At 50.4% G+C, this 55310-nt stretch carries 62 protein-coding genes and 4 tRNA genes; 23 read left to right on the forward strand and 43 right to left on the reverse strand.

Features of this window, described 5'->3' with window-relative positions:
• The first annotated feature begins 127 nt into the window (after positions 1 to 127).
• Both Q9292_RS07205 and Q9292_RS07210 read left to right on the forward strand, forming a co-directional pair.
• The gene (locus Q9292_RS07205) at positions 128 to 826 is read left to right on the forward strand and encodes a site-specific integrase (RefSeq protein WP_313986385.1); all 699 of its coding nucleotides are present in this window, start codon (positions 128 to 130) and stop codon (positions 824 to 826) included.
• A gap of 231 nt (positions 827 to 1057) precedes the next feature.
• The gene (locus tag Q9292_RS07210; protein WP_313986387.1) at positions 1058 to 2395 is read left to right on the forward strand and encodes a tyrosine-type recombinase/integrase; all 1338 of its coding nucleotides are present in this window, start codon (positions 1058 to 1060) and stop codon (positions 2393 to 2395) included.
• A gap of 117 nt (positions 2396 to 2512) precedes the next feature.
• On the opposite strand, the gene Q9292_RS07215 is transcribed toward Q9292_RS07210, so the two are convergent.
• The 6 genes from Q9292_RS07215 to Q9292_RS07240 all read right to left on the reverse strand — a co-directional run bounded on the left by Q9292_RS07215 (position 2513) and on the right by Q9292_RS07240 (position 9914).
• Positions 2513 to 5380 (reverse strand): type I restriction endonuclease subunit R, encoded by a 2868-nt coding sequence (locus Q9292_RS07215; protein WP_313986389.1) that lies wholly within the window; start codon positions 5378 to 5380, stop codon positions 2513 to 2515.
• 11 nt (positions 5381 to 5391) lie between these two features.
• Entirely contained in the window at positions 5392 to 6594 is a 1203-nt protein-coding gene (locus Q9292_RS07220) for a restriction endonuclease subunit S (protein ID WP_313986390.1), read from the reverse strand.
• Positions 6591 to 8210, reverse strand: a complete 1620-nt coding sequence (locus Q9292_RS07225; RefSeq protein ID WP_313986392.1) for a type I restriction-modification system subunit M — start codon at positions 8208 to 8210, stop codon at positions 6591 to 6593. Before Q9292_RS07225 ends, Q9292_RS07220 begins: the two co-directional genes overlap by 4 nt.
• An 82-nt stretch (positions 8211 to 8292) precedes the next feature.
• Positions 8293 to 8577, reverse strand: a complete 285-nt coding sequence (locus Q9292_RS07230; RefSeq protein ID WP_313986394.1) for a helix-turn-helix domain-containing protein — start codon at positions 8575 to 8577, stop codon at positions 8293 to 8295.
• A gap of 475 nt (positions 8578 to 9052) precedes the next feature.
• Positions 9053 to 9514, reverse strand: coding sequence for a hypothetical protein (locus tag Q9292_RS07235; protein ID WP_313986396.1), 462 nt, complete (start codon positions 9512 to 9514; stop codon positions 9053 to 9055).
• Between the two features lie 88 nt (positions 9515 to 9602).
• A complete protein-coding gene (locus Q9292_RS07240; RefSeq protein WP_313986398.1) occupies positions 9603 to 9914 on the reverse strand; it encodes a hypothetical protein in 312 nt (103 codons plus the stop codon).
• Here Q9292_RS07240 and Q9292_RS07245 point away from each other — a divergent pair.
• Positions 9913 to 10125 carry a hypothetical protein gene (locus tag Q9292_RS07245; RefSeq protein ID WP_313986400.1) on the forward strand — a complete coding sequence of 71 codons (213 nt, stop codon included), beginning with the start codon at positions 9913 to 9915 and terminating at the stop codon, positions 10123 to 10125. The two genes, Q9292_RS07240 and Q9292_RS07245, sit on opposite strands and share 2 nt — an antisense overlap.
• Here the strand turns inward: Q9292_RS07245 and Q9292_RS14325 are convergent.
• The 11 genes from Q9292_RS14325 to Q9292_RS07295 all read right to left on the reverse strand — a co-directional run bounded on the left by Q9292_RS14325 (position 10070) and on the right by Q9292_RS07295 (position 18606).
• On the reverse strand, positions 10070 to 10318 hold the full coding sequence (locus Q9292_RS14325) for a helix-turn-helix transcriptional regulator (protein WP_409934480.1): 249 nt from the start codon (positions 10316 to 10318) through the stop codon (positions 10070 to 10072). The two genes, Q9292_RS07245 and Q9292_RS14325, sit on opposite strands and share 56 nt — an antisense overlap.
• Before the next feature lie 372 nt (positions 10319 to 10690).
• Positions 10691 to 10767 (reverse strand) — tRNA-Pro (locus Q9292_RS07250).
• Between the two features lie 109 nt (positions 10768 to 10876).
• On the reverse strand, positions 10877 to 11305 hold the full coding sequence (locus Q9292_RS07255; RefSeq protein ID WP_194748228.1) for a MerR family transcriptional regulator: 429 nt from the start codon (positions 11303 to 11305) through the stop codon (positions 10877 to 10879).
• A gap of 14 nt (positions 11306 to 11319) precedes the next feature.
• The gene (locus Q9292_RS07260; protein WP_194748229.1) at positions 11320 to 11634 is read right to left on the reverse strand and encodes an integration host factor subunit alpha; all 315 of its coding nucleotides are present in this window, start codon (positions 11632 to 11634) and stop codon (positions 11320 to 11322) included.
• A 137-nt stretch (positions 11635 to 11771) separates the two neighbouring features.
• Entirely contained in the window at positions 11772 to 14138 is a 2367-nt protein-coding gene (pheT, locus tag Q9292_RS07265) for a phenylalanine--tRNA ligase subunit beta (protein WP_313986405.1), read from the reverse strand.
• A gap of 52 nt (positions 14139 to 14190) precedes the next feature.
• A complete protein-coding gene (pheS, locus tag Q9292_RS07270; protein WP_275355881.1) occupies positions 14191 to 15192 on the reverse strand; it encodes a phenylalanine--tRNA ligase subunit alpha in 1002 nt (333 codons plus the stop codon).
• Positions 15193 to 15268: 76 nt separating this feature from the next.
• A complete protein-coding gene (gene rplT / locus Q9292_RS07275) occupies positions 15269 to 15628 on the reverse strand; it encodes a 50S ribosomal protein L20 (protein ID WP_194748232.1) in 360 nt (119 codons plus the stop codon).
• Between the two features lie 10 nt (positions 15629 to 15638).
• Positions 15639 to 15836: a 50S ribosomal protein L35 gene (rpmI, locus tag Q9292_RS07280; protein ID WP_018985786.1), complete on the reverse strand. Its 198-nt coding sequence runs from the start codon at positions 15834 to 15836 to the stop codon at positions 15639 to 15641.
• Between the two features lie 68 nt (positions 15837 to 15904).
• Positions 15905 to 16459: a translation initiation factor IF-3 gene (gene infC / locus Q9292_RS07285; protein ID WP_275356385.1), complete on the reverse strand. Its 555-nt coding sequence runs from the start codon at positions 16457 to 16459 to the stop codon at positions 15905 to 15907.
• A 44-nt stretch (positions 16460 to 16503) separates the two neighbouring features.
• Positions 16504 to 18426, reverse strand: coding sequence for a threonine--tRNA ligase (gene thrS / locus Q9292_RS07290; protein ID WP_313986411.1), 1923 nt, complete (start codon positions 18424 to 18426; stop codon positions 16504 to 16506).
• A gap of 103 nt (positions 18427 to 18529) precedes the next feature.
• Positions 18530 to 18606, reverse strand: a tRNA-Val gene (locus Q9292_RS07295).
• 96 nt (positions 18607 to 18702) lie between these two features.
• On the opposite strand from Q9292_RS07295, the gene Q9292_RS07300 reads away from it, so the two are divergent.
• Complete coding sequence (locus Q9292_RS07300) at positions 18703 to 19371, forward strand: 2OG-Fe(II) oxygenase (RefSeq protein WP_313986413.1); 669 nt, start codon at positions 18703 to 18705, stop codon at positions 19369 to 19371.
• Between the two features lies 1 nt (position 19372).
• Here Q9292_RS07300 and Q9292_RS07305 read toward each other — a convergent pair whose 3' ends face one another.
• From Q9292_RS07305 to Q9292_RS07320, 4 genes are read right to left on the reverse strand one after another with little or no spacing between them, the layout of a single operon-like run.
• Positions 19373 to 20596: a lytic murein transglycosylase gene (locus Q9292_RS07305; protein WP_313986415.1), complete on the reverse strand. Its 1224-nt coding sequence runs from the start codon at positions 20594 to 20596 to the stop codon at positions 19373 to 19375.
• The gene (locus Q9292_RS07310; protein ID WP_313986417.1) at positions 20589 to 21425 is read right to left on the reverse strand and encodes an NAD-dependent epimerase/dehydratase family protein; all 837 of its coding nucleotides are present in this window, start codon (positions 21423 to 21425) and stop codon (positions 20589 to 20591) included. The genes Q9292_RS07305 and Q9292_RS07310 overlap by 8 nt, the downstream gene beginning before the upstream one ends.
• 9 nt (positions 21426 to 21434) lie before the next feature.
• Positions 21435 to 22025 carry an NUDIX hydrolase gene (locus Q9292_RS07315; RefSeq protein ID WP_313986419.1) on the reverse strand — a complete coding sequence of 197 codons (591 nt, stop codon included), beginning with the start codon at positions 22023 to 22025 and terminating at the stop codon, positions 21435 to 21437.
• A gap of 51 nt (positions 22026 to 22076) precedes the next feature.
• Positions 22077 to 22913, reverse strand: a complete 837-nt coding sequence (locus Q9292_RS07320) for a neutral zinc metallopeptidase (protein WP_275355893.1) — start codon at positions 22911 to 22913, stop codon at positions 22077 to 22079.
• 79 nt (positions 22914 to 22992) lie between these two features.
• On the opposite strand from Q9292_RS07320, the gene Q9292_RS07325 reads away from it, so the two are divergent.
• Genes Q9292_RS07325 through Q9292_RS07355 form a run of 7 tightly spaced genes read left to right on the forward strand, consistent with a single transcriptional unit; the run spans position 22993 to position 28606 of the window.
• Positions 22993 to 23586 (forward strand): riboflavin synthase, encoded by a 594-nt coding sequence (locus Q9292_RS07325; RefSeq protein ID WP_275355895.1) that lies wholly within the window; start codon positions 22993 to 22995, stop codon positions 23584 to 23586.
• Entirely contained in the window at positions 23586 to 24692 is a 1107-nt protein-coding gene (gene ribBA / locus Q9292_RS07330) for a bifunctional 3,4-dihydroxy-2-butanone-4-phosphate synthase/GTP cyclohydrolase II (RefSeq protein WP_194748240.1), read from the forward strand. Before Q9292_RS07325 ends, ribBA begins: the two co-directional genes overlap by 1 nt.
• A gap of 25 nt (positions 24693 to 24717) precedes the next feature.
• Positions 24718 to 25323 carry a YqgE/AlgH family protein gene (locus Q9292_RS07335; protein WP_313986423.1) on the forward strand — a complete coding sequence of 202 codons (606 nt, stop codon included), beginning with the start codon at positions 24718 to 24720 and terminating at the stop codon, positions 25321 to 25323.
• On the forward strand, positions 25316 to 25819 hold the full coding sequence (gene ruvX / locus Q9292_RS07340) for a Holliday junction resolvase RuvX (RefSeq protein WP_313986425.1): 504 nt from the start codon (positions 25316 to 25318) through the stop codon (positions 25817 to 25819). Before Q9292_RS07335 ends, ruvX begins: the two co-directional genes overlap by 8 nt.
• Before the next feature lie 12 nt (positions 25820 to 25831).
• Complete coding sequence (gene pyrR, locus Q9292_RS07345) at positions 25832 to 26365, forward strand: bifunctional pyr operon transcriptional regulator/uracil phosphoribosyltransferase PyrR (protein WP_313986427.1); 534 nt, start codon at positions 25832 to 25834, stop codon at positions 26363 to 26365.
• Positions 26358 to 27314, forward strand: coding sequence for an aspartate carbamoyltransferase catalytic subunit (locus Q9292_RS07350; RefSeq protein ID WP_194748244.1), 957 nt, complete (start codon positions 26358 to 26360; stop codon positions 27312 to 27314). The genes pyrR and Q9292_RS07350 overlap by 8 nt, the downstream gene beginning before the upstream one ends.
• On the forward strand, positions 27311 to 28606 hold the full coding sequence (locus Q9292_RS07355; protein ID WP_313986430.1) for a dihydroorotase: 1296 nt from the start codon (positions 27311 to 27313) through the stop codon (positions 28604 to 28606). The genes Q9292_RS07350 and Q9292_RS07355 overlap by 4 nt, the downstream gene beginning before the upstream one ends.
• Positions 28607 to 28655: 49 nt before the next feature.
• On the opposite strand, the gene Q9292_RS07360 is transcribed toward Q9292_RS07355, so the two are convergent.
• Positions 28656 to 29819, reverse strand: a complete 1164-nt coding sequence (locus Q9292_RS07360) for a PilT/PilU family type 4a pilus ATPase (protein ID WP_313986432.1) — start codon at positions 29817 to 29819, stop codon at positions 28656 to 28658.
• Positions 29820 to 29828: 9 nt separating this feature from the next.
• Positions 29829 to 30872 carry a type IV pilus twitching motility protein PilT gene (locus Q9292_RS07365; RefSeq protein ID WP_313986434.1) on the reverse strand — a complete coding sequence of 348 codons (1044 nt, stop codon included), beginning with the start codon at positions 30870 to 30872 and terminating at the stop codon, positions 29829 to 29831.
• A gap of 66 nt (positions 30873 to 30938) precedes the next feature.
• Here Q9292_RS07365 and Q9292_RS07370 point away from each other — a divergent pair, with 66 nt between their 5' ends.
• The 3 genes from Q9292_RS07370 to Q9292_RS07380 are packed head-to-tail and all read left to right on the forward strand — an operon-like array spanning position 30939 to position 33044.
• Entirely contained in the window at positions 30939 to 31634 is a 696-nt protein-coding gene (locus Q9292_RS07370; protein ID WP_313986436.1) for a YggS family pyridoxal phosphate-dependent enzyme, read from the forward strand.
• Between the two features lie 31 nt (positions 31635 to 31665).
• Positions 31666 to 32496 (forward strand): pyrroline-5-carboxylate reductase, encoded by an 831-nt coding sequence (gene proC, locus Q9292_RS07375; RefSeq protein WP_313986438.1) that lies wholly within the window; start codon positions 31666 to 31668, stop codon positions 32494 to 32496.
• A gap of 11 nt (positions 32497 to 32507) precedes the next feature.
• Positions 32508 to 33044, forward strand: coding sequence for a YggT family protein (locus tag Q9292_RS07380; RefSeq protein ID WP_275355914.1), 537 nt, complete (start codon positions 32508 to 32510; stop codon positions 33042 to 33044).
• Between the two features lie 71 nt (positions 33045 to 33115).
• Here Q9292_RS07380 and rng read toward each other — a convergent pair whose 3' ends face one another.
• Both rng and Q9292_RS07390 read right to left on the reverse strand, forming a co-directional pair.
• Positions 33116 to 34588: a ribonuclease G gene (gene rng, locus Q9292_RS07385; protein ID WP_228518766.1), complete on the reverse strand. Its 1473-nt coding sequence runs from the start codon at positions 34586 to 34588 to the stop codon at positions 33116 to 33118.
• A 40-nt stretch (positions 34589 to 34628) separates the two neighbouring features.
• Positions 34629 to 35195, reverse strand: a complete 567-nt coding sequence (locus tag Q9292_RS07390; RefSeq protein ID WP_275356387.1) for a Maf family protein — start codon at positions 35193 to 35195, stop codon at positions 34629 to 34631.
• A gap of 176 nt (positions 35196 to 35371) precedes the next feature.
• Here Q9292_RS07390 and Q9292_RS07395 point away from each other — a divergent pair, with 176 nt between their 5' ends.
• The gene (locus tag Q9292_RS07395; RefSeq protein WP_313986442.1) at positions 35372 to 36229 is read left to right on the forward strand and encodes an ATP-binding protein; all 858 of its coding nucleotides are present in this window, start codon (positions 35372 to 35374) and stop codon (positions 36227 to 36229) included.
• A gap of 3 nt (positions 36230 to 36232) precedes the next feature.
• The gene (locus Q9292_RS07400) at positions 36233 to 37192 is read left to right on the forward strand and encodes a Nudix family hydrolase (RefSeq protein WP_313986444.1); all 960 of its coding nucleotides are present in this window, start codon (positions 36233 to 36235) and stop codon (positions 37190 to 37192) included.
• A gap of 29 nt (positions 37193 to 37221) precedes the next feature.
• On the opposite strand, the gene Q9292_RS07405 is transcribed toward Q9292_RS07400, so the two are convergent.
• Positions 37222 to 37338, reverse strand: a complete 117-nt coding sequence (locus Q9292_RS07405; protein WP_313986446.1) for a phage integrase N-terminal SAM-like domain-containing protein — start codon at positions 37336 to 37338, stop codon at positions 37222 to 37224.
• A gap of 688 nt (positions 37339 to 38026) precedes the next feature.
• On the opposite strand from Q9292_RS07405, the gene Q9292_RS07410 reads away from it, so the two are divergent.
• The 4 genes from Q9292_RS07410 (at position 38027) to Q9292_RS07425 (ending at position 40042) form a co-directional block, all read left to right on the forward strand.
• Positions 38027 to 38380 carry a hypothetical protein gene (locus tag Q9292_RS07410; RefSeq protein WP_313986448.1) on the forward strand — a complete coding sequence of 118 codons (354 nt, stop codon included), beginning with the start codon at positions 38027 to 38029 and terminating at the stop codon, positions 38378 to 38380.
• A gap of 107 nt (positions 38381 to 38487) precedes the next feature.
• On the forward strand, positions 38488 to 38874 hold the full coding sequence (locus tag Q9292_RS07415; RefSeq protein ID WP_313986450.1) for a hypothetical protein: 387 nt from the start codon (positions 38488 to 38490) through the stop codon (positions 38872 to 38874).
• 1 nt (position 38875) lies between these two features.
• A complete protein-coding gene (locus tag Q9292_RS07420; protein ID WP_313986452.1) occupies positions 38876 to 39337 on the forward strand; it encodes a hypothetical protein in 462 nt (153 codons plus the stop codon).
• Positions 39338 to 39820: 483 nt separating this feature from the next.
• A complete protein-coding gene (locus Q9292_RS07425) occupies positions 39821 to 40042 on the forward strand; it encodes a VF530 family protein (protein WP_313986454.1) in 222 nt (73 codons plus the stop codon).
• A gap of 121 nt (positions 40043 to 40163) precedes the next feature.
• On the opposite strand, the gene Q9292_RS07430 is transcribed toward Q9292_RS07425, so the two are convergent.
• From Q9292_RS07430 to Q9292_RS07450, 5 genes are all read right to left on the reverse strand, one after another.
• Positions 40164 to 40607, reverse strand: coding sequence for a copper chaperone PCu(A)C (locus Q9292_RS07430; RefSeq protein ID WP_313986456.1), 444 nt, complete (start codon positions 40605 to 40607; stop codon positions 40164 to 40166).
• A gap of 19 nt (positions 40608 to 40626) precedes the next feature.
• Positions 40627 to 40809 carry a DNA gyrase inhibitor YacG gene (locus Q9292_RS07435; RefSeq protein ID WP_409934481.1) on the reverse strand — a complete coding sequence of 61 codons (183 nt, stop codon included), beginning with the start codon at positions 40807 to 40809 and terminating at the stop codon, positions 40627 to 40629.
• Between the two features lie 5 nt (positions 40810 to 40814).
• The gene (gene zapD, locus Q9292_RS07440; protein WP_313986461.1) at positions 40815 to 41588 is read right to left on the reverse strand and encodes a cell division protein ZapD; all 774 of its coding nucleotides are present in this window, start codon (positions 41586 to 41588) and stop codon (positions 40815 to 40817) included.
• Between the two features lie 69 nt (positions 41589 to 41657).
• Positions 41658 to 42260 carry a dephospho-CoA kinase gene (gene coaE, locus Q9292_RS07445; RefSeq protein WP_313986463.1) on the reverse strand — a complete coding sequence of 201 codons (603 nt, stop codon included), beginning with the start codon at positions 42258 to 42260 and terminating at the stop codon, positions 41658 to 41660.
• Positions 42261 to 42272: 12 nt separating this feature from the next.
• Complete coding sequence (locus Q9292_RS07450; protein WP_313986465.1) at positions 42273 to 43145, reverse strand: A24 family peptidase; 873 nt, start codon at positions 43143 to 43145, stop codon at positions 42273 to 42275.
• Between the two features lie 214 nt (positions 43146 to 43359).
• Between Q9292_RS07450 and Q9292_RS07455 the strand changes: the two genes are divergently transcribed.
• Positions 43360 to 43758 (forward strand): hypothetical protein, encoded by a 399-nt coding sequence (locus Q9292_RS07455; protein WP_194748262.1) that lies wholly within the window; start codon positions 43360 to 43362, stop codon positions 43756 to 43758.
• A 63-nt stretch (positions 43759 to 43821) separates the two neighbouring features.
• On the opposite strand, the gene Q9292_RS07460 is transcribed toward Q9292_RS07455, so the two are convergent.
• The 7 genes from Q9292_RS07460 to recA form a co-directional block, all read right to left on the reverse strand.
• Entirely contained in the window at positions 43822 to 44751 is a 930-nt protein-coding gene (locus tag Q9292_RS07460; protein WP_313986956.1) for a polyprenyl synthetase family protein, read from the reverse strand.
• A 215-nt stretch (positions 44752 to 44966) separates the two neighbouring features.
• A tRNA-Arg gene (locus Q9292_RS07465) sits at positions 44967 to 45043 on the reverse strand.
• Between the two features lie 120 nt (positions 45044 to 45163).
• Positions 45164 to 45257, reverse strand: a tRNA-Ser gene (locus tag Q9292_RS07470).
• A 157-nt stretch (positions 45258 to 45414) separates the two neighbouring features.
• Positions 45415 to 46644 carry an aspartate kinase gene (locus tag Q9292_RS07475; RefSeq protein WP_194748263.1) on the reverse strand — a complete coding sequence of 410 codons (1230 nt, stop codon included), beginning with the start codon at positions 46642 to 46644 and terminating at the stop codon, positions 45415 to 45417.
• A gap of 25 nt (positions 46645 to 46669) precedes the next feature.
• Complete coding sequence (alaS, locus tag Q9292_RS07480; protein ID WP_313986468.1) at positions 46670 to 49306, reverse strand: alanine--tRNA ligase; 2637 nt, start codon at positions 49304 to 49306, stop codon at positions 46670 to 46672.
• On the reverse strand, positions 49296 to 49751 hold the full coding sequence (gene recX, locus Q9292_RS07485; protein WP_313986470.1) for a recombination regulator RecX: 456 nt from the start codon (positions 49749 to 49751) through the stop codon (positions 49296 to 49298). The genes alaS and recX overlap by 11 nt, the downstream gene beginning before the upstream one ends.
• A gap of 84 nt (positions 49752 to 49835) precedes the next feature.
• Entirely contained in the window at positions 49836 to 50864 is a 1029-nt protein-coding gene (gene recA / locus Q9292_RS07490) for a recombinase RecA (RefSeq protein ID WP_275355935.1), read from the reverse strand.
• Positions 50865 to 51109: 245 nt separating this feature from the next.
• Here recA and Q9292_RS07495 point away from each other — a divergent pair, with 245 nt between their 5' ends.
• A complete protein-coding gene (locus Q9292_RS07495; protein WP_313986473.1) occupies positions 51110 to 51472 on the forward strand; it encodes a hypothetical protein in 363 nt (120 codons plus the stop codon).
• A 4-nt stretch (positions 51473 to 51476) separates the two neighbouring features.
• Here the strand turns inward: Q9292_RS07495 and Q9292_RS07500 are convergent, their stop codons facing one another.
• From Q9292_RS07500 to mog, 5 genes are read right to left on the reverse strand one after another with little or no spacing between them, the layout of a single operon-like run.
• Positions 51477 to 51977 (reverse strand): CinA family protein, encoded by a 501-nt coding sequence (locus Q9292_RS07500; protein WP_313986475.1) that lies wholly within the window; start codon positions 51975 to 51977, stop codon positions 51477 to 51479.
• Positions 51977 to 52480, reverse strand: coding sequence for a phosphatidylglycerophosphatase A (locus Q9292_RS07505; RefSeq protein ID WP_409934487.1), 504 nt, complete (start codon positions 52478 to 52480; stop codon positions 51977 to 51979). The genes Q9292_RS07500 and Q9292_RS07505 overlap by 1 nt, the downstream gene beginning before the upstream one ends.
• Positions 52464 to 53408, reverse strand: a complete 945-nt coding sequence (gene thiL / locus Q9292_RS07510; RefSeq protein ID WP_313986477.1) for a thiamine-phosphate kinase — start codon at positions 53406 to 53408, stop codon at positions 52464 to 52466. Before thiL ends, Q9292_RS07505 begins: the two co-directional genes overlap by 17 nt.
• Positions 53401 to 53757 (reverse strand): hypothetical protein, encoded by a 357-nt coding sequence (locus Q9292_RS07515; RefSeq protein WP_194748270.1) that lies wholly within the window; start codon positions 53755 to 53757, stop codon positions 53401 to 53403. Before Q9292_RS07515 ends, thiL begins: the two co-directional genes overlap by 8 nt.
• A gap of 26 nt (positions 53758 to 53783) precedes the next feature.
• A complete protein-coding gene (gene mog / locus Q9292_RS07520; protein ID WP_313986480.1) occupies positions 53784 to 54389 on the reverse strand; it encodes a molybdopterin adenylyltransferase in 606 nt (201 codons plus the stop codon).
• Positions 54390 to 54539: 150 nt separating this feature from the next.
• On the opposite strand from mog, the gene Q9292_RS07525 reads away from it, so the two are divergent.
• Positions 54540 to 55265 (forward strand): PDZ domain-containing protein, encoded by a 726-nt coding sequence (locus Q9292_RS07525; RefSeq protein WP_409934482.1) that lies wholly within the window; start codon positions 54540 to 54542, stop codon positions 55263 to 55265.
• The last annotated feature ends 45 nt before the right edge of the window (positions 55266 to 55310 follow it).

A 55310-nucleotide genomic window follows, 5' to 3' on the forward strand; every position in this document is an offset into this window, starting at 1 on the left:
TGCTCATTTAATACTCCTATTAACCTCAAGTATGAGGCTAAAAAGTATCTAATGCAGCCGGGGCGATTCAGACATTAACCGTGCCTTGCTAGACCGTATTACTTCTATACGTAAAAAAGAGGGAAATGTGTCTAACGGGACAGTTAACCGTTATATGCAAATCGTCAGTCGGGTATTAAGACGTGCGGCGCTGGATTGGGAATGGATAGATAAACCTGTAAAAGTACGGTCTCTGCCAGAACCAAAAATTCGCATTCGCTTTTTAACATCCGAAGAAGCGGCCAGATTAATAAATGAATTACCGCCCCATTTGGAAGCGATGGTTCGTTTCTCGTTAGCGACAGGGTTACGCAAAAGCAATGTCACTAAATTAATTTGGTCGCAGGTGAACTTGCAAGATAGGCGCGCATGGATTCCTGCAGACCAAGCCAAGGGTAAACGGGCAATCCCTGTCCCTTTGTCAAGTGAAGCGGTTGAAGTGCTGCGTAAAGAGTTATTTAAGCACCCTACGCACGTGTTTACGTTCCGTGGGAAGCCTATCACGCAAGTGAACACAAAGGCATGGCATGCCGCCTTAAAACGTGCTGGCATTGTTGATTTCAGATGGCATGATTTACGCCATACTTGGGCAAGCTGGCATGTGCAAAATGGCACGCCGATTTACGTTTTAAAAGAGTTAGGCGGCTGGGCTGATATGGAGATGGTGCAGAAATATGCACACCTGTCACCTGGTCATTTATCACAACATGTTGAGAACGTTTCTGGCATTATCGACAGTGAAGTGAAAGAGGAACTGGTTACGAATTGGTTACGTTCTGGTCAGTAAATAAAAAAGCCACTCTCACGAATGGCTTGTTTATTGGTCGGGACGGCGGGATTCGAACTCGCTACCCCTTGCACCCCATAAGTAAAAAGCACTATCCAACAAAATCCACAACGTTCTATAAATTAATATTTATTCATTAATAATCAATATATTATATAATTGATTAATCCGTTATAGTCCAGTACAATCCTCCAACAGCCCACTGTTATGTGGGGGCATCTGTGGGGGCATATGGCAAAACTTACGATTAAAGAACTTGACGCACTAACTAGTGCCGACAAGGGAAGAACCCTTTACGAAGATGGCAATATTCGCGGAGAGGTAAGAGTAAATAAAAACGGCGTCTCGGTTGCTTTTAGCTATCGCTATCGCGTTGGTAAAGCCCAAAAAGAAATTAGGCTTGGCGTCTACCCTCATGCCTCCATCAAAGAAATTCGAGATAGAAGAAAATGGGCAGCAGACCTACTCAGCATAGGCAAAGACCCAAATCTAGAAAAGCAGATTGAGAAAGAGCTTAACCAACAAGCACAAGCTGCACTAAAAGCAAAACTCACGGCTAACGAACAGCGAATGACCGTAAACCTACTGTTTGATCGCTGGGAAAAGCTTGACCTAGTCAACCGTAAAGACCAAGGCAAAGAAATGCGGCGCATGTTTGAAAAAGACGTGCTGCCCATACTTGGCACTCTGGCTGTAGAGGATGTCCGCAAAGCCCATATCATTAAGGTAGTGGACGCACTTTTGGCACGTGGAGTGAATCGCATGGCAAAACTAATGCTTTCCGCAATGCGACAGATGTTCAGATTCGCACAAGATCGCGACATCATCGAAAACGACCCGACTTCTAGCATCCGCAAAGCCAAGATCGGTGGTAAAGACACTATCCGCGATAGATGCCTGAGTGAGGTCGAAATTAAAGACCTTAAATCCAAACTCCCTGATGGACACCTACTTAAATCAACTGAATGTGCAATTTGGATTATGTTATCTACTTGCTGCCGCATTGGCGAGGTCTGCAAATCGGAATGGCAGCACCTTGATCTTGAGTCTAGAACTTGGAGAATTCCAGCCGAAAACAGTAAGAACGGTAAAGCACATACAATTTACTTGTCTGATTTTGCGATCAATCAGTTCGAACTGCTAAAAACACTCAGAACCTCAGATAAGTGGATTTTCCCTAATACAATCAATACTGACCACGTATGCGAAAAGAGCATTACAAAGCAACTCGGTGACAGGCAGCTTGCTGACGGTAGAAAACCAATGCGCGGTAGATCCAAACACGCAGACTCGCTTAAACTAGCAGAAGGCAAATGGACACCTCACGATCTACGTAGAACGGGAGCTACTATCATGGGCAACCTCGGGGTAAGGCCTGATGTAATTGAAAAGTGCCTAAACCACATCGAACAAAACAAAATGAAACGGACATATCAACACCAGTCCTTGATTGCCGAGCAGCAACAAGCATGGCGCCTATTAGGGGAAAGGCTGGAGCTAATCACTAGCAATAATCATAACGTAATACCTATATCAACAAACCATGCCGCGACCCATGCTGCCGCTTGAGCGACAAGAACAAACGACTTAGGCTCTATAGGGGTACAAGGGGGCGCCACTGCCCGCCCTCTCATCGAGTCTGTGCTCGCAAATCTACAAAATTTTTGATAGTTTCATAATAGCCAACTACACTCCACCCATGCCTTCTACAAATGTAGTGATGAAGTTTTGTATTTTGTCAGCTACGCGCTCTAGGATTGTTTTGCGCTCCAGGATTTTCGGCTTGAAGCTCAGGGCTTCTACAATCTCACCATCCCTAGGCAAGCGATTCTGGAATTCATAGGTCTGGAGAACCCTAGCAAACTTCTCAGGTACGATGTTCTCGTCCTCGCATAGCTTCTGAAAAGCAGCTTGCTTGTGATTGTTCCAGTAACTCTCAAAAGCGCCTATCACGTCCTCATTGGGCTTGAGCTTAGGCAAGTTGTCCTCAATGAACTCTTCGATAAGCTGACGTTTACTACGTAGCTGTATCTCACCAGCAACCAAGTCGATAATCTCTTTTTGGCGTTTTTTGGCTTCTTCTGGTGGTAGCTTGTTGAGGCTTACCAGTAAATTAAGTATGTACGCCACATTGATTTCATCGCGATGTATAAGAGTGAGTTCAAAGTCGATGTCTTCTAGTACGGAGGCCTTCTCACCTTCGGTTTGTTTCTTAACCTTGTCATGCAGGTCGAGATACTTGCTCTTATAGTCTTCAAACTTTTGCGGCTCTAGCGCTAAGTCAGCTTCATCAAAATCTGCAAAGCTAGTGAGTACATTCTTAATACGCATAAGCTCTCTAAATGCAGTGGCAAATGCTAGCTCTGCATTCTCATCTGGCAGCGCATCTACACTCTTAACCGTAGGGGCTATCTTTAGTAGCTCAAGGGTGGCGTCGTTAAACTGTTTAACGTAATCCTCGTAAGGCTCAAGCAGGACTGTCTCTTTTGCGTCTTTATTCGAGAAAAGTGCAATTGCCTCGTCAGTCGCGGCTTTAAGGTTTCTAAAACATACGATATTGCCTTGAGACTTCTTGTCGTTAAGTATGCGGTTGGTGCGTGAGAATGCCTGTACTAATCCATGATACTTAAGGTTCTTATCCACGTATAAGGTATTCAGTCTTGGGCTATCAAAGCCAGTTAAGAACATATTTACTACTAGTAAAATATCCACTTGGCCTTGGCGTACGCGCTTGGCGATGTCTTGATAGTATTTATAAAACGACAGGCTGTCACTGGTGCTGTAATTGCAGCCAAACATCGCGTTATAGTCAGCAATGAACCCATCCAGTTTGTCACGGCTATAAGTGTTAATCTTCCCCTCAGGCATGGGGTTCTCTTCGGGGATTAAGCCGTTCACTAAGCCATTGGCGTTAGGATCTTCTTCATTCGCTGCGTAGCTAAATATCGTAGCAACCTTTAGCGGCTTGACTAGGCCAACCTGCTTTTGTTTGAATAGTTCATAGTATTTAATCAATGTCTCTACACTGCTCACACAAAACATCGCAGTAAAGTCTGGCTGCTTGGTCTTGTGCGCGTGGTGCGTAAGGATATAGTCAGTTATTTTCTCTAGCCTAGGGTAACTATCCAACAGCTCTTTGGTATCTAGCCCCGCCACCTCAATATCGGTATCTGTGGCGATGTCTAACTCATTGGCACTGGCCTTACGTGTGTACTTGCCCACGTACTCCACGGCAAAGCGCAACACGTTCTCATCTTTGATAGCATCCACAATCACATACTTATGCAGGCAATCACCAAACAAGTCTTTGGTGGTCTTCTGGTGACCTAGGCTGCCAGTTGCGTTATCCGCAAATATCGGCGTACCCGTAAAGCCAAACATCTGCGCGTTTCTAAAGAACTTCTTGATGTTCTGGTGCGTATCGCCAAACTGGCTGCGGTGGCACTCATCAAAGATAAACACAAACTTCTTATCTTGCAGGTCACCCAGCTTTGCTAAGTGCTGCGGGTGCATAATCGCGTTATTAAGCTTTTGTATGGTGGTGAGTATCAGCTTGGTACTGTCATCAGTGAGCTGCTTCACCAGCGTGCGGGTGTCGGTGGTTTCATCCACGCTACCTTTGCTAAAGCCGTTAAACTCGCGTGCTGTTTGGTAGTCTAAGTCTTTGCGGTCTACCACAAACATCACCTTATGCACCTTGGGGTTGCGCATAATGATTTGACTAGCCTTGAAGGATGTCAGCGTTTTACCTGAGCCAGTCGTGTGCCAGATATAAGCATTCTCTGAACTACTCTTTACTCTATCAACTAGCGCCTCAGTCGCATAAAACTGATAAGGTCTTAGCACCTTAATCACTTTCTCTTCAGTCAGCACCATGTAGTGCGTAATCATCTTAGCTATATGGCAGGGTTTGAGAAACTCGGCACTAAACTCGTGTAGGTCAGATAAGCGCTTGTTCTCCTTGTCTGTCCAAAAAAACGTCTGCTTAAAGCTCTGATGCTTATTGTTAGAGAAGTACTTGGTGTTTACCCCGTTGCTAATGATGAATAACTGCACATACTGAAATAAACCAAAGCCGGCATCGTAGCTATCATGTTGGTAGCGATTAATCTGGTTAAATGCTACTTTCAACTCAGCGCCACGGCGTTTAAGCTCAATCTGAACTAAGGGTAGTCCGTTAATTAGCAAAGTGACGTCATAGCGGTTTTTGCGGTTGCCCTGCATGTTAACTTGGTTAGTGACTTGAAACTCGTTCAAGCACCAGTCGTCGCTGTTTAGAAACCTAATATAAACAGTTTCATTATTGTCACGCTTGAGCTCATAGCGGTCTCTCAGCAGTTTGGCACGTTCAAAAATACCGCCAGTGTTAAGGTGGTTGAGCACCCGTTCAAACTCGTTCGATGACAGCTTAATGCCGTTGTTGTGCAGCTCTAACTGGCGCTTTAGATTAGCCAGCATAGCCGTTTCATCTTCAATTACAACACTGGCATATTCCATGCCATTAAGTTGTTTTATTAATGAGGTTTCAAGAGCATATTCTGATTGTAGTGGCATATCGTGCTAACCTATACAAACATCTGCTGTAACAAGCCTTGCTTATATTGCTTGGCAGCTGCGAGTTGGATTTGTGTGTGCGTGAGCTTGTCCTCTATCACACTTAAGAGGTCAGAAATTTTTGTTTGCTCTTCCAGGCAGGGCAGGCTAACAATAATTTTGGAAAGAGCATCATAGCTTAATGTGTTTCTAACACTACCCTCGAAAGAGCTATTCATCTGGGTCTTAAAATTCTGACTAGTAAACCAGTTGAGTAAAAATCTATCAACAATCAAATTAGGTTTAGCGTAAAAACTTACGTACAGAGGGCTAACAACGGAGATTAAATCATCGCCTTTATAAGCAAGAGAGCCGACGTCGATTCGAGAAGGGTTATAAGCAAAGGCACCTTTCTTGATAATGTAATAATTAGAAAGATCTTTGCTCGCAATGACTCTGCCTTCAAATAGCTCGTCTTGGTTTATAAACCCATGTTTGTTAGTAACGCTTTGAACAAGTGTAAATTCGCAGTTTCTATTTTTGCTTGAGTTCTTAACAAGTACATCATTGAGCGGGTAGTTTTCCCAATCAGAATAATTTTGCCCATTGTCATCCTTAAATCGTACTTTTTGGCTGAATACTTGCTGCAGAACGCCTTTTTTGTATTGGGCTAGTAGCTCGTACTTTTGCGTAAGCTGGCCGATTTTTTTATCGACTGCCATGAGGAAGTTGGCGATTTTGGCTTGTTCTTTTAACGATGGCAATCTTACAATAAGTTCATCAAAGTTTTTCTGGCCTAATGTCTTGTTTCGTCCAGCACCCCCTGGAGAAGCTAACTCTAGATAGGATTTACCTTTTTTAGTTAGAAATAAATACTTTAAGAATTGTGTATAGCAATTGTTAGCTTTAGGGGTATACATTGGAAATCTGTGAGAGGCAATAAACCCCCTCTCAGCATCAGAGGTCACTGCTAAAGCTTGCTCCCATGCAAAAACGATATTCAACACTAAGGCTTCTGGTTGAACCCAAAATACTCGCTTATTGCCTATGTCACTGCCTTTTATTGGATCTTTGTGAAAAATACCCTTGCCGTGTGAGCGGATGCCTATTTCTCTATAAAGTTCATTAGATTCAACTTTTACTGGGTAGCTTGCCTTTTCTAGAAATGAATCTAGCCGTTTTAACTCCCAATCGTTACCTTCAAACTCCTTAAATCTCAATGAAGGCAGGCTCATGCTTGTTGCCCTTGAGTTGCAAAAGGTGGGGTTATGCCTAATTCTTTGCAGAATGCGGCGATTGTTTCGTCGGTGGCTCTGCTTGATTTATCCAACTCGACTAATTGAGCAGAAATGGCAGTTAAGTCTATGGTGGCCTCAGTCTCAAATGTATCCACATAACGCGGTATATTAAGGTTATAGTCATTCGCCTTAATGTCGCCCAAGCTGGCTACTTTGCAATATTTATCTTCATTGGTTCTAGCTTTGTAGGCATCGACAATCTTTTGGATATGCTCAGGTCGTAAAACATTTTGTGTTTTTGCTTTATCAAAATGCTGGCTGGCATCTATAAATAAGATGTTATCCGGGTGCTTTCGGCACTTTTTTACGACCAATACGCAGGTGGGAATCGGCGTGCCATAAAAGATATTGGCAGGCAGGCCAATCACTGCATCCAGTGCGTTAAGCTGCTCAATGAGGTATTGCCTGATATATCCTTCTGCCGCACCACGGAACAGCACACCATGCGGCAAAATAATCGCCATAGTGCCGTCTTCTGACAAGTGATACAGCATATGCTGTACAAAAGCCAGGTCTGCCTTAGTGCTAGGCGCTAGCTTGCCATATTGGCTGAAGCGCTCGTCATTCATCATCAGTGAACTGGCGTTCCAGTGGGCTGAAAATGGTGGATTGGCCACAATGGCGTCAAAGTGCATACCTATGTGCTGTGGGTGCTCTAGAGTGTCTTCTTGCTTAATGTCGAAGTCAGCGTAATGCACGCCATGCATGATCATGTTCATGCGGCATAAGTTGTAAGTGGTGCGATTAAGCTCCTGCCCATAAATCTTAACCTTCTTTTCCCCTTTTGGGTCGTACACACGCTTGACTCGCAAAAGCAGAGAACCACTGCCACAAGCACCGTCATAGATACTACGAATGAGCTTGTTATCATCTGTTACTATTTTAGCAAGCAAGGTAGAGACTGGCTGCGGCGTATAGAACTCACCTGCCTTTTTACCTGCTCCACTAGCAAACTGCCCAATCAGATACTCATAAGCATCACCTAGCACGTCGCCTTCAGTATCTGATAAATTGAAGTCGATAGCATCAAGATGTGAGAGTACCTTGGCGACTATCTCATTTTTTTCTTTAACCGTTTTACCTAGCTTCGATGATGTAAGGTCTAGGTCTTCAAACAGATTTACAAAATCATCTGCACTGTCAGTGCCTAGGGTACTTTGCTCAATGTTCTTTAAGATCCGGGTAAGATCATCTAGTATAAAGTTGTGCTGATCACCTTCGCCATGGGTATCAAGCTGGTTATTACCTTTCTTTGCAATAGCACTGAATAGCTCTGTAGGTTTTAAAAAATATCCAAGAGCATCTAAAGCTGCGTGCTCAAGTGCATCAATATATTCCTTATACTGTGGATGGGTCTCTTTCAGCTCAATAAACTTGAATCCTTCTGACTCGAGTTGACTATCGCAAAGGCGCTGGATTTTCTCCGAGAGATACTTGAAAAAGATAAAGCCTAAGATGTAATCGCGAAACTCATCGGCATTCATCTTGCCCCTGAGTGTGTTGGCGATATTCCAAAGCTGTTGCTGGAGTTGGCGGCGCTGCTCTTCTGACATGTTTACTATCTAATTTTTATGGTGTTACTGCGGCAGAATATAGTACATGAAGCCTGTCCCATTAACCAGCGATGTGCTTACCTCATCTCTTCCGTTTATTTTTTCGTTCGCGTTTAAACTCCTCAAAAAATAGTTGTAGCTCAGACTTCTCTTCCGGCAGTGAAATTTTTACATTAACGACGGCAGTCTGTTTTGGTACTCTTACAGCAACAGCACAGCTCTCCTTGTACTCAAGTATTTGAGCCTCCTCAAACCGTAAGGTGCGTTTTCCGATTCTATAGTGTGGTATCGCTCCACTTTGTGCTAATGAGTACAGGTATCTTATGCTGACACTTAGTATGGCTGCTGCTTCTTTGGCGTTTAACATTTTTGATACCTTTCGTCGATGATGTTCAAACAATCTTAGCCATATCGGAAAATGTTGGCTACATGTCAATTGCTGAGTTAAAGACTAATACTTACGCCTTAGTGAGCTACTAGCTGGCAGTTCAAAAGAGACATATACGAGCGCGTGTGTTCACGTTTTCTAGGTCATAAATTTGCTGCTTTACTCTTAGGTAATGGGCAGTAATACTCTGACGCTAGTTATGGTGAAGCGGCTCTCTTGGAGACTACTAGACTAGAGCGTATCACTCACAACTTCGCCTTATTGAATGTGCTGTAGCTCGTTAAAATGCTTGTACTAAGTGCCGAAGAGATTGCCTTGCAATGAGATATGGTAATTCTAGATAGGTATGCAGCTAGTGCATTAGGGAAGGCTTAAAAACGGTCATGATTGATGCATCTTGTGCAGCACAATCGTTGTTTTCTGTTCAATCCTAATGCAGCTAGTGCAGCAATTATCACAGTGTTGATGCAGCTAAAGCACTAAAGCCTTTAATTTTGCCCATTGGCGGTGCTGGGTCTTTGAGCTTGTAAGCGCCACGATGAAAGCCTGCTGGTGTTATGTCTAACTTTCCGTTGCAGTCATCAAGTGCCAGCCATGTGACTGCGTAAAGGCTTGCAAGGTTTGGTCTTGCCCCTTTGCGTGTCTCCTCAATTAGGCCAACATCTAGCAGTTCTCGCTTTGCATTTAGTAACGTGTGCTGAGACTTCCAACCGCGTTGCTTCATCATGCTATACGCAGCACAGAAATCGCCGTTGTTATCACCTTTGTATTGCGCTATCAAATCAAACAGCAGCATTCTTGCGTGAGAACTTAGGGATAAGTATGCAGCGCCATTTAGCACAGAGTGAGGTATGGCATAAAATTGCCCTCCATCACGCTTATCGGCTGCATCTTTATATCTTTTATTTCTTGCCATTAGCTGATTCCGAATAGCTTCGAGAGGTTATAGAAAAGCACCCACAATATAAATATCAGGAGCGATAAGTTATCAGCACCTATTCGCATCAGTTATCCCCTTTGGTGAACTTTGGATGCAACCTAGAGGCAGTACTGGCTGCCCTAGTGTATGTTCTTTTGATGCTGGCTGAGCTGGATAAAATATCGTGCTTAACTGCTTCTATTGCCTCATAGACATTAGCAAGCCCCGCACCTGCAAAATTAGCTTTAGCATCGAGCTTCGCAGCCTCTAACAGGTACAAACAACACTTATCTCCACTAATATGTTTTCTTTTTTGCCATTTGGCATCCAAAGGGCATACAGACGCATTGCATGTATCAAACTTGGGGCATGACCTAGGGTAGCTTGTTTTTGCCATGCGTCTGCCTTGGCACTCACATTGCCCGTCACAACAATTAGGGTTATTACAAAAGTTACTAAAAGAGTTATTCATAGTTGCTTTCTCGAATGGGATGTACAGATACAAAAAAGCCCGCATTAGCGGGCATGATGATTTGGTGCGTGTGCTTGGTGCTATGTTGATATTGATTGGTCAATGCGCGATTGAATCCATTGCTCAATTGCTGTGAGTTGCCATGCAACCGACCGAGAACCGATTGAAATTGGTTTAGGGAATTTAAGAGCAGAAATATCTGCGTAGATAGAGCTTCTTGATTTGCCCGTTAAGTTAATGACCTCTTTAAGGCGAATTAATCTGTTTGTCATGTGTATCCGATAAAAAGTTGAAAACCGGAAAACTTGAGTCACTTTGAAAGCTCTCATAACTTTCGATTAAATTAGGCAAGACAAATCAATCTTGACCAAAAATCGCGACTGTTATTCCCATAGATGGCAAGCCCCTAAAAAACATCAATTAAAGCAGGATAGTTCGGGAAATAATTTAGAACGGAGAGTAGCGTTATAGAACGCTTTGGAGAAAGATTTACTGAATGCTTTAGGAATATACGGGACTTTTCTAGAAGATGTTTTATTCCTGTAGGTGGCTAGAGGTAAACAAGACTGAATATGCCGCAACAAAGTAACCTATAGCAGACTTTAAAGAAAGTATTCTTTGGTGTGGGGGCATATGTGGGGGCATGAACGAAAGAAAAGAAAAAGGCCGCCAATTAAGGCGGCCTAACTCTCTGATTTTATTGGTCGGGACGGCGGGATTCGAACTCGCGACCCCTTGCACCCCATGCAAGTGCGCTACCAGGCTGCGCTACGCCCCGAATATTCAAAATCAAACAATAAAACCGTTTGAAAAAGAAGGTGGCATTATAAAGCAAAACCGCATATTCGCTAAGCAGAATATGCGGTTTTTATGGCTACGTTGTGCGCTTATGCGGGCACTTTGAGCAATTGCAGCACTTGTTGAATTTGTTCTCTAAGCGCCGCCACATCAATAGCGGATTGCGATATTTCTTCTGCCATCAAGCCCTGAGATTGTGGACTGCTTGAAACCGCTGATTCGGTGTTGCTGCGCGGTTTATCTGCTTTTTCTTCCACACCATCCAGGCGATTGCGGGCGCCACTGATGGTAAAGCCTTGCTCGTATAGGAGTTCGCGAATTTTACGGATCAGCAGGACTTCATGGTGCTGGTAATAGCGACGATTGCCGCGACGTTTGACAGGCTTGAGCTGAGTGAACTCTTGTTCCCAGTAACGCAAGACGTGTGGCTTCACCCCGCATAGTTCGCTGACTTCACCAATCGTGAAGTAGCGCTTGGCGGGAATGGGGGGCAACGACACTTTTTGCGTTTCTAGCATAGGGTGTAATCAGATCAGGCTTGTGCTTGCAATGGATGTTCTGCGTAGTGTTCTTCTACGCGTAATTTCAATTTTTGGCTGGCATGAAAGGTCACCACACGGCGTGCAGAAATCGGGATTTCTTCACCGGTTTTTGGGTTACGACCTGGGCGCTCGGATTTGGTACGCAGTTCAAAATTACCGAAACCGGATAGTTTGACGCTGTCCCCTTCTTCTAGCGCATTCCGGACTTCTTCAAAAAACGCTTCTACCATATCCTTGGCTTCGCGCTTGTTCAGCCCGACTTGTTCAAACAACAAATCGGCTAAATCAGCTTTTGTGAGTGTCATTAACGATCCCCTGAACCTTCTTATTATGCGAGATGACGCTTGAGTTGTATCAACTGTTAATCCTTGGAGTAATGCAATGATGATTTAAATGGCATTATCCTGATGAATTACCTAAATGATGTTGCCCCTAAGTGATACTATCTTAGTGATGCAGCAAAATTGGATGACCAGTTATTGAGGATTCGCGCCACGATGGTATCGACTTCCTCATCGACCATTGTCTTGCAAGTATCTTGCATAAGTACAAGAAATGCAAGGCTTTTTTTGTTTTCTGGCACCCCTTTGCCTTGATAAACATCAAACAATTTTAGGGTTTGTAATTGCGGAATTTGCTCGGCAATAATGGCATCAATCATGGTTTGTGCTGACACATTTTGATCAACAATCACGGCAAGGTCACGGCGTACAGGTAAGAACTTGCTTACCTCGCCATACGCCGGCACTTGCGTCGCCAGCGCAGCGGCGGCATCAAGCTCAAACAGATAACAGGCGCTGGTCAGGCCATACTGTTGTTGCCATTGCGGATGCAATTTACCTAGCCAGCCTACAGCTTGATCGCCCAGATAAATGCGTGCTGACTGGCCTGGATGTAAGGCGGGATGCTGCTCAACCACAAAACGCACGGTTTGCGCGAACAGCGACTCGACGTGGGCCTTGGCATCATAAAAATCAAAAGCACGGGCTTCTGTCGCCCATTGTTCTGGCTGGACGCTGCCATAGATCAGGCCAGACAATGTCAATGTTTCGATAAAGCCCTGGTTACCTTGTTCATAGCGCGCACCGAGCTCAAACAGCATGGCACGGGTTTGCTGACGCTTGAGGTTGTAGTCCAGAGCATCCAGCAGACCGCCCCACAAACCGGAGCGCATCACGCTCAGATTGCTGGCAATCGGGTTTTTAAGTGTAATCGGTGCTTCATTCCCGTACAAATCACGCTCCCAGCTTGCATCCACAAAGCTGTAGGTGACGACTTCCTGATAGCCTTGATTAACCATGACATCGCGCAACCAATGCTTGCTGCGCTGCGCTTCTGGCGAGGCCAGCATGCCTTGCGGTGCCACAGGGGTCAGTGCCGGGATATGCTCGTAGCCATGCAAACGGGCAACTTCTTCAATCAGGTCTTCTTCACGCGCGATATCAAATCGGAAGCTAGGCGCATTGACCTGGAACACACCATTGCTTTCGGTATAGCTGAAACCCAATTGTGTGAGCAACTGCCCTACACGCGCCAGGCTGATTTCTATGCCTAACACTGACAGCAGGTAGGCATACCGCAAGCTGACTTGCTTTCGTACCGGCAAGTCGGCAGTCACTGCGGTGACGGCGGCGGCCTGGCCACCACAAATTTCGAGCACCAATGCCGTCGCACGTTCAAGGGCATTCAGTGTGTTACCAAAATCCACGCCACGCTCAAAACGGTAAGAGGAGTCAGTGCTCAACCCCAAACGACGGGCTTTACCAGCCATCACATCTGGCGTAAAGAATGCGCTTTCTAAAAAGATCGCTTGCGTAGTATCGCTGACTGCGCTGGGGTTACCCCCCATGATGCCTGCCAACGCCACGGGGCCGTTACTGTCTGCAATGACCAAATCATCGCCTTTGAGGGTGACTTCTGTGTCATTAAGCAATACCAGTTTTTCACCTGCCTGGGCAAAACGTACCTGAATATCGCCTTGCAGCAGGTTCAGGTCAAAGGCATGCAACGGTTGCCCTTGCTCCAGCAAAATATAATTTGTGATATCCACCAGCGCACTGATGCTACGAATACCACTACGCTCAAGGCGGCGGACCATCCAGTCTGGCGTTTTAGCTTGTGCATTCACGCCTTCGATCACCCGGCCATAATAGGCCAGGCAAGCCGTACTGGCTTGCAGCGTCACGTTTTTGGTCAGTGTCCCTGTCACCGCAGCAGGGGCAACAGTTGGTGCAGTCATTGGCGCGCCGGTCATGGCGACCACATCGCGTGCAATGCCGACAATGCTCAGACAGTCTGCACGGTTAGGCGTGAGCTTTAACGTGTAGGCATGGTCGTTCAAATCCAGATACTCACGAATATCCTGACCAACCGGCGCGTCTGCTGGTAGCTCCAGAATGCCGTTGGCTTCTGTGGCAATGCCCAGTTCTTTGGCAGAACACATCATGCCAAAAGACTCAACCCCACGTACTTTGGCTTGCTTGATTTGAATGCCTGGTTGCCCATTGTTTTCTGGTAACTGTGCGCCAACCAGCGCACATGGGGCTTTCAAACCGGCACGCGCATTAGGGGCACCACAGACAATTTGCAAAGTCTCCTCGCCGACTTTCACCTTGCACACTTGCAGGCGATCAGCGTCTGGATGTTTGGCCGCCTCCAAAATCTCGGCCACAACGACGCGGCTAAACGCTGGCGCAACAGGCGTGAGCGCTTCAACCTCCAGGCCTGCCATCGTTAGCGCATGACCAAGCTGCTCGGTATCCATCGCTGGATTCACCATGGATCGTAACCATTGTTCAGAGAACTGCATATCTGTCTTACCTTGTCTTAATTCTGCTGTTTAAAGTGCGCGTGCGCTGAAATTACTTGATGAACTGCTGCAAAAAACGCAGATCATTATTAAAGAAATGGCGTAAATCATTGACGCCATAACGCAACATGGCCAGGCGCTCGACGCCCAAACCAAAAGCAAAACCACGGTATTTGCTGCTATCGATATTGACGTGCTTGAGTACTTCAGGATGCACCATACCGCAACCACCGATTTCCAGCCAACCGCCATTCCAGCTCATATCCATTTCGGCTGACGGCTCGGTAAACGGGAAGAAAGACGGGCGGAAACGGACGGTTAAATCGTCGCGCTCAAAGAATTTTTGCAGGAAATCCTGCACAACGCCTTTTAGGTTAGCAAAACTGATCTGCTCATCTACCCACAAGCCTTCCACCTGATGAAACATCGGTGAGTGTGTCGCATCCGAGTCCACGCGATACACACGCCCTGGCGCAATAATTTTTAAAGGAGGTGTATTGTCTTGCATGTAATGGACTTGTACTGGCGAGGTATGTGTACGCAGCACGTATTCCATGTTATCCCCACCGGTTTCCACATAAAACGTATCGTGCATGGCACGCGCCGGGTGGTTGTCAGGGATATTCAAAGCGGTGAAATTATAAAAATCGGTTTCAATTTCAGGGCCATCGGCCACACTAAAACCGATAGAGTGAAACAGCTCTTCCACACGACGCAAAGTCAGCGTCACAGGATGCAGGCCCCCTTTAGACTGCGCACGCGCAGGCAAAGTCACATCAATGGTTTCGCTCGCCAGCTGCTTGGCCTGGGCTGCGGCCAAAATACTGTCACGGCGGTCATTCAAGGCTTGCTCGACCGCCTGTTTGACCACATTAATCGCTGCCCCGGCTGCAGGACGTTCTTCGGCACTCAACTTGCCCAAGCCCTTCAGTGCATCAGTAATAGCGCCTGACTTGCCCAAAAATTTGGCCTTGGCGTTTTCCAGTGCAGGGATATCATGACAAGCGGCAAAGTCCTGTGCTGCTTCTGCGATTAAGTGATTAAGATCAGCCATCGTCGGTATTCTTTTAGGGTTTAAGTAACATTAAAATAAAAAAAGAGGCCGCAGCCTCTTTTTTTGGTAGGTCTGATTAGGCGCTTAAACCTGTTTTAGCCAATTCTACAAACTTGGCAAAAGCAGCTTTATCGAACACGGCCAGATCAGCCAGCACTTTACGGTCAACTTCAACCGCAGCTTTTTTCAAGCCATTCATGAAACGGCTGTAGGTCAAACCAGCTTCACGGGCTGCCGCGTTAATACGGGCAATCCACAATGCGCGGAATTGACGTTTTTTCTGACGACGGTCACGGTATGCATATTGACCGGCTTTCATGACCGCCTGTTTGGCAACACGGTAGACGTTCTTACGACGACCACGGTAACCTTTAGCAGCATTTAATACTTTTTTGTGTTTTGCGCGTGCGATGACACCACGTTTTACTCTAGGCATGTCGGTCTCCTTATTGTGTTGGCATCATTGCGCGAACGCGTTTCACGTCGGTCGCAGAAATAATTGCGGTACCGCGCAGTTTACGTTTTTGCTTGGTTGTTTTCTTGGTCAGGATGTGGCGCAAGTGAGAGTGTGTACGCTTCACTTTGCCGTTACCCAAGAACTTGAAGCGCTTTTTGGCGCTGCTCTTTGTTTTCATCTTTGGCATTTTGGTCTCCTTAGAGGTTGAGTAAAGAGTGAGTAGGCAGCCAATTTAGCCATATCACTCCAAAAAACTTATTCTTCTGCGGACTTGTCCGCTTTTTTCGGTGGCACCTTTTTAGCGGGCGCCAGTACCATCACCATTTGACGGCCTTCCATTTTCGGGTATTGCTCCACCGCTGCATGCTCAGCCAGATCCGCTTCCAGACGCTTCAACAGCGCCAAACCGAACTCCTGATGCGTAATTTCACGGCCACGGAAGCGCAAAGTAATCTTGGCTTTGTCACCATCGCCCAAAAAGCGAATAATGTTACGCAACTTGATGTTGTAATCGCCATCATCGGTGCCAGGTCTAAATTTGACTTCTTTGATCTGCACCTGTTTTTGTTTGAGTTTTTGCTCGTGTAGACGCTTGCTCTCGGCGTATTTGAATTTGCCATAATCCATCAAACGGCACACGGGCGGTGCAGCATTTGGTGCAATTTCAACAATATCAATATCAGCTTCTTCCGCTTTGGCAAAGGCCTCTTTGAGACTCATAATGCCTAACGGTTCGCCATCTACACCAATCAGACGCACTTGTGGCGCGGTAATATCGCCATTAATGCGTGTATCTTTATCCTGAGCTATAACAATCCCCTAACAATAAACAAAGCCGCACGGCACCTAAAAAATTAGACCCGGTTTTGGATGTCTTGCTGTACACGCGCAACAAACGCATCTACCGACATCGCACCCAGATCTTCACCTTTTCTGGTACGTACGGCCACATGACCATTTTGCATTTCCTTATCGCCAACAACAATCAGATAAGGCAATTTTTGCAAACTATGTTCGCGTATTTTATAGGTAATCTTCTCGTTTCTCAAGTCAAAATCGCATCGAATGCCATTTTTCTTCATTTTTTCAACTACTTGGCGCACGTAATCGGCTTGATTGTCCGAAATATTAAGCACCATGACCTGCACAGGCGACAGCCAGACCGGCATGGCACCCGCAAAGTTTTCGATCAAGATGCCTAAAAAACGCTCCATGGAACCCACAATCGCACGGTGCAGCATGATAGGCCGCTGGCGTGTGTTATCCTCAGCCACATACTCGGCGCCCAGGCGCTCTGGCAGGTTTGGGTCTAGCTGGATGGTGCCACATTGCCACATCCGTCCGAGCGAGTCTTTGAGGGTGAATTCAATTTTCGGGCCGTAAAAAGCGCCTTCGCCCGGCTGATACTCGAACTCAAGGCCATTCGCCTTAATCGCGTTAGCCAAGGCATTTTCTGCCATGTCCCACGCTTCTTCAGTACCCACACGCTTTTCTGGGCGGGTAGACAATTTAACGATCACATCGTCAAACCCAAAGTCTTTATAGACTTCGTACAACATTTTGATAAAGTCCGCCACTTCGGCTTCGACTTGCGATTCCATACAGAAAATATGGGCATCATCTTGGGTGAAGCCACGCACGCGCATCAAGCCATGCAAGGAACCAGACGGCTCGTTACGGTGGCAAGAACCAAACTCTGCCAGCCGCAACGGTAAATCGCGGTAGCTATGCAAACTGCTGTTGAAAATCTGGATATGACCGGGGCAGTTCATCGGCTTCACGGCATAATCACGGTTTTCGGACTGAGTGACAAACATATTGTCACGGTAGTTTTGCCAGTGACCGGATTTTTCCCACAGGGTCTTGTCCAGTACTGTCGGCGTACGTACTTCCTGGTAATCGTACTCCCTGAATTTGGCGCGCATGTACTGCTCGACTTCTTGCCAGATGACCCAGCCTCGCGGATGCCAGAACACCATCCCAGGCGCATCCTCCTGCATATGGTAAAAATCGAGCTGCTTGCCGAGCTTGCGGTGGTCGCGCTTCTCAGCCTCTTCCAGCATATGCAGATAAGCTTCCAACTCTTCTTTATTGCGCCAGGCAGTGCCATACACACGTTGCAGCATTTCGTTATTGCTGTCACCGCGCCAGTAGGCGCCGGCCAGCTTCATCAATTTAAATGCCTTGAGCTTGCCGGTATTCGGCACGTGCGGGCCACGGCACAAGTCGGTAAACGCGCCTTCTGAATACAGCGAAACATCCTCATTGCTGGGAATGCTGGCAATGATCTCGGCTTTGTAGTGCTCGTTAATGCTTTTGAAGTAAGCCACCGCTTCATCACGCGGCAGCACTTTGCGCTCGACCTTTTCGTCTTTCTTTGCCAATTCAGCCATTTTTTTCTCAATGGCCATCAGGTCATCCGGCGTAAATGGGCGCTTATAGCTAAAGTCGTAATAGAAGCCATTTTCAATGACAGGACCTATCGTCACCTGTGCATCCGGGAACAGCTCTTTTACCGCATAGGCCAACAAGTGTGCGGTTGAGTGGCGGATAATTTCCAGCCCCTCTTCGTTCTTGTCCGTGATAATCGCCAGCTCAACATCTTGCGCAATCTGATGACTGGTATCCACCAGCTTTGCTTCCTGGCCGGGATAAGTCACCTTGCCAGCCAGCGCGGCTTTTGCCAAACCGGTGCCGATATTGGCAGCCACCTCCGCCACCGTTACAGCGTGTTCAAACTGTCTTACAGAACCATCGGGTAATCGAATATTTGGCATGCCAGATCCGTCAAAATTTTAGCGAACAACCTTGAAACAAGGCCTATACAAAGCATTTGATAAAAACAACAAAAGCCGTTAATTATAACGGCTTTTTGAATTTTGGTAGTCGCGAATGGACTCGAACCATCGACCCCCACCATGTCAAGGTGGTGCTCTAACCAGCTGAGCTACGCGACTATTTTAAGATTGATCACATGGACTGCAATCAATAAGGTTGCGCATTCTATCCGAAAGCAAGTCGTTAGGCAATGGGATCACGCTTATAATATTGTCATGCAGATTTTTCAGTTGCCCATGGGCGCACCAATCACTACATTGACTGACACGCTCGTAGAGTCCCTCAGTGAACACCAATATTGCCTGATCGATCAATGTTTGCCGTCCGACACCATCGCCGCATTGCGCACGCTGGCATTGGCGCGCGACCAGCAAGGGCAGATGCATCAGGCGGGCACGAGTAAAGCCGCTATTAGCAATCCCAATCTTCGTGCTGACCGGATTGCCTGGCTGGAAGCTGACGACCCCAACCCTGCCTTGCAAGCCTACTTTAGCCTGATGGCTGAGGTACAACAGATGGCAAATCGTCACCTGATGATGGGACTGGCCACTTACGAAACCCATTTTGCCCTCTACCCTGCCGGTTCCAACGGCTACGCCACACACATCGACCAGTTCCGCCAACACGCCACCCAAATACCAAGCGGCGTCCGCAGCTTGACCGCAATTATCTATCTCAACGAGGATTGGCCAGAACAAGCAGGGGGTGCCTTGCGCCTGTATCTGGATGAACATCACCAGCCCCCGGAGCAAGATGCCAGACATCTGGATATCTTGCCGCTAGGCGGCCGACTCGTGCTGTTTTTATCCGCCAGATTCTGGCACCAGGTATTGCCCGCCATCCAGCCAAGAGTGAGCGTGACGGGCTGGTTTAAAACACGCTAAGTTACTGTGCCGTTTGCACGGGTGTCGTTAAACGGCTAAACAATTCGGCGCCTGCATAGCCATCTTGTGGCAACCCTTTACTCGCTTGATATCGACGGATCGCGGCCTGGGTTTTGGCACCTGGAAAGCCATCAGGGGCCCCACAATCAAACCCTTGCGCGTTTAATGACTCCTGCAACAGCCACATTTGCTGATAGCTTAGCGCAGGTGGCTCAGGCGGCAGCTGTAAGGTATAACTGTCCTGACGCAACTGCTGGCTGAGCAAACTCACGGCCAGCGCATAATTAATGGAACGGTTCCATTGCATGATGACGTCAAAATTGGGGAATACCATATATGCCGGACCATCAAAGCCCTGAGGCAATACAATCGACGCTTTTGGCAACGCCAGTGCGCTGGCTGGAACGCCCGCCACTCCGGCTTTCACCCACTCACTGACAGCTTTGGTCTGTTGCCATTGCGCCTGGCTATAATCAAAGCCCGCAGGCAAGGCGACCTGAAAGCTAACGGGCTGGCCTGGCTGCCAGCCCGCCTGCAATAAATAATTGGCGGCAGAACTGAAGATATCTGGATAAGAGTCCCAGATATCAATCTTGCCATCCGCGTCGGCATCCACCCCATATTTGAGCAAAGTGGATGGCATAAATTGCATATGCCCGGTCGCGCCCGCCCATGATCCCACCACCGGACTATCATAGCGTTGATCACGCTCGACCACACGCATCAGGTTCAGCAGTTCTTTTTTAAAGAACGCAGCGCGGCGCCCTTCAAATGACAGGGTCGCCAAGGCAGACGCTAACGGGATATCCCCGGTAAATCCGCCAAAATTGGTTTCCAACCCCCAGAAGGCCACCAGCACATCCCTGGGCACCTGATACAACTCTTCTACCACATAGAGAACGCCACCATAGTCCTGCATCATGAGTTTGCCCTTGCTCACCACACGCGGATTAATGCGGCGGTTCACATAGGCAGAAAAACTGGTGACGAATTCTGGTTGCTTGCGGTCAAGCTCAATCACGCGTGGCAAATAGACGACGCCTGTTAGCGTCGCGTCAACCGCGGCCGGCGCAATCTGCATCGTTAATGCTTCCTGGCGCAATGCCGTTAACCAGGGCTGAAAGCCTTCCGGCGACGCCTCTTGCGACGTACCTGCCTGTGCAGACAGGCCAAGCGCTGTCAGCAGCAAGCCAAGAAACAGTGTGAGAATATTTTTTTTATACATGATCCATTTTAGAGAGTATGGCTGCATAGCCTGCCTGATAATCAGCAAATAAAAACGGGTAACCAGATTGCTGCAAAAACGGGTTGCGAATCCGTTTACCGCGCTGCAAGTCACCGGTCGGGGTCACAGGCGCTGGCCGCTGCAGTTGCTGCGCCAGCCATTGCAACACCTCATGTTGTGGCACTGGCGCACCATCCGTCAAAATAATATGCGCTGGCAACGGCAGTGCGTGTTCAATTTGGCAGTAAAAATGCACCACCGCACCCGCAACGTCCAACTCATGAATACGGTTGGTCCATTGGATATGTTGTGGCCAGCGCTCAGGGGTTTGCAGCAACTTGAGCAGGTAAAGCCGTTGCGGGCCGTAAATGCCAGACACGCGTAACGCAGTATGCGAGCAAGGCAAATCATCCAGCAATTGCTCGGCGGCCAGGATCGTCTGGCCATTTTCTTCAGCCGGCATGGCAGGCGTATCATCATCAACCCACTGCCCTTGCTGCTCGCCATACACACTGGTACTCGAAATAAAAAACACATGCTTTAACGCGCGCTGATCCACATTGGCCAGCACATGCCGCAAGCCATCGACATAAGTTTGCCGATAGCTCTGCCCTGCCACGGGCGCCAGGCAATACAGCAGGATTTCCGGGGCCTGGTCTGCCAGGGCAGACAGGCCATTTGCAGAGACGACATCCAGGTAGAGGGCGGCTGCGCCGTCAGGCACAGACTGCTGAGAGCGCCTGACGATTGTCAATGCATACCCTTGGGCCAGGGTCGCCTGGGCAATCAGCTTGCCCAATGCACCACAGCCTATCTGCAAAACACGCATCGTGGCCCTTTACCGCGCCAGGCCAGGCAGAGGATGCTTGCGCAAGTAACGCTCGGCCATCAGCATGGCGGACATCGTCTTGCTATCGGTAATTTCACCGTCTTCAATCGCTTGCATAATGCGTTCAAACGGCCAGACCATCACGTCCATCGCTTCGTCGATATCTCTGGCATGATCGCCCAGTGAGAGGTCTGTGGCCAGATAAATATGAATCACCTCATTGGAATAGCCGATACAAGGATGCTGTATTCCCAGCTTGATCCAGTTTTTGGCCGCATAACCGGTTTCTTCAAGCAACTCACGCTGGCCTGTGGTCAATACCGGCTCACCTGCATCGATCTTGCCAGCGGGCAACTCTATAAACACCTGCTTGAGGGGATAGCGGAATTGGCGCTCTAGTACAACTTCACCGGCATCGGTGAGAGCGACTACGACGACAGCTCCAGGGTGCACAACATACTCACGACCGCTGATCACGCCGTTTGGCAAGCGTGCTTCATCGTAGCGGACGGTGAGCATTTTCCCCTGCGCCATCACCGCACTGGAAACCGTTGTTTCAATTAAATGTGCATCCTCATTGAGTACTGTTGCTTCTGTCATATTTCTCTTTACTTATTAACACTATTTTTATATTCAAGGTTAATTGAATGCTTAACTGTTGAAGGTATTGCACTGATTAAGGTCGCCAGACTGCAAGCCTTGCTTGAACCAATATACCCGCTGTGCAGAACTGCCATGGGTGAAACTATCTGGCACCACATAGCCTTGCGCCTGCTTTTGCAAGGCATCATCGCCAATAGCCGTTGCCGCCTGCAGCGCTTCTTCCACATCGCCGGCTTCCAGCACATGATACTGTTGATCAGCATAATAGGCCCAGACACCCGCATAGCAATCCGCCTGTAGCTCTAGTTTGACCGAATAGGCATTGGATGCGGCCTCAGACCCGGCCTGTTGCCTGGCCTGTTGTACCTTGGCTGAAGTCCCCAGCAGATTTTGCACGTGGTGCCCCACCTCATGCGCAATCACATACGCCTGTGCGAAATCACCGGGCGCTTTAAAGCGGTCTTGCAGTTCCTGGTAAAAACTCAAATCAATATAGACTTTTTGGTCTGCCGGGCAATAAAACGGCCCCATGGCCGACTGCCCCTGACCACACGCAGTGCTGGTCATGCCACTAAACAGTTGCAGATTGGGCGCCGTATATTGCCGTCTACTGGCGGAGAACTGTTGCTGCCAGATTTTCTCGGTACTCCACAGCACCTGAGAAACAAACTTCACCTTGGGGTCCTGGCTTTGCTCAGGACGCTGCGGCGACTCGGCCACAGGTTGGGCTTGCTGCGCCAGATTTAACACCAGCTGGGGATCGACGCCAAAATACATGGCGACCAGCACTAGTGCAATGGTGCCTATGCCGATACTGCGCCCACCAAAGCCGCCACCGCGGCGGTCTTCAACATGCTGACTTTCTTCCAAATCGTCCAGGCGCACAGAAACCCTCTATCCGTATGAATGAAAAATGTTGCGGGAATGTGATTACTTTAGCATGCAGCACTGATAAAATCACACCATGTTTACTGGGATTATTCAAACCGTCGGCAGGATTGCCGAAGTCGTTCCACATGGCGAAGATTGTGCATTACGCATAGAAGCGCCGTCTTTGGGGATGGAAGATGTGCAGTTGGGAGACAGCATCGCCGTCAACGGTGTCTGCCTCACCGTCACTGACTTTAATTCACGCAGCTTTCAGGTCATGGTATCCAAAGTCACGCTAGAGGTCACCACCGGCCTAAGCCAACCTGGGCCTGTCAACCTGGAAAAAGCCATGCGACTGGCTGACCGTCTGGGCGGCCATCTGGTGACCGGGCATGTGGATGGTATAGGCAGCATCACGGCACTGGAGTCCGTCGGCGAATGCTGGCTACTCAAAGTGCGCGCGCCTCATGCCATCAGCAAATACATTGCCAAAAAAGGCTCACTCTGCGTGAATGGCATCAGCCTCACCGTCAATGAGATTCAGCAGGATGAGGTCAGTATCAATTTGATCCCGCATACCATGCAGCACACCATGATGCAGCATGCCAAAGCGGGCGACCCGGTGAACCTTGAAATTGACGTGATTGCGCGCTATGTCGAGCGGATGCAAGCTTGGGAGCAGGAATAATGTCGGCGCAAATCAGTCCTATCGAGGCCATTATTGCCGATATCCGTGCTGGCAAAATGGTGATTCTGGTCGATGATGAACACCGTGAAAACGAAGGTGACTTTGTCATCGCCGCAGAATTTGTCACCGCTGAGCATATCAATTTTATGGCCAAATATGGCCGTGGTCTGATCTGCCTGACGTTGACCGAACAGCGTTGCCGTCAATTAAACCTGCCCCCTATGGTGCAAAAAAATGGCACGCGCCTGGGCACCAACTTTACCGTCTCGATTGAGGCTGCTGAGGGCGTCACCACGGGTATTTCGGCCGCAGACCGCGCCACCACCATCCGTGCCGCCATTGCCAAGCAGGCCAATGCAAGCAGCATTGTTAGTCCCGGGCATATTTTCCCGTTATCGGCGATGAATGGCGGTGTACTGGTGCGCGCAGGCCATACCGAGGCAGGCTGCGACCTGGCGCAACTGGCAGGCTGTGAGCCCGCCAGCGTCATCTGCGAAATCCTCAAAGACGATGGCGAGATGGCAAGGTTACCAGACCTGATGCAGGTCGCCGCCGAGCACAATATCAAAATCGGCACCATTGCCGACTTGATCCACTATCGTGCTGCACACGAAAGACTGATAGAACGTAGCGCAGAACGCGAAATAGAAACCGTGTTTGGCACGATGCGACTCATCGCCTATCGCGACCACATTGCCCAGGAAACCCATCTGGTGCTGATCAAGGGCCAGCCTGAGCAAAGTGATGAAGTGCTGGTGCGGGTCCATGAGCCGCTGTCGATGATAGACCTGCTTGATAGCAGCCACCAATCACATAGCTGGAATCTGCTCCAGGCCATGCGTACCATCAGCACGGCCGCGTGCGGCGTCATCGTACTCATCAACCATGATGAAGATGGCCTCGGCCTGACTGACCGTATTTTGCGGGCAGACCAAAAACTGGTCCTCAATCAGGAATTACGTAATTACGGTATCGGCTCACAAATCTTGCTCGACCTTGGCGTGAAAAAAATGCGCCTGATGGCTGCCCCGCGCAAAATGCCGAGCATGGATGGCTTTGGTTTTGAAATTACCGGATATTTGAGCGCTGAGGAAGCGCATGCATGAAACGCAGCCATAAAGCCTATCCCCAATGAGTGAGCAACTGACTTTGAATGACCAGACAAGCCGTCTGGACCTGACCGGCCAAATCCTGATTGCCATGCCAGCCATGCAGGACCCCTACTTCAGCAAAAGCGTGATCCTGATCTGCAATCACGACGAAGATGGCGCCATGGGCATGATCCTCAACCATCCCTTGCAACTGAATGTGGGCGACCTGTTTGAACAGCTGAAGATGGAGTGCCATGTTGCGCAACAACAGGCGCGCCCGGTGCATTTTGGCGGGCCGGTTCAGGTAGAACGTGGCTTTGTCCTGCATGCGCCAGCCACTGAATTTAATACCACTATGGGCTTGTCCGATAGGCTGGCCATGACCTCATCCAAGGATATCCTCGAAGCCGCCGCCCGTGATGAAGCGCCACAAGACATGTTTATTGCGCTCGGCTACACTGGCTGGGGAGCCGGTCAGCTGGAACAGGAAATCCAGGCCAACGCCTGGCTAACCCTGCCACTGGCTGATCACCACCAGCTGCACAAGTTGATTTTTAAATTACCCAGCGATGACAAGCTGTTCTGGGCCATGCAGCAATTAGGAGTGGACTTTGCCACCTTGTCCGAGGTTGCCGGGCATGCCTGATGCGACCAGGCTTGGCAAACAGCCACTTAACCAAAGCCATTTACCGATCACCCAGCGTCGCTATCCCGATATCACCGGCACCCTGCTGGCGTTTGATTTTGGTGAAAAACGCATCGGCGTGGCCGTCGGTGACACCCTGCTCAAACTGGCACACCCGCTGCTGACCATAGAGGCTGAAGACAACGCCGCCAAGTTTGCGCAAATTGAATCCTTGCTAAAAGAATGGCAACCGGCGCTGCTGGTGGTTGGGCTCCCCATGTCCCTGGATGGCGAGGCCCATGCCATGACGGCCTTGGCGCAAAAGTTTGCCCAGCGTCTCGAGGGCCGCTTTAACTTGCCGGTGGTGATGGTGGATGAACGCCTGTCGTCGGCGGAGGCCTCACAATCCCTGCGCGAAGCAGGCATCCGTGGCCGCGCGCAAAAGCAGATGCTGGATCAAGTTGCCGCCCAAACTATATTACAATCTTATTTTGATGCTTATCATGCACGTAAGTAGCACTGGATACTCATGACTTTACCTGATCCCGAACAATTACTTGATCATCTGTACGCTCAACTCAAACCGCGTATTCAGGCGGAAACGGCTCTGGTTGGCATTTATACGGGCGGCGTCTGGCTCATGCAAAAATTGTTGCAGCGCTTGCAGGCCGAGCTGGGGCAAGACATTGTGCATGGCAAGCTGGATGCAGCCATGTATCGCGATGATTATGCGCAACGTGGCCTCAAAACCGCTGCGCAGCCCGCGCAAATTCCATTTGATGTAAACGGCAAACACATCATCCTGATTGATGACATTTTTTATACCGGCCGTACCACACGTGCCGTCATGAATGAATTATTTGATTACGGCCGTCCGGCTTCGGTGCAATTGGCGGTACTGATTAACCGTGGTGGTGCCCAACTACCGATCCGCCCCGATATGACTGGCGCCGATCTGCCATTGCAGGCCAATCAATCGTTTGAACTGGCAATCAATACTCAGGGCAAACTGCACCTGAGCATTGCCACCACGGCAGCGAATGGAGTGGATGCCCATGTATAACCCGCAACTCAACGCCCAGGGCCAGCTGCAACACTTGCTAAGCATCGAAGGTCTGCCCAAGCGCATCCTGACCGATATTCTGGACACCGCCGAAAACTTTGTCGGCGTTGCTGAACGCGAAGTGAAAAAAGTGCCGCTGCTGCGTGGCAAAACCGTCTGCAATATCTTTTTTGAAAACAGTACGCGTACGCGCACCACATTTGAAATTGCCGCCAAACGCCTGTCGGCCGATGTGCTCAACCTCAATGTCAGCACCTCTTCACAATCCAAAGGCGAGACCATTCTTGATACGGTGAACAACCTGATTGCCATGCATGCGGATATGTTTGTGGTCCGTCACCAGCAAAGCGGTGCCGCGCATTTCATTGCGCAACACGTGCCGCCACACATCAGCGTGATCAATGCCGGCGATGGCCGCCATGCGCACCCGACCCAAGGCTTGCTGGATGTATTCACCATCCGCAAATACAAGCCAGAGATGCACAACCTGCGCGTGGCGATTGTGGGTGACGTCTTGCATTCGCGCGTCGCCCGCAGTGAAATCCATGCGCTGACCACGCTGGGCGTCCCTGAAATCCGGGTGATCGCACCGCGCACCCTGTTGCCTGCCGATGTGGAAAAGCTGGGCGTGCAAGTGTTCCACAATATGGAGCAAGGTCTCAAGGACGTGGACGTCGTCATGATGCTGCGCCTGCAAAACGAGCGCATGTCAGGCGCCTTGTTACCCAGCTCACAGGAGTTTTTCCAGACCTTTGGTTTGACCCCTGAGCGCCTGGCACTGGCCAAGCCGGATGCCATTGTGATGCATCCGGGCCCGATGAACCGGGGGGTAGAAATTGATTCGGCAGTGGCGGATGGCAAACAATCCGTGATCCTGCCACAGGTCACGTATGGGATTGCAGTACGCATGGCGGTGATGGCAATTCTTGGAGGAGGCAACGCCGCATGAATATCCTGATTACACAGGGCCGCTTGATAGATGCCAGCCAGCAGCTGGATCAGGTGCAAGATCTTTATATCAGCGCAGGCAAGATTGTTGGCATGGGTGCAGCGCCCCAAGGTTTCCAACCAGACCAGACATTGGATGCCGAAGGCAAATGGGTGTTACCTGGCCTGGTGGATTTGTGTGCGCGCCTGCGAGAACCGGGCAGCGAATACAAAGCAACCTTACTAAGTGAGTTACGCGCCGCCATGGCGGGTGGCGTCACCAGTCTGGCCTGCCCGCCAGATACCGACCCGGTACTGGACGAGCCTGGCCTGGTCGAGATGCTCAAGCACCGAGCGAAATCGCATGCCCTCGCCCATGTCTATCCACTGGGCGCAGTCACACGGCAACTTGAAGGCCATTTACTCACAGAAATGTTCGCCCTGACCGCTGCAGGTTGTGTGGGCTTTTCACAGGCGGATACAGCGATTGTTGATACCCAGGTTTTGTGGCGGGCGTTTGAATATGCCGCAACCTTCGGCTATACGCTGTTTATGCGTGCAGAAGATCCTTACCTGGCAAAAAACGGGGTCGCCCATGATGGCGAAGTCGCCTCCAGACTGGGGCTCAAAGGCATCCCGGCGGCGGCAGAAAGCATTGCGCTGCAAACCATGCTGCGGATCGCCCAGGCCACAGGCGCCAAATTGCATATCGCCCGGGTCTCCACGGCTGAATCGGTTGAATTGCTCAGGCAAGCCAAACAGGCCGGCATGGTGGTCACGGCCGATGTCAGCATCCAGCACCTGCACCTGACCGATATGGATATCGGCTTTTTTGACAGCATGGTACATCTGAAACCGCCTGTACGCACCCAACGCGACCGTGACGCACTACGTGCTGGCTTGCTGGATGGTACGCTAGATGCAATTTGTTCGGATCATACGCCAGTCGATGATGACGCCAAAGCATTACCGTTTGCCGAGTCGCACCCTGGTGCCTCAGCGCTTGAGCTCTTGCTGCCACTGACCTTGAAATGGTCTGCGCAGGCCAAACTGGCCCCCTTGCAAGCCCTGGCCAAAGTCACGCAAATCCCCGCGCGGATTCTGGGTGTTAATGCAGGCACTTTGCAAACGGGTGCCACGGCCGACGTAGTGATTTACGACCCGGAAATGGAATGGCGCGTAGATGGTCGCGCCCTGCTCAGCCAGGGCAAGAATACGCCATTTGTGAATCACAGCCTGACCGGCAAGGTCACTGCCACCATTACGCAGGGCAATCTGGTGTTTCAACAGGAAACCGTGCAGCTTACAAGATGAGTGCTGCATGCATGCCGGATGCCTACCCGGCATGCCTGTTGAATAAGGTTTACAAAATATCCAGATCCGAAATCTTGCTGCGTTCCTGATTTTCCGGGTTGGCGACTTTGCTGTTGAGTTTAAACTTGAGTCGCAAGTCGTTGACAGAGTCGGCATTACGCAAGGCGTCTTCGTAACTGATCTGGCTGGTTTCAAACAGGTCAAACAAGGCCTGATCAAAGGTCTGCATGCCAAGCTCTCGGGATTTGGCCATGACTTCTTTAATACCGTGTACATCACCTTTATAAATCAGGTCTGAAATCAGCGGTGAATGCAGCAGGACTTCGACGGCAGCCACCCGGCCCGAGCCATCCACTTTAGGAATCAACCGTTGTGAGGCAATACAGCGCAGGTTGAGCGACAGGTCCATCAGCAATTGCTGCCGGCGCTCTTCGGGAAAAAAGTTGATAATGCGGTCCAGCGCCTGGTTGGTGCTGTTGGCGTGCAAGGTGGCCAGACACAAGTGGCCGGTTTCAGAAAAGGCAATCGCGTAATCCATGGTTTCACGGTCGCGGATTTCACCGATCATGATCACATCAGGTGCCTGACGTAGCGTGTTCTTGAGCGCGGCGTGCCAGTTGTCCGTATCCACGCCCACTTCGCGCTGGGTGACAATGCAATTGCGGTGGCTATGCACAAACTCTACCGGGTCTTCAATGGTGATAATGTGCCCATAACTGCTTTCATTGCGGTGCCCCAGCATGGCGGCCATCGAGGTCGACTTACCTGAGCCCGTGCCGCCAACAAAAATAATCAGGCCGCGCTTTGCCATCACCACATCCTTGAGTACGGGCGGCAAATTCAAATCATCAAATTTGGGGATATTGGTATTGATCACCCGAATCACCAAACCTACGGCACTGCGCTGCACAAAGGCATTGACGCGGAAACGGCCCACCGATGGCATGCTGATCGCAAAATTGCACTCCATGGTTTCTTTAAATTCTTGCGCCTGCTTGTCATTCATGACAGTACGCGCAATTTCGGCCGTTTGCTGGGTGTTCAGGGTTTGCGTGGTAATCGGCGTCAACTTACCATCAATCTTCATGGCAGGCGGAAAGCCTGCGGTAATAAACAAATCCGAGGCTTTACGCGTGACCATGAGCTTCAACAGGTCATTAATAAATTTCTCGGTTTGCGCGTGATCGGCACCGGTCTGCATGCTGCTATCCATCTTTAATATTTATCCGATAATGCCATCACGGTTAGCCGCTTTGGTACGCGCCTCATCGGCGCTGATGACGTTGCGTCGCACCAGATCTTGCAGATTCTGGTCCAGCGTTTGCATGCCCACACTTTGGCCCGTCTGAATTGCCGAATACATCTGCGCGATCTTGTTTTCGCGAATCAGGTTACGGATGGCGGGGGTTCCGATCATGATTTCATGCGCAGCCACCCGGCCCTGCTCGTCTTTGGTTTTACACAGGGTTTGCGAGATCACTGCGCGTAAAGACTCTGAGAGCATGGAGCGCACCATTTCTTTTTCTGCCGCCGGGAACACATCGACCACCCGGTCTATGGTCTTGGCCGCAGAGCTGGTATGCAGGGTCCCAAACACCAAGTGACCGGTTTCGGCCGCAGTCAGCGCCAGGCGGATCGTTTCCAGGTCACGCATTTCACCCACCAGAATCACATCCGGGTCTTCACGCAAGGCTGAACGCAGCGCGTTTTCAAACGACATGGTATGCGGCCCGACTTCACGCTGGTTAATCAATGATTTTTTCGAGGTATGCACAAATTCGATCGGGTCTTCTACGGTCAGGATATGCGACATCTGGGATTCATTGATGTAATCAATCATCGCCGCCAGTGTGGTCGATTTACCGGAACCGGTCGGCCCGGTCACCAGCACAATGCCTCGCGGCGTATCGGCCAAATCTTTGAACACACGTGGTGCGTTAAGCTCTTCCAGCGTCAGCACCTTGCTTGGAATGGTACGGAATACCGCACCGGCACCGCGTTGATGGTTAAACGCATTCACCCGGAAACGCGCCAGATCAGGGATCTCGAATGAAAAATCGCATTCCAGCTTTTCTTCATACACTTTGCGCTGGCTGTCATTCATGATGTCGTACAACATGTTATGTACTTCGGCATGATCCATGGCTGGCAAGTTGATTTTACGCACATCGCCATGCACGCGTATCATCGGTGGCAAGCCGGCAGACAAATGCAAGTCCGAGGCTTTGTTTTTAACTGAAAATGCCAATAAATCTGAAATATCCACAATCCACTCCAGTGATTATTTATATAATGTTATTTTTTACCGCGACCCTGCACTGTATTGCCTCCCATGACTGATATCGCTGACAATCTGGCCCTGATACGCCAACAATTGGCACAGGCATGTGAAAGTTACCAAGCCAAACAAAGCGTGACCCTCTGTGCGGTCAGCAAGGCACAACCGGCATCTGCCCTCAGGGAGGCCTACCAGGCCGGACAAACCGTTTTTGGTGAAAACTATCTGCAAGAGGCCCTCGCCAAGCAACAGCAACTGCAAGACTGTGCAATAGCATGGCATTTTATTGGCCCGATTCAAAGCAACAAAACACAGCCGATTGCCGCGCATTTCGATTGGGTGCATTCGGTGGACCGCCTTAAAATTGCACAACGCTTGTCTGACGCGCGCCCTGCAGACATGGCGCCTTTGAATATTTGCCTGCAAGTCAATATCAGCCAGGAATCAAGCAAAAGTGGTGCCAGCGCTCAAGAGGTGCTAGATCTGGCTTTAAATATCAGGCAGTTACCGCGCTTGCATTTGCGTGGCCTGATGGCGATTCCGGCCCCCGTGGAAGATTTAGACCAGCAACGTGACCAATTTCGGCAGGTACGGGCCCTGTTTGATCACCTGAATGCGCATGACTTGCAGCTGGATACCCTCTCCATTGGCATGAGTGGTGACTTTGCCGCAGCCATTGCCGAAGGTGCGACGCTGGTGCGCATCGGCACAGCCATTTTTGGCGCCCGCCCGCCCGCGCAAACCCGATAACGACTCAGTTTAAAGAAGGAACTTGAATACCATGCAATCACTGTCAGCCACCCGCATCGCCTTTATTGGCGGCGGCAATATGGCACAAGCCCTGATGATAGGCCTGCAACAACGAGGCTTTGCCATGTCGCACATTACCGTGATTGACCCAGACACCAGCAAACATGCCGCGCTACAAGCCAAATTAGGCGTGCAAACCAGCGCGGCGCTGTCGGAAGCCTCACTGGCGGCTGAAGTTGTGGTGCTGGCGGTCAAACCACAGCAATTGCAGGCGGTGGCCGACTCGCTGGCTCCCTACTTACAATCACAATTGGTGATCTCAGTTGCCGCCGGCATCCGCACTGGCGACTTGTGCCGCTGGTTAGACGGCTACCAGACGCTGATTCGCACCATGCCCAATACGCCTGCGCAAATTCAGGCGGGCATTACTGGCGCTTATGCCCTGCCAGCCGTCTCAGCGGGCCAGCGTGACGTTGCCGACCAGTTGTTGCAAGCGGCGGGTGAAGTGGTTTGGCTAGAAGCTGAAGACCAGCTGGATGCGGTGACCGCGATTTCAGGCAGTGGCCCGGCTTATGTTTTTTTGATGATAGAAGCACTCACCGCAGCAGGGGTCGCTTTAGGACTCAGCGAAGCCCAGTCACAACAACTCAGCCTGGCCACATTCAAAGGCGCCAGCTTGCTCGCAGCCTCGAGCCCTACCCCTGTGGCGACCCTGCGTGAGCAAGTGACCTCCAAGGGCGGCACTACCGAACAAGGCCTGCTCAGTATGCGCGAGCACGATATTCATGGCATGATGCAACATGCCGCGGCACAAGCAGCACGCCGCGCCAAAGAACTCGGCGATCAATTGGGAGCACAATAATGTTGCAAAACATGACAACTTTTTTACTGAATGCAGTATTTGGTATTCTGACTTTTTTACTGGTATTGCGTTTTTTAATGCAGTGGACAAGGACCTCGTTCCAGAATCCGCTGGGGCAAATGGCCATGGCGCTGACTGACTTTATGGTCAAGCCTGCCCGCAAACTGATTCCCCCTGCCCGACAGCTGGATTTATCAACCCTGTTGCTGGCCTGGCTGGTACAAGTAATTCTGTTCGCCTTGCTGACCTTGCTTGTAGCCGCCCCAGTGTCCCCGGTGTTTTGGTTCTGGCAGGCCTTTGTCGCCGTCCTGGGGCAAATGCTGGATGTGTTTTTTTACGCCATTTTGCTCATGGCCATTTTAAGCTGGATCAATCCATACAGCCCGATTTATGGCGTGCTGAACCAGTTATCAGCGCCTATCCTCAATCCGTTGCGTAATGTTTTGCCTTCGATTCAGGGATTCGATTTTTCCGCGCTGGTCGCCTTGCTGTTGTTGCAAATGCTCAGCCGTATCGTGCTGCCAGGGTTGGCGGGCGGCATGCTGTAACACGCATACGCAGTGCTGCGCATCTCGCGGACGGCCTTATCTCTGGCCGTCCTCTCCAGAACAACAATTTTCTAGACCCAAACGATATCAAACTCTTCGCGGCCGTATTGCGTATCCGGGTGCAGCGACACCGGCCGTTTGATAAAGTCTGACAGATTGGCCAGGCTTTGTGACTCTTCATCGCCCAGCATATTGATCACCTCGGGCGAGGCCAGAATCTTGAACTCTTTGGCATTTTTAAACTGCTTGGACTCACGCAATAACTCACGCATGATTTCATAGCAAATGGTCTGGGCGGTCTTGAGCTCACCACGCCCCTGGCAAACCTGACACGATTCACACAGCAAATGCGCCAGGCTCTCGCGCGTCCGTTTGCGCGTGAGCTCCACCAGCCCAAGGGCAGAAAACCCGTTCACATTAATCCGCGCACGGTCCAGCGTCACAGCACTGCGCAACTCTTCCAGCACTGCCGCACGTTGTGCATCCTCATCCATATCAATAAAGTCGATGATAATGATGCCGCCCAGGTTACGCAGGCGTAGCTGACGAGCAATCGCTTGCGCCGCCTCCAGATTGGTTTTGAAAATGGTATCAGACAGGTTTTTACCACTGACAAAACTGCCGGTGTTCACATCCACCGTGGTCAGTGCCTCAGTCTGGTCAAAAATCAGGTAACCGCCTGATTTGAGCTCCACCTTGCGCGCCAACGCCTTTTCGATTTCGTTTTCAATATCGTAAAACTCAAACAGCGAGCGTTCGCCTTTGTAGTGCGTCAGCGGTTTTACCGCGTGCGAAACATAAAGCTCGGCAAACTCTTTTAGCCGCTCAAACATCTCGCGCGAATCGACACGGATGCTGGTGGTTTCGGTACACACCACATCGCGCAAAATGCGTCGCGGCAAACTCAGGTCATAAAAAATCAGCGAGCGTTCACCGACCTTGGTGCTCTCGGTCTGGATTTTTTGCCACACTTTGCGCAAATACTCGATGTCGGCCAACAACTCCTGATCGGTGGCGTTTTCTGACATGGTTCGGATGATATAGCCACCTTCGCGTGCTTCAGGCAACAAGCCGAGCAACCGATTGCGCAAAAACTCGCGTTCTTCTTCGTGATCAATGCGCTGCGATACGCCGATATGCTTCTGGTAAGGCAGATAGACCAAAAAACGGCCGGCAATGCTGATTTCAGTGGTCAGGCGTGCGCCTTTGGTGCCTATCGCCTCTTTAATCACCTGGACGATAATCGACTGGCCTTCATGCAACACCTCCTGAATCGGGCGGTCGGTTTTCACCGCGCCCTCCTCGGTATGACATTCCATGATATCGGCCGCATGCAAAAAGGCCGCACGCGGCAGGCCGATCTCGACAAAGGCAGATTGCATGCCAGGCAACACGCGCACAACAGTGCCACGATAAATATTACCGACAATCCCCAGTGAAGAGGCGCGTTCAATGTGCAACTCCTGGACGATGCCCTGCTCCAGAATCGCCACGCGCGTTTCCTGCGGCGTGACGTTAATCAATACTTCCTGTGCCAACGACATAGTGCTTATCCAATCCCGAATCTATTTTTTTGATAGCAGTTTACCATGCGTTCAGCAGCTGCGCCGTTTCATGCAGCGGCAAACCCATCACCCCGCTATAACTGCCCTCAATGCGCGCAATCCAGGCCCCGGCACGGCCCTGAATGCCATACGCCCCGGCCTTGTCCATGGGCTCCCCAGAAGCCACATAGTCTTGTAGCACAGCCAATGGTACAGACATCATATGCACCCGCGTGGTACTCAACAAGCACTGCGCTTTACCCTCGTGCATCACCGCCACCGCCGTGTGCACCTCATGCAAGCTGCCACTTAGCCGCGTCAGCATAGCCAGCGCTTCCGCCGCATGCGCCGGCTTGCCCAATATCTCGTTGCCTAGCGCGACCGTGGTATCTGCCGCTAGAATCGGCAACCCGCGGTGACCATGCTCTGCATGGATCGCTTTTGCCTTGGCTAGCGCCAGGCGCTGCACATACCGGGCAGGATCTTCTCCCGGCCAACACGACTCATCAATATCCGCGGGCATGATGTCGCAGCTTACGCCCAATTGCGCCAGTAACTCGACGCGGCGTGGGCTACGCGAGGCCAAAATAATCTTGCGATTGTTCATCATTCTCTGTCTTTATCAAATGCAAAACATCCAGCGCTGAGCACCAACTTGGGCTGCCAATCATTAAAACGCTATTATGGCTTATTCCAACCCCGGTTTAGCGAGACTTTGCAAGTTTCGCTAGCCCCGGCCGCTTTGTGTACAATACCTTCTCGTTTCACACTTGCAGCCTCGCCATGAATGCCATCGAACAGCTGATACAGCGCGCCGACCAACTGATTACAAGACTTGAGCACCTGTTGCCCACCCCACCTGCTGAGCCAGACTGGCAAGCCGTGGCCTGGCGCTGGGTCAAGCACAACGGACAAGGCCAGTTACAAGCCGTCGAGCATCCACACCAGATTCTGCTGGACGATATCCGCTTTATAGACCGGCAAAAAAATGAGGTGGTGCGCAATACGCGCCAGTTTCTTCAAGGCCTGCCCGCCAACCACGTGTTGCTGACAGGCGCACGCGGCACCGGTAAATCCTCGCTAGTAAAGGCCGTGCTCAACACTTACGCCAGTGAGGGCTTGCGTCTGATAGAAGTCGAAAAACAAGACCTCACAGACTTGCCACAAATCACTCAATTGATACGCCAACGCCCGGAAAAGTTTATTATTTTTTGTGATGACCTCACCTTTGAAGCCAACGACATCGGCTATAAAGCCCTTAAAGTCATCCTCGATGGCTCGATTGAAAACGCCTCGTCCAACCTGCTGGTCTACGCCACGTCTAACCGCAAAAACCTGATGCCGGAATATATGTCTGACAATCAACCGATTGTAGATAGCGGCGAAATCCGCCAGAACGACACCATAGACGAAAAAACCTCGCTGGCAGAGCGCTTTGGTTTATGGCTCTCGTTTTACAGTTTTGACCAGGACGAATATCTCAATATTGCCGCCCACTGGCTGCACACCTTTGGCATCACGATGGATGAGACAGCCCGTCATGCCGCCCTGCAGTTTTACCATACGCGTGGCGCCCGCAGCGGCCGTGTCGCCTACCAGTTTGCCAAAGACTACGCAGGCCAACTGCAACTGAAATCCTGAGCCATGACAAAACTCGTCCAAGTCGCCGTCGCTATTCTGATCCGCCCCAATGGCGAATACCTGCTCGCCAGCCGTCCCAACGGCAAAGGCTGGGCTGGCTGGTGGGAATTCCCAGGCGGCAAAATCGAATCTGGCGAAACACCAGAAAATGCCTTGATCCGAGAATCGCAAGAGGAACTCGGCATTACCCCCACCCAGATTCAACCCTGGATCAAACGCCGCTACGACTACCCGGCCACGCATGACGCCGAAGCCAAAACCGTGTTGCTGCACTTTTTCTTTGTGCATGCCTGGCAAGGCGAACTACAAGCACGAGAAGGTCAGCAGTTTGCCTGGCAGCACCCACGCACACTCAACGTCAGCCCGGTGCTGCCTGCCAATGCACCGATCATGCAAGCCCTCAGCCTGCCGCCGGTGTATGCCATCAGCAATCTCCAGGAAATGGGTGAACATACATTCTTGCAAGCGTTAAAGCAGCAGCTCGACCAAGGCCTGCAATTGCTGCAAATACGCGAATCACAGCTTGATGACGCAGCCCTCGCCAAATTGAGCGAGGAAGTATTACAGCTATGTGCGCCTTACGACTGCCGCTGCCTGCTCAACGGCAGCCCAGAACAAGCATTGCAAATCGGCTACCAAGGTGTGCATTTAAATAGCCAGCGCCTGATCGCGCTCACACAAAAACCGGATAACTTGTTAGTAGGTGCCTCTTGCCATAACCGCGTAGAGTTAGCGCAAGCACAATCATTACAACTACACTTTGCAATGCTCTCCCCTGTGCTACCGACAAAAAGTCACCCTGAAGCAACTGGACTAGGCTGGGAGCAATTTGGTGAAATGTTAAATGGGCTTGAAATTCCAGTGTATGCACTAGGTGGGATGCATTTTGAACATGCATCGCAGGCGCAATCCTGTGGTGCGCGCGGCATTGCCATGCAACGTGTGATTTGGCAAAAAAGATAGATATTTAACAAGGCATGGCATCCAAAGTGCTAGAACACCCTGATACAAAACAACAAAGCAGATAGTGCCTGATTTTGTGTACTGGCAGAAACATTCCCCTCAACCGCCAGATGAGATAAAAAAGCTTCAACTTCTTTGCCACCCATCTCTTTTGGATGCCGCTTGTGATGAAAGAAAATGTACCGCTATGCCTATTGTAAATATTGCGTTTCCGTACGAATACTGTGATGATTAAGACGTATCTTTTCACGCATTAACGTTGGTAACTTTGGTGGGTGTGTTTTCTGTTGCAAATGTGAACCAGTCATGTAAATTGACCAATAAAAAACGAATATAAACACTAAGTTACTTGAATAATCAACAAAAGAAAACAAATGTTAATGCTAAGTTATACGCCGATTTCGGTGTCTACATTACTTTAGGCATTACGAATGATTGTTGATCCAAATGAGACGCTAGCTGAAAGTTTTTAAGCATTCGTTTAACTCAATTGGTATTTTATGGGTTGCTGTCGTTTTTTTAAATGCCATTGGTTTTGTTTTTGGTCTATTAACTCAAACTGTTATCGCATTTGGCAAAGGCACTTCATCTACTGTTAGTTATTGCGAAAACCCAATTGCTTTCATCATTATTATGTCCATTCATTTTTCCTTTATAGTTTGGTTTTTAGCTAAGCTCACAAAACCATCAAGTTAAGAATAATATGCCTAACCCCTCAGTCAAGCAGGACTGGCGAAAAAGAGCTTTTATGAAATGTTTATTAATAACGAGGGTTGAGCCGCCATTGTCGCCAGCCCATTACTTCAAACGTTAGCCACCTAACAGGGAATAACCATGGAAATAACAAAAAATTATTCATATGTTCACGTTACCTCAAGTGCAGGTGAGTCATACGACGTTGGCCCCTTTGAAGTTTCTGGCGCTTTAAGGTTTAGTGATAGTGACGCTGCTATTGATTGGATTTATAAGCAAATTGGACTTATTAAAATTCAACACCCTGATGCATCGTTAATAAAACATCGATGGAAATATAGCCAAAAATCTGGGGGCATCTTCGGTGAAGACGCTGTAGTTGACATAAAGGTTGAAATAGCTGAGTTTTTCTTTGAAATTCATCCGCTCAAAACACCCAAATATGCAAATGTAATTGATGAATTAATTGAACGCGACGAATCAAAAAATGCTTAACAATTTATCTCATCAGGCTAACCCACCCATCAAGCGGGACGCGCTAAAGTGCGTCCCTTATGTCAAACGTTAGCCAATCACTTATCAACACTGAGAAGAGGAAACATATGGCAGAAAGAGAAGAAATATCCAAAGAGGAGCTAATTAGGGCTCTTCTTGCAAGCAGAAGCCGCCGAGAGGTCGAGCCGACTGCTGACCTCATTAAAAAACTCAAAAATCTACACTTTGAGTACGCAAGCAACGCGAACAGGTTCAAACCGGGCGACCTGGTCGTCTGGAAAGATGGGATGCGCAACAAAAAGATGCCAAAAAATGGGACCCCCGCCATTGTAATTGAGCACCTTGCAACCCCCATCATCAGCAACACCGATAACGCAGGCTCCGCCTACTACCGTGAACCGCTCGATTTATTAGGCGGCTTTATTGATGAGGAAGGGGATTTCGTCATCTACCATTTCGACTCGAGGCGTTTCAAGCATTTCGAAGGAGATTGAAATGTCAGCCAACGATAAAATACAAAATGACCTCGAGCAAAATATAAACAACAAGAATGACACAACCACCTTAGATCAAGCCTTTCGAGCAAACGACAACGATCAAATACTTAATGACGTAAAAAATAACACAAAGCTAATCAAAGTATTAAGCCAGAATCTGGTAATAATCAGCGTTGACAAAATCAGGCTTGCATACACCGATCACATGTCGCACAGAAGTGTTCGCGACGCTTGGTTAGGGCCAGCCGGCATCCTTGTGTCTATGCTACTTACCCTAGTGACGGCCAGCTTTTCGGATGCCTTTGGTATTGCAGGTGCGACATGGAAAGCCCTGTTTATATTTGGTGCAATTTCGGCCGCCATTTGGACGGCAAAATTAGCCTACAAGGCTGCCACATCAAAACCCGTTGACGTTGAGTCATTTATAAAAAAGATAACTGTTGATGAGCCGAATGGCTAACTGGCGGTTCAACACGGACGCCAACATTGGCAATGCCTTCGGCATTTTTATGGCCCAGTTGGTACCCTACGTGCTACGCGCTCCGGCGCTGGTTAACTTGGGCTTACAAAGGCTTCCCCATTTTAAGCTATACCTAATATGCAATGTTTTGTGTGTTTTAAGTTTTTCAGCGCATAAGTATTCTTTGCTGTAGCCAGTATTGAGCGAGAAGGTGAAAGACTGTAGTACTACAACCGGTCATATTGGGCATGATTGGCCCGGACCCTGATGAAAGACGCGCGTCGGGGCATCATTCGTTAGTCGGCATTATCAGCCCCCTAGAAATAATCAGGCACGTCCGGCGGGTCCCACCCGCTACACATCAACGCTGGCAGTTAAGCTCTGATGCAACTAGTTGCATTCAAAATAAGGTTATTAAGGGATTAAACACATAAAGTGCTACCATGGGGCTATCGACTGATCTTGATATGGCTTTTTTTTCAAATGAACACAGAACAACCGAACAATCCATTGCACGGTATCACTCTTGCAGAAGTGGTTGAACAATTAGTGGCGCATTACGGCTGGGAGGCGCTGGCGACAAGGGTTAATATCAACTGTTTTAAAAATGACCCTTCAGTTAAATCTAGCCTGAAGTTTTTGCGCAGAACGCCTTGGGCAAGGGCTGAGGTGGAGGCGTTGTTTTTGCGGACGTTTTCAAACTAAATCTGGCACTGCTCTGCCGAGATATTTGCAATTTGCGCGCGCCCATCTTCCTATCGTATAAAACAAAACAGCCAGCAGATGCTGACTGTTGCGGGTAGTTCAATGATCGACAAGAAAGTGATTATGGGACGGCCTTGACCGGCATGGTAATAAATTGATCAGTGATTTTTCCCTGCTTATCTTTAAAGCACAGTCTGAATTTCACCTGCTCGCCAGCTTTAAATGGCGTGGGCAATTCAAACAGCATCAAATGCAATCCACCTGGCGCCAGCTTGACGGGCTTGCCCGCAGGGACAGGCAACGCTTCCATACTGCGCATTTTCATGACACCGTTTTGCATGGTCATGCTGTGCATTTCTACGCTCTCTGCACGCTCGGTTTCAATGTAAACCAGAGTGACGTCTTGCGGGCTGGTGAGCGTGAGGTAGGCGGCTCCGACGGACTGGCCTGGATTGGAGGCACGTACCCAGGCATCGGTGAGTTTGACTTCTGCATGTGCAAAGGCCGTGGAGGCTAACAGGCACAAGCTCGCGAGCAGTTTCAGGCAGAGGTATTTTGTTTGCATACTTAAATCCAGTCTCAGATTATTCTGGCTCGTATAAGTCTGGCGGCGTGCTATCGGGGATGCGAAACTTTTCCGAAGCCCAGTCGCCCAGGTCCATCAGTTTGCAGCGTTCGCTACAAAAAGGCCGGAATGCATTCGCCGGCGAGTATTCGGTGGTCTCGCCACATGACGGACACGCCACTTTGCGGGGTTTAACTGCCACTTGCGTCAATTGTGACTGGCTCCGGTAAAGTTGCAGACGATCATCTTGAATGGGATATCCTGTTCACAGCCTTTGGGGCGTTGCACAAAGTCCAGCTTTTGAAAGCGGATGTTGATCGCATATTTGTTGGCACTGACTTCCGGGAAGCATTCTTCATGGTCAATTTCAATGCGCAACAATTGGGCAGGTTTGTGTCCAGAAAGCTGTTGCTGATAGGCGCCATGATGTGCAACCAGGGATAACACCTGCCCACTGCCACGCAACAACTGCATAATCAGGCTGATGGCTTCGTACATCGGCATCAAGCGGGATAACCACTGTGTAAAATCTTGCTTGCGGCGCTCTACACTCAGGTAAAGCCAGTGACGGTATGAGGGCAAGTCAAACTCGCAGACACCGCCTGGAATACTGGTCCGCTGCTTGACGCTCATGAGCCAGTCATTGTCGCGCAAGGTTTGGCCGAGCTTTTGATGATCGGCTCGCAGGGTGGTGGCGCAACGCTCCAGATTGTTTACGGTGCTTTCGAGCGCCTCTTGGTCGATATTGGGATTGTGTTGCAGCAGGGAAAGCTGGACTTTATGACGGTCCAGCTCTTGCAGCAAATCTACCTTGAGATCACCACGATCAATGACATCCAACACTTGCAGCATGGAAATCAGCGCCACATGATGACTGACCTCGTGACCAATGGCAATGTGATGCAGCATCTTGTTGAACAGGTCTTCAAGACGAAGATAGGTTCTGATGCGCTCGTTAAATGGAAATTCGTAGCTCGACACGGCAGCCTTTTCTGTCAGCTGATACTTGAAAAGTATGCAATAAAAGTTTGATTATGAAACCCTTTTAACTCAGAGGCAAGTTTTAGAGAAATTTTTGTGAAATTGCAGCACTTTTTGCTGTAAATCGGCGAGTGTCAGCTGGTTTTCAATCACGGTATCCGCCATCGCTAGCCGCGCCTCTCGCGGACTTTGCGACGCCATGATGGCTTGTGCCATTTCGGCAGAGAGCTGACTGCGTTGCATGACCCGCTGCAATTGCGTCTCCTCATCGCAATCGATCACCAGTACATGATCTATCATGGACCAATCCTCGCGGCTCTCGACCAGTAATGGGATCGCCAGAATCACATACGGATGACTGGCATACTGGGCAATTTGCTGTACGGCCTCAGCACGGATCGCCGGGTGCATGATCTGATTCAGTTGTTCGAGGGCCTCTGGGTGCTCAAACACGTGCGCGCGCAGTGTTGCCCGGCTGAGACGTCCATCTGCCTCAAACATGTGGTCACCAAAAGCCGCCCGCACCGCTTGCATGGCCGGACTGCCGGGTTCACTCATGGCGTGCGCAATGTGGTCCAGATCCACCACAGGCACGCCTAAGGCAGAAAATGCTGCACACGCCTCGCTTTTACCACTGCCGATACCGCCGGTCACGGCCACCACTTTTGCCATGTGCTGCTCCCGTTAAGGCACTAAATAATAAGCGGCCAGAGTTTGCCCATAAAACAGGGCTGCGATGCCGCCCAGGGCTAAAAAGGGACCAAAAGGAATCGCAGTTTGGCGGGTTTTGCCTTTGAGCAGAATCAAGCCGATGCCGATCACACTACCGACCACCGAGCTCAATAAAATGACCGCGGGCAGCAGTTGCCAGCCGAACCAGGCACCGATCGCAGCCAGCAGCTTGAAATCACCGTACCCCATGCCCTCCTTGCCTGTCACGAGTTTAAACAGCCAGTAGACCGCCCACAACACCAGATAACCGGCCATGGCGCCGATCACGGCTGACGAGAGATCGGTAAACCCATCTTTGAGGTTAAGCAACAGCCCCAGCCACAACAGCGGCAAGGTAATGTCATCAGGCAACAGTTGCGTATCAAAATCAATAAAGGTCAATGCGACCAGCGCAAATACAAATGCCAGTGCAAACAAGGTCAAATGGCTATAGCCATATTGCACAGCCACCGCAACCGACAGGCCGCCGGTCAGCAATTCAACCAACGGATAACGCATTGAAATCGGCGCATGACAGGCTTTACAGCGTCCGCGTAAGAATAGATAGCTGATCACAGGAATATTCTCGAGTGCCGTAATCTGGTGTCCGCAATGCGGGCAGGTCGAACGCGGCACCACAAGATTGTATTTGGGGTGATCAGGCACCTCTTGCCCCTGCAAATCGAGACAGCTTGCCTGCCATTCACGCTCCATCATTTTGGGCAGACGATGAATCACTACATTGAGAAAGCTGCCAACTAGCAAACCAAATACCAGACAGGCGGCTTGCAGGGCATGAGGCTGCGTGCGCAGCAGACTTAAAACAGGTTCAAGGATTTCGTGCATGATGCCGATAACAAAGATAAGGTTGCTGCATCATCTCATCGTTGATGCCCATAGGCAAGGCTGACAAAGTGCAAAACTGCTTTAAAAGCGCATTCTTCTGGCTTGAAAACTGTTTGCAAGTCACCATTTATGTGTAAGATGGTCATGACACAGCAACTTGAGTGGTTTGCGTCTGTGTGAAGTGGCATCTGTTATCTATAGAAGGAAGTTGCCTATGTCTGATCAAATCAAATTTACATCGCCAACCGAAGTTGAGTTGAACGAGGTTGAGCATCCTGCTTGGGATGAGCCAGTGATTTGTCGAGTAGAAGTCGATTTACCTGGATGGCTCACCAAACTGACCGGACAATCACACTGGGAAGTCTACAGTGAAGAAGAAGAGGAAAACTGCGTAAGCTTTGCGATGCGCTCTTCGAATCATCATCGTTTGCAAAAAGCGATGGCGTCAGCAGAGAGCGACCTGCAGGCAGAGGTGACCTTGTATCACAACGGCTATGCCGTCGTCGATGTCAATGGAAAATCCTTGTTTGATGGTGCATTGACCCATGCGACCAACGACTGCGCGCGACTCAGCTACTACCACATGAGTGGCGAGCCTATCGCCCTGAATTAACCCGGTGTTTGGTTCAGCCGGTATCTTTTAGGTGGTGTCGCCTGCGTACAAGCAGGCGACACCTTAATGTTGCCGGTTGACCGAAAACTGGGCCAAATCCAGCAAAGCCTGTTTGGCGGGCGTCAGTTCAAAAATGGCCAGTGCTTCACAGGCCTGTTCTGCTTCTTTTTGCGCCACGGCGCGTACATAATCAAATGCCTTCACGGCATGCAAAATCTCCAGCACGGCATCTAGCTGGGTGACCTGCCCTTCTAACAAGGCCTGCTTGACCAAGTCCGCTTGCGCGGTTGGCGCTTGCTGGATGGCATACAACATTGGTAAGGTCACTTTTCCCTCGGCCAGGTCATTGCCCAGGGTTTTGCCAATTTTTTCGCTGTCACCGGTTAAATCCAGCACATCATCTATGAGCTGAAAGGCCGTACCCAAGTGCATGCCATACTTGGCCAGTCCCTCTTCTTGCGCGACGCTGGCCTGACACTGCACCGCTCCCAGGCGGGTCGCCGCTTCAAACAGCTTGGCGGTTTTAAAATGAATGACCTGCAAGTAATCCTGCTCGCTAACACCAATATTGCGCACATTGAGCAACTGTAGCACTTCGCCTTCGGAAATCACATTGGTGGCATCGGCCAGGATTTCCATCACACGCATGTTTTGCAGCCTGACCATCATCTGAAAGGAACGTGAATACAGAAAATCGCCGACCAGCACGCTGGCAGGATTGCCATACACATGATTGGCGGTAGATTTGCCTCGACGCAGTTCAGAAGCATCAACCACATCATCATGCAATAAAGTGGCTGTATGAATAAATTCGACAATGGCTGCCAGAGCATGGTGGTCCGGTGTTACACGCCCGGCCAGATCAGCTGCCATCAACACCAATGTCGGACGCAAGCGTTTGCCACCACTATGAATGATGTATTCCGAAATTTGATTAATCAGCGGAACTTGGGATGACAAAGACTGGCGAATAACGGCATCCACCTGCTGCATATCGCCTGCAATCCGCGCCAAACAAGCCTGAAGAGACACTGAAACACCAATTAAATGAAAAGCTGAAGCATATCATACCGCCATCATCATCGCTATGTTCAGCGCGTATCAGCGATGTATCAACGCACTGATGAGCTTTAAGAAATGTAATGTTGAACAGGGATCAATAAAAGAAAAAAGCCTTGTTTCTCGGAAAGAAACAAGGCTTTTATTTTTGGCGCGCCCGGAGCGATTCGAACGCCCGACCCTTTGGTTCGTAGCCAAATACTCTATCCAACTGAGCTACGGGCGCCAAGGTTTGTTGCTTTGCAACAAAAACAGCATTATAACATAAGTTTCAGCTTTGTGGAGGGGTCCAAGCAACGATGACACCCTAATTTACCAAACCCTTGAATCGTTAAACCTAGGTATTTGGCGGTGAGCGAGGGATTCGAACCCTCGATACAGGTTTAAGCCCGTATGCTTCCTTAGCAGGGAAGTGCCTTCGACCACTCGGCCAGCTCACCTTATTAAAACAATGACGCCTTAATAATACCAACACAGCAGCTGCTGTTTTCTTTGCAGTATTGCTACTGCATTGAAGGGCGCCATACTACGTGAAAACCCTTCAAAAATCAACGCAAAAAAGAAGAATGTTTTATTTCTTTATTCGTGCGTTTGCGATTATGCGTTTTCCAGGCCAAACGCCTTATGTAACACGCGCACAGCCAGTTCCATATACTTCTCTTCGATCACCACTGCGATCTTGATTTCACTGGTAGAGATCATTTGAATATTGATGCCCTCTTCAGCCAATGTACGGAACATCTGGCTAGCGATACCAACATGCGAACGCATCCCTACACCTACGACAGACACTTTTGCGATCTTATCGTCACCAGTCACTTCACGTGCCTGAATATGGCCTTGAACCTTGTCGCGCAGAATTGTCAGCGCCTTGTTCATTTCGTTTTTGTGTACGGTGAACGTGAAGTCTGTCGTGCCGTCTGCGCCCACGTTCTGGATAATCATATCCACATCAATGTTGGCATCGGCAACAGGACCAAGAATCTGATAAGCAATCCCTGGCTTATCAGGCACGCCTGCTACGGTAATTTTCGCCTCATCGCGGTTAAAAGCGATGCCGGAGATAATTGGATCTTCCATGTTTTCCTCATTTTCTTCGAATGTAATCAGCGTGCCGTCACCCTCTTCTTCAAAGCTGGAGAGCACACGTAACTTAACCTTGTATTTGCCAGCAAACTCAACCGAGCGGATTTGCAGTACTTTGGAGCCTTGCGAGGCCAGTTCGAGCATTTCTTCAAAGGTGATTTTTTCCAGCCGGCGCGCTTCTGGCACCACACGCGGGTCAGTGGTATACACACCATCCACATCGGTATAAATCTGACATTCATCGGCCTTGAGCGCTGCTGCCAAGGCTACACCTGTCGTATCGGAGCCGCCACGGCCCAGCGTGGTGATGTTGCCGTGGGCATCCACGCCCTGAAAACCGGCGACCACACAGACATAGCCGTCATCGAGGTCTTGTTTCAGGTTGTGCTGGTCAATGTCCAGAATACGCGCTTTGGTAAACGCATCATCCGTGAGGATTTTCACCTGGGTGCCGGTATAGCTCTTGGCCTTGATGCCAAGCTCCATCAGCGCCAGAGCGGTCATGCCTATGGTGACCTGCTCACCGGTAGACACCATCACATCCAGCTCGCGCGGATCTGGATCCGGCATGATTTCCTTGGCCAGTGAAATCAGGCGATTGGTTTCACCTGACATGGCTGACACCACGACCACCACTTGATGGCCCATGGCCTTGTAACGTGCCACACGACGCGCCACATTGCGGATACGCTCGGGATTGGCGACTGAGGTGCCACCATATTTTTGTACGATTAATGCCATTATTTTGCTCTGTTAATCAATTGAGTTAATTTAGTTTAGCTTCTGCCCAGGCTTTGACGCTCGCCAGTGCCTGTGGCAGATTTGCGGGTTCAGTGCCGCCGGCCATGGCCATGTCTGGCTTGCCACCACCCTTACCACCCACCTGGCCTGCAACATGATTCACCAGCTCGCCCGCCTTGACTTTGCCAGTCAAGTCAGCAGTCACGCCCGCAGCCAGACTGACCTTGCCCTCTGCCACGCTCGCCAAAACAATGACGGCAGATTTGAGTTTATCCTTGAGTTTATCCATGGTCTCGCGCAAGGCATTGGCATCTGCACCGTCCAAGGCAGCAGCCAATACTTTAACGCCATTGACTTCCAGGGCTTGCGTCGCCAGATCGTCGCCTTGTGAAGAGGCGAGTTTGGATTTCAAACGCGCCAACTCTTTTTCGAGTGACTTGACGTGATCCATCACTTGCGCAATTTTGGCAGGAACTTCATGCGCGGGGGCTTTGAGCTCGCCTGCAACCTGATTAATCAGCGATTGCTGGGATTGCACCAGCTTCAACGCGCCCTCGCCCGTGGTGGCTTCGACACGGCGTACGCCTGCCGCCACGCCACTCTCGGAGGTAATTTTAAACAGTCCAATATCACCAGTGCGGCTGACATGGGTACCGCCACACAACTCGCGCGAAGAGCCGATATCCAGCACGCGCACTTCATCGCCATATTTCTCGCCAAACAGCATCATGGCGCCCGTTTTTTGCGCAGACTCAATATCCATCAAGCGCGCTTGTGTCGCCGCATTGGCTAAAATCTCGGCATTGACCAACGCTTCTACCCTGGCAATCTCATCATCAGTCATCGGCGCATTATGCACAAAGTCAAAACGGGTTTTTTCCGTATCGACCAGGCTACCTTTTTGCTGCACATGCTCACCAAGCACTTCACGCAAGGCCTTGTGCATCAGATGCGTTGCCGAGTGATTACGCATGGTACTGGCGCGCGCCTGCAGATTGACTTTAGCCGCCAACGCATCCCCTACAGACAAAGACCCGGTTTTGAGTACGCCATGATGGCCGAACACGGCTGCCTGAATTTTTTGTGTATCTTCTACGGCAAAAATACCGTTGGCAGACTTGAGCTCTCCGCTATCGCCAATCTGGCCACCGGATTCAGCATAAAACGGTGTATGGTCAAGCACAACCACGCCGAGGTCACCTTCATTCAGTGTTTGTACAGCACTGCCATCTTTATATAACGCCAGGACTTTGGCAGCGGTTTCCAGCTCGTCATAACCGTGGAATGTGGTCGCAGCGCCGTCATATTCAAGATTGAGCGCCATTTTGAACTTGCCCGCCGCACGCGCCTGCTCTTTTTGGCGCGCCATGGCCGCATCAAAGCCAGCGGTATCCACCGTCACGCCACGTTCGCGGCAGATGTCGGCGGTGAGGTCCAGCGGGAAACCAAAGGTATCGTGCAGTTTGAAAGCGAGATCGCCGTTGAACACGGCGGGCTTGGTCGCCAGTTCGGCTTCCAGAATTTGCATGCCGTTCTCTATCGTTTCGAAGAAACGGTCTTCCTCCTGCTTGAGCACCTCGGCCACTCGCGCCTGGTTGCTGGTCAACTCAGGGTAAGCCTCACCCATTTCAGCCACCAGATCTGGTACCAGCTTATGGAAGAAAGCAGCACGACAACCCAGTTTGTATCCATGACGAATCGCACGGCGAATAATGCGGCGCAACACATAGCCACGGCCTTCATTGCCTGGGATCACGCCATCGGCAATCAGGAAGCTACAGGCGCGGATATGATCCGCAAGAACCTTGAGTGATGGACTCTCCAGATCAGCCGTATTGGTTTCGCGCGCGGCGGCTTTAATCAACGCCTGGAATAGATCAATTTCGTAGTTGGCATGCACGCCTTGCAACACGGCAGAAATACGCTCCAAGCCCATGCCGGTGTCGACCGATGGCTTAGGCAACGGATGCATCACCCCCGCTTCATCGCGGTTGAACTGCATGAACACGTTATTCCAGATTTCGATAAAGCGGTCTCCATCTTCATCGGGCGAGCCTGGAGGGCCGCCTGGAATATGCGCACCGTGGTCATAAAAAATTTCGGTACAGGGGCCGCAAGGACCGGTGTCGCCCATCATCCAAAAGTTATCTGAGGCATAACGCGCACCCTTGTTGTCCCCAATACGGACAATCTTGTCAGCAGGGACGCCCACTTCTTTGTTCCAGATCTCGTAAGCTTCGTCATCCTCCGCGTACACGGTCACCATCAGGCGCTCTTTGGGTAAAGCGTAGACTTCAGTCAACAGTTCCCAGGCAAAGGTAATGGCATCGCGCTTGAAGTAATCCCCAAAACTGAAGTTACCCAGCATCTCGAAGAAGGTATGGTGACGCGCGGTATAGCCCACATTCTCAAGATCGTTGTGCTTACCACCGGCGCGTACACATTTTTGTGCGGTCGCCGCACGCGTATAGGCACGCTTGTCAAAGCCGAGGAACACGTCTTTAAACTGGTTCATACCCGCATTGGTAAACAGCAAGGTGGGGTCACCATGCGGCACCAGTGAACTGGAAGCTACCACTTGGTGGCCTTTGGAAGCAAAGAAATCCAGGAAGGCCTGGCGGATTTGTTTGCTGGAAGGTTTTTGCCCGTACTTAACTGTCATCTTCTGCGTGTCTATTCAAAATGTGTTTAATTACATCAAACGTAAAACCCCGACTCTGTAAGAAGCGGGCCTGTTTTGCCCACTCCTCGCGTGTTGTCGGGGCCGCTTTAAATTTTTTGCGCCAGACTTCGCTAGCGCGTGCAACTTCATTGTCCTGCAGACCTGCAACCGCTTCTGCAATCAACGTATCGTCTACCCCTTTTTCACGTAACTCGTTGGCGACACGCACACTGCCAAATTTGGCTTTACGGGCATGGACCAATTGCTCGGTGAATCTGGCGTCACTCAACCAGCCGCGCTGTTTAAAATCTTCCAACAAAGCCGGGAGGTCATCTGCTTCTTCGGCATAGGCCTTTAGCTTTTGCCCCAACTCCGCGTATGAATACTCACGCTTGGCCAAGTATTCTAAAGCGCGTTGGCGTAAGGTTTTTTCCAGATTAGCCATCGAATTTTTAGGCCTCAGCGCGAGTAGCGCTCACAGAGAAAAACCAAACGTCAAAAGCGCGCCTCACGCAGGCTCGCAAAAACCTTAATCATCCTCGCCGCGTGCTGAAGGCAGAATATCCGCCAGCACTTTGGCATTGGCGCGAATTTTCGCTTCAATTTCCGCTGCGATTTCTGGATGCTCACGCAAGAACTCTTTGGCGTTTTCTTTGCCTTGACCGATTTTTTCGCCGTTATAGCTAAACCATGCGCCGGCTTTTTCCACCATTTTAAGGTTCACGCCCAACTCAATAATCTCACCCAACCGCGAGATGCCTTCGCCATACATAATGTCAAACTCGGCTTGTTTAAATGGTGGCGCGACTTTGTTTTTGATCACTTTGACTTTGGTTTCGGAGCCAATGACTTCGTCACCTTTCTTGATCGCGCCTGTGCGGCGGATATCCAGTCGCACTGAGGCGTAGAATTTCAGCGCGTTACCGCCGGTTGTCGTTTCCGGGTTGCCAAACATGACACCAATTTTCATCCGAATCTGGTTAATGAAGATGACCAGCGTATTGGTACGTTTGATATTGCCGGTGAGTTTACGCAAGGCTTGTGACATCAAGCGCGCCTGCAAGCCCATGTGGCTGTCGCCCATTTCACCTTCAATCTCAGCGCGTGGCGTCAACGCCGCCACCGAGTCGACCACCACAATATCCACTGAGCCGGAACGTACCAGCATGTCGGCAATTTCCAAGGCTTGTTCGCCAGTATCGGGTTGCGAAATCAGCAAATCAGGCACATTCACGCCTAATTTAGAGGCGTATTGCGGGTCTAGCGCATGCTCCGCATCAATAAAAGCAGCGGTGCCGCCTAATTTTTGCATTTCGGCAATCACTTGCAGGGTCAAGGTGGTTTTACCGGAAGACTCCGGGCCATAAATCTCCACAATGCGGCCGCGTGGCAATCCACCTACGCCAAGTGCGATATCCAGACCCAACGAACCGGTGGAAACGACTTGCAGGTCTTCGCCGATATCAGCATCGCCCATGCGCATAATGGAACCTTTGCCGAACTGCTTTTCAATTTGAGAGAGTGCGGCGGCGAGCGCTTTGCTTTTGTTGTCATCCATGCTGATTACCTTCTTTTAGCGATAAAATGCGTTGCTTGCACAAACGCGATATAATCCAAACAATAACCTCTAATTATTTCATAAATCGACCATCAGTGAAATGGCGTTGCCATGAATAAATGCCCAGCCATACTGGCTTGAGGCAATTGCGTAGCTGCATGCGTGAATGGTGCTGTCAACCGCGACCCGGCAACTGCGTTAATAGATCAGGGAGCATGCATTTGTTTTCCGCTAGAGGAGCATTTATGAAAGTCTTTAAACTGATTCTGACGTTGACGCTGGCGAGTATCGCGGCAGTCAGCGCGCAAGCACAAGATAACTGGTCGGTGGGCGTGGTGGTAGGCAACCCTTACCCACCCGCTTACTACGCGCCGCCTGCCGTAGTTTATGCACCGCCACCAGTGGTCATTTACCCACATCCACAAAGCCGTTACTACTACAGCCCCCCTGCAGTGACCTACTCCTCACCAGTACCGCCACCAGGTCCCGGGTTTATTCAGTTCTCTTATGGCAATGGTGGCTATGGCGGTTACAACTATGGCCCGCGCAACTACTATGGTGGCGGATGGGGACGTGGTCACCACCACCATCACCACCACGACGATTAATTGATCACACTTCTGACGTCACACTACGTAACAGGGCCGTCAATAAATAACTGGCGGCCTGTTCACGTATCTGTTGGCGATCGCCGGTAAAATACCGTGTGTGCACCAGCACATGAGGCGGCCCCGGCTGCCGGATAGCCCAGGCAAAACACACCATCCCCACCGGCTTGTAAGCAGACCCACCGCCCGGCCCGGCAATGCCAGTCACCGCACCACTGATATTCGCCAAACTGTGTTCTAACGCGCTGACGGCCATAGCCTGTGCCACCGCTTCGCTGACAGCTCCATGTTCGTCTATCAATTCAGTCGGGACGCTCAACATGTCGATTTTGGCAGCGTTGCTGTAGGTAACAAAACCGCGGTCAAACCAGGCTGAGCTTCCGGCAATTGCCGTTATCGATTGTGCAATCAGGCCGCCAGTACAAGACTCGGCCAGCGCCAATTGCCACCCTCTGGCCTGTAAGGCCTGCCCCAGGCTTGCACTGAGTTCCAGCATGGTGGGCATTACATTATCCCTTGTAACGATTGCAGTACCACTATTGCCATGAACGCGGCCAGCACATCATCCAGCATGACCCCCAGGCCGCCTTTCACGCGCTGATCCACCCAGCTGATCGGGAACGGCTTCCAGATATCAAACAGTCGAAACAGTGCAAATGCAGCCGCTCCCCAGCCGAACCCCGAGGGGACCGTGACCAAAACCGCAGCCATAGCCACAACTTCATCCCAGACAATCGCACCGTGGTCACTGACCCCGAGCGCACGTCCGGTAAACGCGCAGCACCAGACGCCCAGCAAGAAAAGTGCGGCCAAAGCAAGCCATTGCTGGGTTAAAGGTAAATGCATCAACAGCCAGTACAAGGGAAAGCCCAGCAGCGTGCCCACGGTACCCGGTGCTTTGGGTGACAAACCCGTGCCCAGACCCAAACTCAGACAATGCAGCGGGTGTGACCACAGCAGCCGCCAACTCGGTAACGATGACTGACTATGCTTAGCCAAAATGCTGATATCCTTTCTTTGCAATATCCAGAGACACATTGCCGTTCAGCACGGTTAAACCGGGGCTGGCAGTAGTTTTACCAATGCGACTCAGCGGCAGATTCAATTGCTGCGACAAGGCCAGCAGCGCCTCCCGGTGCTGGGGAGCGGCAGTAAAACATAATTCATAATCATCCCCGCCTGCCAGCACGGCTTTCTGCATTGTCTCTTCGTCTATTGGCGTTTTCAGTCGTGGCAACGGCAACGCGCGCCAATCCAGTTCAGCGCCAACCCTGGAGGCCTGCAAAATATGCCCCAAATCGGCCAGCAAACCATCCGAAATATCGAGTGCAGCGCTTGCCATGCCTCGCAAGGCCAAGCCCAGACGCACTCTTGGCTGCGGATGATGCATGGCAGTGGCGAGCATCGCAATATCATCGGCATGCAGAGGCAGATGCCCTAAACGGTGTTGTAGCCATAGTGCCGCCTGCCCTAAACAACCACTGACCCAGATATCCTCCCCCGCCCTGGCGCCATTACGTTGCAAGGCCTGGCCAAGAGGCACTTCGCCCAGGATGTTAATGGCGATATTGAGTGGGCCGCGGGTGGTATCGCCGCCGATCAAAGCAACGCCAAAGGCATCCGCACAGGCAAACAGGCCGTCACTGAATTGGCGTAACCACGGATGATCCACCTCTGGCAATGCGATGGACAGCGTGGCCCATTTAGGCTCGGCCCCCATCGCCGCCATATCACTGATATTCACTGCCATCGACTTCCAACCAATGGCAAAGGGCTGTGCCTCGGCAAAAAAATGCGTGCCTGAAACCGACATATCGGCCGAAACCGCCAATTGATAGCCTGGACGCACGCTAACTAGCGCAGCGTCATCCCCTACCCCCAGATCAACCGCTGCTTGCCTGGTAAAATATTGGGCAATCAGATCAAATTCAGCCACGGCGATGCTGCCACCAGCGCAGACACAAGATGACAACGCCCCATGCCAGCAAGATACCCACGCTATCAGCCAGCCAGTCATAGACGCTGGGCTGACGGGTCACGGTGAGCAGCCCCTGTAGCACCTCCATGAGACCTCCATAAATCAACAAGCCGAGCATCAGCCATTGTTGCCGGGCGGGATAGGCCAATCCTGCCCAAAAAGTGACACCGCCAAACGCGACGATGTGCTGTATCTTGTCCAGATAAGGAAAGCGCTGCTCGGCAGGCGCCATTTCTATCAGCAACAGGTAAGTCAGTAGTGCCAAGCAGGCAATAAAGATGATTTTGGCAATCAGAGAAAAACGCATGGGTATCCTGAATGAAGATGAAGAGATCAAGCCTGGGGCTTTAGCGTCGACTTGGGCCTGAACGCCTGAACCACGCGTGCATCTGTTTCCAGATAAGGCATGGGCGCATCAGGGGTTGCCAGCAAGTCCAGGCAATATGGCACCGCCGCAAAGATGCCCGGCACTACCGTTTTACCTTCGCCATCTTTGAGGCCTTCCAGCGTTTCCTGTATAGACTTTGGCTGCCCGGGCAAATTGATAATCAGGCATTGCTTACGGATCACTGCTACTTGCCGCGACAAAATCGCCGTAGGCACAAACCTCAGACTGATCTGGCGCATTTGTTCGCCAAAGCCCGGCATCTCACGATCAGCGACCGATAAGGTAGCTTCAGGTGTGACATCGCGCAAGGCCGGACCCGTGCCACCGGTAGTCAAAATCAGATGGCAGGCCTCTTCATCCACCAATTGCCTGAGCGTCTCGGCAATGGTGGCCTGCTCATCGGCAATCAGCCGGGGGATGACGTGGTAAGGCGAAGTGAGCGCCTGTTGCAACCACGCAGTCAGCGATGGAATGCCCTTATCCTCATAAATGCCCTGCGAAGCGCGATCACTGATGGAAACAAGTCCAACACGCGTGAATTGTTGTTGCATAACGTGGTCTATCAGAAGTTGGTCTGTGTTAATGTACCAATACATCATAACATTACAATGTGACAATCGATCATGGAGAACGAGATGAACCAAGCGCATGCAAGCAGGCATTCCCCCCCCTTAAAACGTCCGCTCATCCTAGGCGGGCTCATGTGGTTGTCCATGTGTTTGGCCCTTGCCTGTATGCTCACGAGTCAACGCGTCTCTGCCGAAGAAAACCCCTACGTCACACATTACCAGGCACAAAACCAGGGGAACCTGCACTCCTTGCAAGCCAATCCTGAGCCGCAGTTGCTCAGTGGCGTGCGCCGGGATGACGACAACATCAGAATGCTCGAAGATGGCTATGACTTGATGGGCTTTAGCAGTTTTGAAGCGGGGGAAGTCCCGCCAGAACTGGCACTAGACCATGGCCGTAGCCTCCAAGCCGACAGCATTCTGGTCTATGTGAAAAAAGCGGGCAACACTTCGCCAGCCTCCAAGATGGAGATGATCAAGGAAGCCGTGAAAAAAGGTCAGTCGCTGACTGAAAAAGACATGGCTGCCAGCCCGGGCAAATATCGTTATTACGCAAGTTTCTGGGCAAAACTGCCGCCTCCTTTACTAGGCATCCATGTGATCAAACTGGTGCAAAAACAATCTGGTGGTGAGAGTGAACGCATGCCTACCCCCGGCGTGCGCGTGATTGCCGTGATTCATGGCTCGTCTGCCGAAAAAGCAGGCCTGCAACGTGGCGATCAGCTACTCAGCATCAACCAGGAAAAAGTAGAAGATGCAGCCACGCTCTCCACCCTCGTGCGCAAATACCGCGGCAAAGCGGTTAAGTTAGAGATGGAACGTCAAAGTGAATCCCTCTCGCTAGAGGCGCAGCTCTAAACGTTTGGCGTGTTATCCTTGCCAAATCAAGCATCCAAGAAAGCG

Origin of the sequence: Methylophilus sp. VKM B-3414, from assembly GCF_032248435.1 — a bacterium.
In the GTDB taxonomy this organism is placed as follows: Bacteria; Pseudomonadota; Gammaproteobacteria; order Burkholderiales; family Methylophilaceae; genus Methylophilus; species Methylophilus glucosoxydans.

Bases quoted from the DNA above. Each gene is read 5' to 3' on its own strand.
- Q9292_RS07310 (WP_313986417.1), bottom strand. From the start codon at position 21,425: ATGCGTGTTTTGCAGATAGGCTGTGGTGCATTGGGCAAGCTGATTGCC.
- rplT (WP_194748232.1), bottom strand. From the start codon at position 15,628: ATGCCTAGAGTAAAACGTGGTGTCATCGCACGCGCAAAACACAAAAAA.
- Q9292_RS07500 (WP_313986475.1), bottom strand. From the start codon at position 51,977: ATGCCCACCATGCTGGAACTCAGTGCAAGCCTGGGGCAGGCCTTACAG.
- rpmI (WP_018985786.1), bottom strand. From the start codon at position 15,836: ATGCCAAAGATGAAAACAAAGAGCAGCGCCAAAAAGCGCTTCAAGTTC.
- Q9292_RS07240 (WP_313986398.1), bottom strand. From the start codon at position 9,914: ATGGCAAAAACAAGCTACCCTAGGTCATGCCCCAAGTTTGATACATGC.
- pyrR (WP_313986427.1), top strand. From the start codon at position 25,832: ATGACTTTACCTGATCCCGAACAATTACTTGATCATCTGTACGCTCAA.
- Q9292_RS07420 (WP_313986452.1), top strand. From the start codon at position 38,876: ATGTCAGCCAACGATAAAATACAAAATGACCTCGAGCAAAATATAAAC.
- Q9292_RS07325 (WP_275355895.1), top strand. From the start codon at position 22,993: ATGTTTACTGGGATTATTCAAACCGTCGGCAGGATTGCCGAAGTCGTT.
- Q9292_RS07515 (WP_194748270.1), bottom strand. From the start codon at position 53,757: ATGCGTTTTTCTCTGATTGCCAAAATCATCTTTATTGCCTGCTTGGCA.
- ruvX (WP_313986425.1), top strand. From the start codon at position 25,316: ATGCCTGATGCGACCAGGCTTGGCAAACAGCCACTTAACCAAAGCCAT.
- Q9292_RS07370 (WP_313986436.1), top strand. From the start codon at position 30,939: ATGACTGATATCGCTGACAATCTGGCCCTGATACGCCAACAATTGGCA.
- recA (WP_275355935.1), bottom strand. From the start codon at position 50,864: ATGGATGACAACAAAAGCAAAGCGCTCGCCGCCGCACTCTCTCAAATT.
- Q9292_RS07360 (WP_313986432.1), bottom strand. From the start codon at position 29,819: ATGGATAGCAGCATGCAGACCGGTGCCGATCACGCGCAAACCGAGAAA.
- Q9292_RS07230 (WP_313986394.1), bottom strand. From the start codon at position 8,577: ATGTTAAACGCCAAAGAAGCAGCAGCCATACTAAGTGTCAGCATAAGA.
- Q9292_RS07355 (WP_313986430.1), top strand. From the start codon at position 27,311: ATGAATATCCTGATTACACAGGGCCGCTTGATAGATGCCAGCCAGCAG.
- rng (WP_228518766.1), bottom strand. From the start codon at position 34,588: ATGTCGTTGGCACAGGAAGTATTGATTAACGTCACGCCGCAGGAAACG.
- Q9292_RS07390 (WP_275356387.1), bottom strand. From the start codon at position 35,195: ATGAACAATCGCAAGATTATTTTGGCCTCGCGTAGCCCACGCCGCGTC.
- Q9292_RS07525 (WP_409934482.1), top strand. From the start codon at position 54,540: ATGTGGTTGTCCATGTGTTTGGCCCTTGCCTGTATGCTCACGAGTCAA.
- Q9292_RS07220 (WP_313986390.1), bottom strand. From the start codon at position 6,594: ATGAGCCTGCCTTCATTGAGATTTAAGGAGTTTGAAGGTAACGATTGG.
- Q9292_RS07415 (WP_313986450.1), top strand. From the start codon at position 38,488: ATGGCAGAAAGAGAAGAAATATCCAAAGAGGAGCTAATTAGGGCTCTT.
- Q9292_RS07255 (WP_194748228.1), bottom strand. From the start codon at position 11,305: ATGCTAGAAACGCAAAAAGTGTCGTTGCCCCCCATTCCCGCCAAGCGC.
- ribBA (WP_194748240.1), top strand. From the start codon at position 23,586: ATGTCGGCGCAAATCAGTCCTATCGAGGCCATTATTGCCGATATCCGT.
- Q9292_RS07235 (WP_313986396.1), bottom strand. From the start codon at position 9,514: ATGGCAAGAAATAAAAGATATAAAGATGCAGCCGATAAGCGTGATGGA.
- Q9292_RS07210 (WP_313986387.1), top strand. From the start codon at position 1,058: ATGGCAAAACTTACGATTAAAGAACTTGACGCACTAACTAGTGCCGAC.
- Q9292_RS07430 (WP_313986456.1), bottom strand. From the start codon at position 40,607: ATGCAAACAAAATACCTCTGCCTGAAACTGCTCGCGAGCTTGTGCCTG.
- coaE (WP_313986463.1), bottom strand. From the start codon at position 42,260: ATGGCAAAAGTGGTGGCCGTGACCGGCGGTATCGGCAGTGGTAAAAGC.
- Q9292_RS07460 (WP_313986956.1), bottom strand. From the start codon at position 44,751: ATGCAGCAGGTGGATGCCGTTATTCGCCAGTCTTTGTCATCCCAAGTT.
- Q9292_RS07495 (WP_313986473.1), top strand. From the start codon at position 51,110: ATGAAAGTCTTTAAACTGATTCTGACGTTGACGCTGGCGAGTATCGCG.
- Q9292_RS07450 (WP_313986465.1), bottom strand. From the start codon at position 43,145: ATGCACGAAATCCTTGAACCTGTTTTAAGTCTGCTGCGCACGCAGCCT.
- Q9292_RS07405 (WP_313986446.1), bottom strand. From the start codon at position 37,338: ATGGGTGGCAAAGAAGTTGAAGCTTTTTTATCTCATCTGGCGGTTGAG.
- Q9292_RS07315 (WP_313986419.1), bottom strand. From the start codon at position 22,025: ATGACAGAAGCAACAGTACTCAATGAGGATGCACATTTAATTGAAACA.
- recX (WP_313986470.1), bottom strand. From the start codon at position 49,751: ATGGCTAATCTGGAAAAAACCTTACGCCAACGCGCTTTAGAATACTTG.
- Q9292_RS07300 (WP_313986413.1), top strand. From the start codon at position 18,703: ATGCAGATTTTTCAGTTGCCCATGGGCGCACCAATCACTACATTGACT.
- Q9292_RS07425 (WP_313986454.1), top strand. From the start codon at position 39,821: ATGAACACAGAACAACCGAACAATCCATTGCACGGTATCACTCTTGCA.
- Q9292_RS07455 (WP_194748262.1), top strand. From the start codon at position 43,360: ATGTCTGATCAAATCAAATTTACATCGCCAACCGAAGTTGAGTTGAAC.
- Q9292_RS07475 (WP_194748263.1), bottom strand. From the start codon at position 46,644: ATGGCATTAATCGTACAAAAATATGGTGGCACCTCAGTCGCCAATCCC.
- Q9292_RS07260 (WP_194748229.1), bottom strand. From the start codon at position 11,634: ATGACACTCACAAAAGCTGATTTAGCCGATTTGTTGTTTGAACAAGTC.
- proC (WP_313986438.1), top strand. From the start codon at position 31,666: ATGCAATCACTGTCAGCCACCCGCATCGCCTTTATTGGCGGCGGCAAT.
- Q9292_RS07305 (WP_313986415.1), bottom strand. From the start codon at position 20,596: ATGTATAAAAAAAATATTCTCACACTGTTTCTTGGCTTGCTGCTGACA.
- mog (WP_313986480.1), bottom strand. From the start codon at position 54,389: ATGCAACAACAATTCACGCGTGTTGGACTTGTTTCCATCAGTGATCGC.
- pheT (WP_313986405.1), bottom strand. From the start codon at position 14,138: ATGCAGTTCTCTGAACAATGGTTACGATCCATGGTGAATCCAGCGATG.
- Q9292_RS07400 (WP_313986444.1), top strand. From the start codon at position 36,233: ATGACAAAACTCGTCCAAGTCGCCGTCGCTATTCTGATCCGCCCCAAT.
- Q9292_RS07225 (WP_313986392.1), bottom strand. From the start codon at position 8,210: ATGTCAGAAGAGCAGCGCCGCCAACTCCAGCAACAGCTTTGGAATATC.
- pheS (WP_275355881.1), bottom strand. From the start codon at position 15,192: ATGGCTGATCTTAATCACTTAATCGCAGAAGCAGCACAGGACTTTGCC.
- Q9292_RS07215 (WP_313986389.1), bottom strand. From the start codon at position 5,380: ATGCCACTACAATCAGAATATGCTCTTGAAACCTCATTAATAAAACAA.
- Q9292_RS14325 (WP_409934480.1), bottom strand. From the start codon at position 10,318: ATGAGAGCTTTCAAAGTGACTCAAGTTTTCCGGTTTTCAACTTTTTAT.
- Q9292_RS07245 (WP_313986400.1), top strand. From the start codon at position 9,913: ATGCGTCTGCCTTGGCACTCACATTGCCCGTCACAACAATTAGGGTTA.
- alaS (WP_313986468.1), bottom strand. From the start codon at position 49,306: ATGACAGTTAAGTACGGGCAAAAACCTTCCAGCAAACAAATCCGCCAG.
- Q9292_RS07335 (WP_313986423.1), top strand. From the start codon at position 24,718: ATGAGTGAGCAACTGACTTTGAATGACCAGACAAGCCGTCTGGACCTG.
- Q9292_RS07380 (WP_275355914.1), top strand. From the start codon at position 32,508: ATGACAACTTTTTTACTGAATGCAGTATTTGGTATTCTGACTTTTTTA.
- thrS (WP_313986411.1), bottom strand. From the start codon at position 18,426: ATGCCAAATATTCGATTACCCGATGGTTCTGTAAGACAGTTTGAACAC.
- Q9292_RS07350 (WP_194748244.1), top strand. From the start codon at position 26,358: ATGTATAACCCGCAACTCAACGCCCAGGGCCAGCTGCAACACTTGCTA.
- Q9292_RS07395 (WP_313986442.1), top strand. From the start codon at position 35,372: ATGAATGCCATCGAACAGCTGATACAGCGCGCCGACCAACTGATTACA.
- Q9292_RS07410 (WP_313986448.1), top strand. From the start codon at position 38,027: ATGGAAATAACAAAAAATTATTCATATGTTCACGTTACCTCAAGTGCA.